Genomic DNA, 57,671 nt, shown 5'->3' with positions numbered 1-57,671 from the left:
GCTCCTGAACCGTGCCGATACCGTGGCCACCATCAGCCGCACCACCGAAGCGCTGATCGCCAAATACCGCCTGACCCGGCGTCCCGTGCGCATTATCGCCAACGCCCCCCAGCCTGCGCAGGAGCCGCGGCGGCCGGAAGCCGGCGCGGACAAGACGATTGTCTACATGGGCTCGTTCATGCCCTACAAGAACGTGGAAACCATGGTGGCCGGCATGTCCGGGCTGCCTGGCTACACCCTCCACCTCCTCAGCCGGATCACCCCGCAACGGCGGGCTGAGCTCGAAAAGATCGTCCCGGCCGGGGCTTCCGTGGTGTTCCACAACGGCGTCACCGATGAGCAGTATGACGCCCTGCTGCGACGGGCCACAGCACTTGTCAGCCTGTCACGCGCCGAGGGGTACGGCCTTCCCTTGGTGGAGGCGATGGCGCTGGGTACCCCCGTCATCGCCAGCGACATTCCGATCTTCCGCGAAGTGGGTGCGGACGCCGCAAGCTACGTTGATCCGTCATCCCCGGGGCAGTTTGCGGCTGCCGTGACTGCGCTCCAGGACGAGGCCCGGTGGCAGGACATCTCCCGCCGGTCAGTGGAGCGGGCCCGGGAGTTCAGCTGGGATGACTCCGCCCGCCAGCTGGTCGACGTCGCGCACGAAATCATGGCGAAGCGGCGGCGCTAAGGGGTTTCCCCTAGAGCACGTCCACACCGTCCAGGCGCACCTGCACCGGTTCCGTGGTGCGCTTGGCGGCCACGGCTGCCCGGGTGGCCCGCAGGATACGGACGACGGCGGCCCCTTGGCTGTAGGGGAAGAACAGCAGGGTCCGGACATCCTCAGCCTGGCGCCGCCCGGAAGGGGGCCCGGTCAGGAGCAGGGGCGCCGGGCCGGCGCTGCGCACCACAAGGCCCGCTGTTCCAAGTTCGGCTTCCACGGCACCTGTGTAGTGCTCGACGGCGGGGCGCGGCCCGGTGACGGACGCGATGCGAACTGCCGGTGGCAGCCCGAGCTCCGTCCGCAGCGCCAGTTCCCGCTCCGCGTAGCCCGCAGGGTCCCAGCGCAGCAAGGCACCCGTTGCGGCGGCGTCCGTTGCCGTGACCACTACCATGCCGCCCTCCGGGCCAGGCCGCACCAAGGCGGCGGCGTTGAACCACCGGCGCACCGTGTCTTCGGCTGCGCGCAGGGTTTCGCGGCGCAGCAGGGAGTCCCCGTCCAGCAGGAGTGCGGCCGCATAGCCGCCCTCGGCAACAGGTTCGGCACCGACCGTTGCCACCACCAGTGCCTTGCCGGATCCGACGCGGGCCTTCACTTGGTCCCCCGACGACGTGACGACAGTTGCGCCGGGGAAGGCGCGGCCGAGCTCTTCGGCCGTGCGCAGCACCCCCGTTGCTCCCTTCCGGAGCCGCTTAGCGCCGCAGTGGGTGCACCGCCAGTCGGGTGCCGGCGTGGAACACCACCGGCACTGGGGCGGAGCCGAGGTGCCGGCCAGCGCCAGGGGGCCCTGGCACGCATTGCACCGGGCGGGCTCACGGCAGGTGTCGCAGACCAGTGAAGGCGCGTAGCCGGCCCTGGCCACCTGGACCAGGACAGGGCCGCGCTCCAGCCCCTCCTTGGCAGCCTTCCAGGCCGCACCCGGCAGCCGGGCTATGGTTGCCAGCGGGTCCCGGCCCTGCTCGAAACTGTCAGCGGCGTTCACCACCCGGGGAACTGTCTTGCGCAGTCCAGGACGATCGGAGCCGATCGGGGCTGCCCAGCCTGCGTCGACCAGGCGCTGGACCTCGGTGCTGCGGGCGTGCCCTGCCAGGAGGCAGGCGGTGCCTTCCTGTTCGGCGCGCAGCAGCAGGACTTCCCGCGTGTGGGCGTACGGTGCGCGTTGCTCTATGTGGAGGTCGTCGCCGTCGTCCCAGCAGGCTACGAGCCCCAGGTCCTGCACCGGAGCGAATGCGGCTGACCGGGTGCCGATGGCCACTTTGGCGGTTCCGGACAGCAGCCGCAGGAAGTTCCGGTAGCGGGGCGTCGGCCCGTCGTCAGCGGCGAGCCTTGCCACCGCCTGCTCCGGCAGCAGCATTTTGAGTGCTTCCTCGAGCCGGTCAAGATCCCGGTAGTCCGGAACTACCAGCAGGGCGCCGCGGCCGGAAGCATGGGCAGCGGCGGCAGCTTCCGCCAGCAGCTGCGGCCAGCCGGCGGGGCCATAGCCCCGCAGGGGGTTGAGGACGGCCCGCGGCGATCCGCCGGCGGCCAGGTGCCGGAGGAAGGCAGGCCCGGCACGGTAGCCGGTCCATGCGGAATCGGCGGCGTCAACGGCACGCGGATGCCCGCCTCCGTCTGTTGCTTCCGACGCGCCGGGCGCGGCCAAAGGCATGTCCTTTTCCAGCTTCGCAACCCGCGGCGGCACGGCGAGGCGCAGGACGTCGCTGACCGTGCCGGCGTAGCGGGCCGCGACGGCCTCCGCCAGGTTGCGCACGGCGGGTGTGAGGACCGGCACCGGTGACACGACTTTCGCCAGCGGCACCAGCGCGTGGCCGGCGTCGGACTCCGCCAGCCGTTCGAGCAGGAATCCGCTGAGGTCCTGGCCGTTGAACTTGACCTTCACCCTGACGCCAGGCTGCGCGGCCTCGTCGAGGGCCGCCGGCACGGCATAGTCGAAGGGGCGGTCCAGATGGGGCAGCGACGACTCCACGAGCACACGGGCAACCGGAAGGTGCGCGGCGGCGGCAACCCCACCTGCCACCGGGCGGGCCGGGAAGCCCTGCAGCAGGGACGGCTGGACGGCGCTTTCAGCAGCCACCGTGGTTACCTCCGTTCAGCTGCGGGGCGGACACAGACAGCCAAACACCAGGCACTGACATCGCAGCTGCCGCCTTGGGAAGGAACAGGTCAGGCGTTGAAGTATGCCTTCAGGTCGTCCACCCGGTCCAGCCGCTCCCAGGTGAAGTCGGGCTCGTCCCGGCCGAAGTGGCCGTGCGCGGCCGTCTTGGCGTAAATCGGGCGCTTGAGGTCAAGGGCATCGATAATGGCCCGCGGCCGGAGGTCGAAGATTTCGGCGATGGCCGCACTGATCCGCGCCGGGTCCACCGTCTCGGTGCCGAAGGTCTCCACGTAGGTGCCGACGGGACGGGCCTGGCCGATGGCGTAGGCAATCTGGATCTCCGCGCGCTTGGCCAGCCCGGCCGCCACGACGTTCTTGGCAACCCAGCGCATGGCATAGGCGGCGGAGCGGTCCACCTTGGACGGATCCTTGCCGGAGAAGGCGCCGCCGCCGTGGCGGGCCATGCCGCCGTAGGTGTCGACGATGATCTTGCGGCCGGTCAGGCCGGCGTCCCCGACGGGTCCGCCGATAACGAACTCACCGGCAGGATTAAGGATGTTGGCGGCACGGGAGATGTCCAGGTTCGCCGCGGCGAGCACCGGCTCGATGACGACGGCGGCGAGGTCCGCACGGAGCTGCTCCAGGCTGGCACCTTCCGCATGCTGGCTGGAAATCACCACGGTCTCCACGGAGACGGGTACGTCTTTGTCGTAACCCACGGTGACCTGGGTTTTGCCGTCCGGACGCAGGTACGGGAGCTGGCCGGTCTTGCGGACATCGGTGAGGCGCTCGGAGAGCCGGTGCGCCAGCCAGATGGGGGTCGGCATGTAGGACGGGGTCTCGTCGCTGGCATAGCCGAACATAAGGCCCTGGTCGCCCGCGCCCTGGAGGTCGTAGTCGTCCTCCTGGCGGCCTTCGCGTGCTTCCAGCGAGTTGAAGACGCCGCCGGCGATGTCGTTGGACTGCTGGCCGATGGAGACGGACACACCGCAGCGGGCACCGTCGAAGCCGTTGGCTGAGGAGTCGTACCCGATCCCAAGGATGGTCTCCCGGACGATCTGCGGGATTTCGACGTAGGCGTCGGTGGTGACTTCGCCGGCCACGTGGACCAGGCCGGTGGTGGCCATGGTTTCGACGGCTACCCGGGATTCGGGGTCGGCAGCCAGCAAGGCATCCAGGATGGCGTCACTGATCTGGTCGCAGATCTTGTCCGGATGGCCTTCGGTGACCGATTCGGACGTGAACAGCCGGAGCGCGGAGGGCGTAGCCCCATGGGTCTGGGGAAGGTGCAGCGGTAAAGTCACTCAACTACCTTACTGGTTGGAGTCCGTTCACCCGTCAGGGAGAAGTCTGTAGATGTCCCCGTGCTAAGTGAACGTGGCGGGAAACACTTGGGCCGGGGGCGGAACAGGATCAGTTCACTGACAGACGGTTCAGTTCAAGGCTGATGCGGCTGATGATGGCATCGGAGACCTCAGCCTTGGTTCCCGACGCTTCCTGTGGTTCGGAGCCGGCACGCGAGAGGATGACCACGGAATTGGAGTCCTGCCCGAAGACCTTGTCCGTTCCGACGTGGTTGACCACCAGCAGGTCGCAGCCCTTGCGTTGCAGTTTGGCTTCGCCATAGGCCAGGACGTCGCCCTCGCTGTCTCCGGTCTCGGCTGCGAAGCCCACGATGAGCTGGCCGGCGGCAACGGCGGCCGGCTGGCTGTTGCGCCGTTCCACCAGCTCCTGCAGGATGTCCGGGTTCCGCACAAGGGTGATGACGGGATCGGCGGTGTCGTCCCGCTTCTTGATTTTGGTGTCCGACACGTCGGCAGGCCTGAAGTCGGCGACGGCGGCGGACATGATGAAGACGTCCGAGTCCGCGGCGGCCTCAAGCGCGGCTGCGCGAAGCTGAAGGGCGGTTTCCACCCGCACCACTTCCACGCCGGAGGGTGCGGGGACGTCCATGTGGGCTGCCAGCAGGCGGACGGTGGCGCCGGCGTTGCGCGCCGCTACAGCCAGGGCAACACCCTGCTTGCCGGAGGACCTGTTGCCGAGGAAACGGACGGGGTCCAGAGGCTCGCGGGTACCTCCGGCGCTGATGGTGACGGTGCGTCCGGCCAGCGGGAGCTGGTAATCGGTCCGGCCCTGGACCAGGGCCATGGCGGCTTCGAAGATTGCCTCGGGCTCGGGCAGCCTGCCCGGGCCGGAGTCGGCACCCGTCAGCCTGCCGGAAGCGGGTTCCAGGACTGCTGCCCCGCGGGTGCGAAGGGTTTCGACATTGGCGCGGGTGGCAGGGTGCTGCCACATTTCCGTGTGCATCGCGGGCGCGAACAGCACAGGACCATGCGCCATCAGCAGGGTGTTGGTGAGAAGGTCGGCAGCCTGTCCGGTGGCGGCCTTGGCCAGGAGGTCGGCCGTGGCCGGCGCGACCACCACCAAATCTGCCTCGTGGCCCAGGCGGACGTGGTTGACCAGGTGGACGTCGTCGAAAACGCTGTTGCTGACCGGGTTGCCGGAGAGGGCTTCCCAGGTGGCGGTGCCCACGAAGCGGGTGGACGCCTCCGTGGGGATGACCGTGACGTCATGGCCGGCTTCAGTAAAAAGCCGGAGGAGCGATGCCACCTTGTAGGCGGCGATCCCTCCCCCGACTCCGAGGACTATGCGCACGTGACCTCCGTCAACAGCGAGTCAGATAAGCGGCAGGATTACTCTGCGGCTTCGATCGGCGTGGAAACCAGCTTGCCTTCGTTGATCTCGCGCAGGGCGATCGAGAGCGACTTTTCGTTCAGCTTGGTGTCAACCAGCGGGCCGACGTATTCGAAGAGGCCCTCGTGCAGCTGGGCGTAGTAGGCGTTGATCTGACGAGCACGCTTGGCACCGAAGATCACCAGGCCGTACTTGGAGTCGGCTGCCTCGAGCAGCGAGTCGATCGGCGGGTTGATGATGCCTTCAAGGTTCGTGGACACGAATTTCTCCAAATTCCTAGCGGGCTGACGGTTCCGGCAGGTGTGGATGCGGTGTCAGCCCCATGAGTGAAACAAGCTCGTCCGCTGCCCGGCGGACGTCGTCGTTGATGACGGTGTGGTCGAACTCCGGTTCAGCAGCAAGTTCAAGTTTAGCGGTTTCCAGCCGCCGCTGCTGTTCTTCGGGTGTTTCGGTGCCCCGGCCCACCAGCCGGCGGACCATTTCGTCCCAGCTGGGAGGGGCCAGGAAGACGAACTGGGCGTCCGGGACGGCAGCCTTGACCTGGCGTGCGCCCTGCAGGTCGATTTCCAGCAGCACCGACCGGCCTTCAGCAATGGCCCGGTTCACCGTGCTCTTGAGCGTGCCGTAGGTGTTCTGCCCGTGGACGACTGCCCACTCCAGGAGCTCGCCGTCGGCGATGAGCTGCTCGAACTCCTCCCTGGACTTGAAGAAATAGTGGACTCCGTCCACCTCGCCCGGCCGGGGTGCGCGGGTGGTGGCTGAAACGGAGAGCCAGACCTCGGGGTAGTTGTCACGGATGTAGGTGGACACGGTGCCTTTGCCAACAGCCGTCGGACCTGCGAGGACTGTCAGTCCCGGTTTCTTGCTCACGTATTCCTTTGCCGGAGGTTGGGAGGGCAGGCGCCTGGCCTGCCCTAATGCTCGTCTATAAAATCTACCAGCGCCCGGCGCTGGTGGACGCCCAGGCCCCGGACCCGGCGGGAGGCGGCGATTCCGAGCTGCTGCATGATGGCCGCCGCACGGACCTTTCCGATGCCCGGGAGGGCTTCCAGCAATTCGGACACCCGCATCCGGGCCAGGGCGTCGTCCTGCAAGGCGGAGTTGATGATGTCCGCTGCGGACCTGTCGCCGTTCTTGAGGCTCTCCTTGGCTGCCGCCCGGGTGGCCCTGGCGGCAGCGGCCTTACCCAGGGCCTCCGCCCGTTCCGACGCTGATAAAGGTCGCAGGACCATCAAGGACACCCCCGGGGATCGCCGGACTTGCTCCAAGGGCGGCCGCCCTTGGACCTGTCCTGAAACTACCCTCTGGTGCTGCCCGAATCAATGGATCGGGTGAAACGGGCAGCTATTGTCCGGCCAGCCCGTCGAGGGTCCGCCGGGCAGCTTCCCGCAGTTCCCGCAGGCCCGGGCCGGTCCGAAGGATATCCCGGCTTGAGGTGCCCAGGACTTGGGGATAGGCCGCACCGAAGGTGGCCCGCAGATCGGCGGGAGTGGCCCCTTGGGCGCCCAGCCCCGGCGCCAGGATGGGCCCACGGACCGCGGGCAGGTCGATGCCGAGGTTTGTCAGGGCATCTCCCACGGTGGCGCCCACCACGAGGCCCACGGAGCCCAGGGATCCCGTGTAGCGGGAGTTCTCCGCCGCCGCGGCGGCGCAGATCCTGCGGGCCACGGAGTCAGCGCCTCCCACATGCTGCACGGACGCGCCCTCCGGGTTGGACGTCAGTGCCAGCACGAACACGCCGCGCCCGGTTTCCGCGGCGAGATCCAGCGCGGGCCGCAGCGATTCGAAGCCGAGGTAAGGGCTCAGCGTGACGGAGTCCGCCGCGAGCGGAGACTCATCCCGAAGCCACGCGTCTGCGTAGGCGGCCATGGTGGATCCGATGTCGCCGCGCTTGGCGTCGGCGATGGTGAGGACGGACTCGTCCCGGGCGCTGGCCAGCACCTCTTCCAGCACCGCCATTCCGGCAGAACCGCGGCGTTCGTAAAGTGCCACCTGGGGCTTCACGGCGGCAGCGAGCGAAGCCACTGCCTCCAGGACCGTCAGCGAGAATCGCCGAAGCCCCGCCGCGTCGTCGTCCAGCCCCCAGCTCTTCAAGAGCGCCGGGTGCGGGTCGATGCCGACGCAGAGCGGGCCGCGCGCTGCCATGGCCGCGCCGAGCCGGGAGCCGAACGGCTCCCGGCCGGGAGCGGAGACCTGCTCAGGCATGCTGCAGGGCCGCTTTCTGGGACTCGGCAAGCGCCGCGGCGTGCTCCTGCAGGCTGGTGACGGACCACTCGTACGTCCGCATGGCCTCGATGGCCTGGACCGCGGCATTGAACTCGGCCACCGTGGTGATGCACGGGATGCCGATGGACGTTGCCGCGGCACGCAGCTCATAGCCGTCGCTGCGGGCTTCGCCGCCGGAAGGCGTATTGAAGACCATGTCGATCTCGCCGGCCACGATCAGGTCGGCGATGGTGCCTTCGCCTTCGGCGCTGCTGCCCTCGGCGACCTTCCGGACCGGTGTGGCCTGGATGCCGTTGCGGCGCAGGACATCGGCGGTGCCGCCGGTGGAGACGATCTCGAAGCCGAGGTCCGAGAGCCGCTTGACGCCCATGATCACGGAGCGCTTGTCCCGGTTGGCCACGGAGACGAAGACCTTGCCCTCGGTGGGCAGGGCGTTGTTGGCGCCGGCCTGGCTCTTGGCGAAGGCGGTGTCGAAGTGCTTGTCGATGCCCATGACCTCGCCGGTGGAACGCATCTCGGGGCCGAGCAGCGAGTCCACCACCTTGCCTTCGAGGGTGCGGAACCGGCTGAACGGCAGCACTGCTTCCTTGACGGCCACAGGGGCGTCCAGCGGCAGGGTGGAGCCGTCACCGGTTTCCGGCAGCATCTTGTACGCGCTGCGCAGCTGGTTGATGGTCACGCCGGTGCCGATCAGAGCAGCGGCCTTGGCCATCTGGACACCGGTCGCCTTGGACACGAACGGTACGGTGCGGGAGGCGCGGGGGTTGGCCTCCAGGACGTAGAGGACGTCAGAGGCCAGCGCGAACTGGATGTTGATCAGGCCGCGCACGCCCACGCCCTCGGCAATGGCGCGGGTCGCCACTCGGACGCGTTCGACGACGTTGCTCCCCAGGGTGATGGGCGGCAGGACGCAGGCGGAGTCGCCGGAGTGGATGCCGGCTTCCTCGATGTGCTCCATGATGCCGCCGAGGTACAGGTCAGTGCCGTCGTAGAGGGCGTCGACGTCGATTTCGACGGCGTCCTCGAGGAACCGGTCGATCAGGACCGGATGGTCCGGGGTGATCTCGGTGGCGTTGGCGATGTAGCGGGACAGGTTGGGCTCGTCGTAGACAATCTCCATGCCGCGGCCGCCCAGCACGTAGGACGGGCGGACCAGCACCGGGTAGCCGATCTCGTCGGCGATCTTCTTGGCGTCCTCGAAGGACACGGCGGTGCCGTTCTTGGGCGAGACGAGGCCGGCCTTGTCCAGCACACGGGAGAACGCGCCGCGGTGCTCGGCGAGGTCGATGGCTTCCGGAGAGGTGCCAAGGATGGGCACGCCGGCGTCGGCGAGCTGCTGGGCGAGCTTCAGCGGGGTCTGGCCGCCAAGCTGGACGAACACGCCCATGACGCCGCCGGTGCGTTCCTCGGCCGCGATGACCTCCAGCACGTCCTCGAGCGTCAGCGGCTCGAAGTACAGGCGGGTGGAGACGTCGTAGTCGGTGGAGACGGTCTCCGGGTTGCAGTTGACCATCACGGTCTCGTAGCCGGCCTTGCGCAAGGCCATGGAGGCGTGCACGCAGGAGTAGTCGAACTCGATGCCCTGGCCGATGCGGTTGGGTCCTGAGCCGAGGATCAGGATGGACGGCTTGGAGTGCAGCGCAACCTCGTCCTCCTCGTCGTATGCCGAATAGTGGTACGGGGTGTACGCGGCGAATTCGGCGGCACAGGTGTCCACGGTCTTGTAGACGGGACGGATGCCGAGGGCCTGGCGCACGCCACGGACCACTGCCTCGGAGTTGTGGGTCAGGGCGCCGATCTGTTCGTCGGAGAAGCCGTGGCGCTTGGCGCGCTTGAGCATGTCGGCGGTCAGGGCACCGGCCTCGCGGATCTCGCGGGAGACCTCGTTGAGGAGTTCGAGCTGGTCGAGGAACCAGGGGTCGATCTTGGTGGCTTCGAAGAGCTGCTCCACGGAGGCGCCGCCCAGCAGGGCACGCTGGACCTGGTGCAGGCGCTCGGTGGTGGGCCGCTTGGCCTTTTCGATCAGTTCGGCGACCTCCCACTCGGGGACGCTGCTGAAGTCCAGCTGCGAGCCCTTCTGTTCCAGGGAGCGCAGGGCCTTCTGCAGGGCCTCCGTGAAGTTGCGGCCCATGGCCATCGCTTCGCCCACGGACTTCATGGTGGTGGTGAGGGTGTTGTCCGCAGCCGGGAACTTCTCGAACGCGAACCGCGGGACCTTGACCACCACGTAGTCGAGGGTGGGCTCAAAGGACGCAGGCGTCTTCTGGGTGATGTCGTTGGGGATCTCGTCCAGGGTGTAGCCCAAGGAGAGCTTGGTGGCGATCTTGGCGATGGCGAAGCCGGTGGCCTTCGATGCCAGAGCCGAGGAGCGGGAGACGCGCGGGTTCATCTCGATGACCACCACGCGGCCGGTCTTGGGATCGATGGCGAACTGGATGTTGCAGCCGCCGGTGTCCACGCCAACCTCGCGGATGACGGCGATGGCCACGTCGCGCAGCTTCTGGTACTCGCGGTCGGTGAGGGTCAGCGCTGGCGCCACCGTGATGGAGTCACCGGTGTGCACGCCGACGGGATCGAAGTTCTCGATGGAGCAGACGACAACCACGTTGTCGTTCTTGTCGCGCATCATCTCGAGCTCGTATTCCTTCCAGCCGAGGATGCTCTCTTCGAGCAGCACCTCGCTGGTGGGGCTGTACTGCAGGCCCTGGCCGACGATGCGGCGAAGGTCCTCTTCGTTGTAGGCCAGGCCGGAGCCCAGGCCGCCCATGGTGAAGGAGGGCCGGACCACCATGGGGTAGCCCAGGTCAGTGGCGGCTGTGAGGGCCTCGTCCATGGTGTGGATGATGTGGCTGCGGGCGGATTCGGCGCCGCAGCGCTCCACGACGCCCTTGAACTTCTCGCGGTCCTCGCCGAGTTCGATCGCGGCGATGTTCGCGCCGATGAGCTCCACGTTGTACTTCTCCAGCACGCCGTTCTTGTCCAGGGCGATGGCCGTGTTCAGTGCGGTCTGGCCGCCCAGGGTGGGCAGCACGGCGTCAGGGCGCTCCTTGGCGATGATCTTCTCAACCACCTCAGGGGTGATGGGCTCCACGTAGGTGGCGTCGGCGAACTCGGGGTCGGTCATGATGGTGGCCGGGTTGGAGTTCACGAGGATGACGCGCAGGCCCTCCTCCTTGAGGACACGCAGAGCCTGGGTGCCGGAGTAGTCGAACTCGGCGGCCTGGCCGATGACGATCGGGCCGGAACCAATGACGAGGACGCTCTTGAGATCTGTACGTTTCGGCATTACTTCTTGTCCTCAGTCTTGTTGTCGGAATTTTTCGGCGTTGCCGATTCGGCGCCGGCGGAGTGGGCGGAGTCAACCGGATCCTTGGAGAGGTTGGCGGTGCGGCCGTCCCGCGTGCCTTCCATCAGGTCGATGAAGCGGTCGAAGAGGTACGCGGCATCGTGCGGGCCGGCGGCCGCTTCGGGGTGGTACTGCACGGAAAACGCGGGGATGTCCAGGCAGGCGAGGCCTTCCACGACGTCGTCGTTCAGGCTGACATGGCTGACCTCCACCCGGCCGTAGCGTGACTCCGGAGCCTGGGTGGCGCCGTCGAGCGGTGCGTCCACGGCAAAGCCGTGGTTCTGGGAGGTGATTTCCACCTTGCCGGTACGCCGGTCCATGACCGGCTGGTTGATGCCGCGGTGGCCGTAGCGGAGCTTGTAAGTGCCAAAGCCCAGTGCGCGGCCCAGGATCTGGTTGCCGAAGCAGATGCCGAAGTACGGCAGCTTCTCGTCCAGGACTGAGCGCAGCAGCTTGACCTGGGCATCGGCGGTGGCGGGGTCGCCCGGGCCGTTGGACATGAAGAAGCCGTCCGGGTTCACTGCCTTGACGTCCTCGAGCGTGGCGGTGGCCGGCAGCACGTGGACGCGGACACCGCGCTCGGCGAACCGGACGGGGGTCATGGCCTTGATGCCGAGGTCGATGGCGGCGATGCTGAAGCGGGGCTCTCCGTCCCAGCCGTGGTCCTTCGGTTCCACGACGTAGGCCTCGTCCACGCTGACTTCCTCCGCCAGGCGGGCGCCCTCCATGGGAGCGCTGGCCAGGACGGCGTCGAGCAGTTCCTTGTCCGTGGCCTCGGCGGCTTCACCGGAGAAGATGCCGGCCCGCATGGTCTTGTGTTCGCGCAGGTGCCGGGTGATGGCGCGGGTGTCCACGCCCTGGATGCCCACGATTCCCTGCGCCACCAGCTCTTCGTCCAGGGAGCGCTCCGAGCGCCAGTTGGAGGGCCGGCGGGCGGCGTCCCGGACGATGTAGCCGGCCACCCAGATCCGGCGCGACTCGGCGTCTTCGCTGTTCACGCCGGTGTTGCCGATGTGCGGGGCCGTCTGGACCACCAGCTGGCGGGCGTAGGACGGGTCCGTGATGGTTTCCTGGTAGCCGGTCATACCGGTGGCGAAGACTGCCTCGCCGAGAGCGGTGCCGGTGGCTCCGTAGCTGGTCCCGCGGAAAATGCGCCCGTCTTCGAGGACCAGCGCTGCCGGGGTGGAGGTGGTTGCTGTCACTGTATTCGCTTTCACTGTCTTACTTTCCACTGGTGGCACCAGCCGCGGGGGCTGACGAAATCAATTCCTGAAGGGCCCGGTAGAGCACATCCTTGTCGGCGGCGCGGCGGGTGCGGAACCCGGTGTCCAGCGCGTGTGCGCCGAGCGTCCAGGCCAGCACCAGCAGGCCGTCCTTTTCCACGAACTTGCCCGCCATGCCGCTGTCCTGCCGGACGCCGGTAAGCGACGCAGCCGGAATGTAGAGGGCAGCTGCCCCCGGCCGGTCGTACATGACGCCGTGCGGGTAGACCGCAAGGGTTGCGTTGGTGCGGATACCGAGGCCATGCACGGCGATCCGGTCGAGCCAGTCGCCGCCGGTGGTAGTGGCCACGTACTGCCCCTCGGCGACGGCGAGGGGCTCCCCGGGCGCCGCGGGAACCTGGGGCAGTTGTTCGACGTCGGACTGGCGCTTCAGGCGGTTGCGCCAGCCAGCCCACATCATCACCAGCACGACGGCGATGATCGCCGCGGTGACGACCGCAGAGAGAAGCTTGGTGTCCATCAGGCCGCGCCTGCCGGGGTTGCGGCGGCGTCGGGGTGCGGGGTGTTGAGGGCGCCGTCCAGGACCGTGGGGTGTCCCCGGAAGAACGTGGCAACGACCTTGCCGGGCAGTTCGCGGCCCTTGAACGGTGAGTTGCGGCCCATCGTGGCCATCCGGCTGGGGTCGACGGTCCAGCGTGCCGCCGGATCCACCAGGATGAGGTTGGCCGGTTCCCCGGCCTCGATCGGCCGGCCCTGGTCGGTGAGGCGGCCGATCCTGGCGGCGGTGGTGGACGTAACCCTGGCGAAGTCGGCCCAGGTCATCAGCCCGGTGTCGATCATGGCGTGCTGCACCACGGACAGGGCGGTTTCCAGCCCGGTCATGCCCATGGCGGCCTGCGCCCACTCGCATTCCTTGTGCTCGCTGGGGTGCGGCGCATGGTCGGTGCCCACGACGTCGATCGTGCCGTCCGCCAGGCCGGCGCGCAATGCCTGGACGTCGGCGTCGGTGCGCAGCGGCGGGTTGACCTTGAAGACGGGGTCGTAGCTGCGGACCAGGTCGTCGGTGAGGAGCAGGTGGTGCGGAGTGACCTCCGCGGTGACGTCGATGCCGCGTTCCTTGGCCCAGCGGATGATCTCCACCGAACCCGCCGTGGAGACGTGGCACACGTGCAGCCGCGAGCCGACGTGCTGTGCCAGCAGGACGTCGCGGGCGATGATGCTCTCTTCGGCGACAGCCGGCCAGCCGGTGAGGCCGAGGACCGCCGACACGTCGCCCTCATTCATCTGTGCGCCGGCGGTAAGGCGGGGCTCCTGTGCGTGCTGGGCCACGACGCCGTCGAACGCTTTGACGTACTCCAGGGCGCGGCGCATCAGGACGGGATCGTGGACGCAGATGCCGTCGTCGGAAAAGATCCGCACCCGGGCGCGGGAATCGGCCATGGCGCCCAGCTCGGCCAACTGCTCCCCTGCCAGGCCGACCGTGACGGCGCCCACCGGGCGCACGTCAACCCAGCCGGCCGCCTGGCCCAGGGTGTAGACCTGCTCCACGACGCCGGCGGTGTCCGCTACCGGGGTGCTGTTGGCCATGGCGTGCACGGCAGTGTAGCCGCCGAGCGCAGCAGCGCGGGTGCCGGTCTCGACGGTTTCGGCGTCTTCACGACCGGGTTCGCGCAGGTGGGTGTGGACGTCCACCATGCCGGGCAGTGCCACCAGGCCGGCGGCGTCGATGACGGTGGCGTGGCCGTCCTGCCCTTCAGCCGACAGTCCGGTGCCGATCTCGGCGATGATGCCGTCGCGGATCAGCAGGTCGGCAGGGTCGCCGCCGAGGATGGCGGCGCCCTGGATCAGGTAGGTTCCGGTGTTCGCTGCCATCAGTTGCTCTCCTTGCTGGATTGGGCGGCCGCAAAAGCCGGGGCCCGGTGGATGGCTGTTTCCCGGGTGTCCCCGGAGAGCAGCAGGTACAGTGCGGCCATCCGCACGGACACGCCGTTGCGGACCTGCGCCAGGACGGTGGACCGGGGTGAGTCGGCGGCCGCTGCGCTGATTTCCAGGCCACGGTTCATGGGGCCGGGGTGCATGATGATCGTATCCGTCATGCCGAGGTCATCGAGGGCCCGGAGCCTGTTGTCGTCGAAGCCCCACCGGCGCGAGTATTCCCGGGTGCTGGGGAAGAACGAGGCGTTCATGCGTTCGCCCTGGACGCGCAGCATCATCACGGCGTCCACTCCGTTGAGGAGCGTCTCGTCCAGGTTGTAGCTGACGCTGCAGGGCCATTTGTCGACGCCGACCGGCAACAGGGTGGGCGGCGCCACCAGCGTGACTTCCGCGCCGAGGGTGCGCAGCAGCCAAACGTTGGACCGCGCGACGCGCGAATGCAGGACGTCACCGGCAATGGCTACCCGCATGCTTTTCAGGTCCGTCCCTTCGGAGCCGGTTCCGGACAGGCGGGCCCAGTGCCGGCGCATGGTGAAGGCGTCCAGGAGGGCCTGCGTGGGGTGCTCGTGGGTGCCGTCCCCGGCGTTGATGACGGCGGCGTCAATCCAGTCGGTCGCGGCCAGCCGGTAGGGTGCGCCGGAGGCCCAGTGGCGGATGACGACGGCGTCCGCGCCCATGGCGGACAGCGTCTGGGCGGTGTCCTTGAGGGATTCGCCCTTGGAGACCGACGAGCCCTTGGCGGCGAAGTTGATGACGTCGGCCGAGAGCCGCTTGGCCGCGGCTTCGAAGGAGATCCGGGTGCGGGTTGAGTCTTCGAAGAAAAGGTTGACGACCGTGCGTCCGCGCAGTGCCGGAAGCTTCTTCACTTCCCGCTCCCCCACGGCCGACATCTCCTCGGCGGTGTCCAGGATGCGGATGGCGTCCGAAAGGCTGAGGTCCTCGGTGGACAGGAGGTGTTTCATGCGCCGCCCTCGATCACTACTTCGTTGACGGGTGCGCCGCCGTCGGGGGTGTCGGTCTCTTCGAGCCGGACCCGGACCTTTTCGGCGGAGGAGGTGGGGAGGTTCTTCCCCACATGGTCTGCCCGGATGGGCAGTTCGCGGTGGCCGCGGTCTATCAGCACGGCGAGCCGCACAATGCGGGGGCGGCCGAGGTCCACGAGGGCGTCCAGGGCTGCGCGGATGGTGCGGCCGGAGTACAGGACGTCATCAATGAGCACCACCACTTTGTTGTCGATCCCGGTGCGGGGCAGCCGGGTGGGGTACGGCGGCCGGGTGCCCTGGTGGGAGAGGTCGTCGCGGAACATCGTGACGTCGAGCTGTCCGACAATGGCGGAGGCATCAACGGAGTTGTCTGCGGCGGCGATTTTCCGGGCCAGCCGGACCGCCAGCGGGTAGCCGCGGCGCGGGATCCCCAGCAGGACAAGGTCCCGGGAACCCTTGTTGGCCTCGAGGATCTCATGGGCGATACGAGTCAGGGCCCGGTCGATGTCCGCCTGGCTGAGGACAACCCTGGCTGGAACCGGTGCGCTGGTGACAGAAGTCAACGCTCGTCTCCCCTTTCCCCGCCTCACAGGACGGAATTAAAAAAGGATCATGTGCTGTTCAAAATTACCACACGGCCTGCGCCGTCCCGGCGGGTGAGTGATGCGTTGATGGTCACACCGGCACGGGCGCGCCGCTCGTTGGCCGGCGCCATCCTTGGAGCCGTGCCGGAGCCCGCTTAGGCTTTCGGGTATGCCAACGTATCCCCAGCAGCCCCCGCCCGGACCACCCGACGATCCCTACCGGGGGCCGGGCGGTTATTTCCCGGGCCGGGCCAACCCCAGCTGGATGGGCCATGTGCAGCCCGGCAACTACCGTGCGGCGCCAGGCCACCAGGGCAGCCCGGTGGCGCCCGTGGTTCCACCGCAGGTGCAGGGAAACCTCGTACGGGCCGCCCGGACCCGCGGCGGACTGGTGGGAGTGACGGTGGCCGGCAGCGCCCTGGCGTTCCTGAGCCTGTTCCTTGTAGTGCCGTTCCTCCTCTCCAACACGGGAGCAGCGGGTTTCCTGATTGGTTTCGTGGCCTCCTTGATCCCGTTGTCGGTGGTCCTGTTGGCGGTCCACATCATCGACCGGTGGGAGCCCGAGCCCAAGCGGCTGCTGTTCTTCGCGTTTACCTGGGGCGCGGCCGTGTCCGTGGCCGTGACCCTGCTGATCCAGCCGTTCTTCGTCATCGCCTTCCAGTTTTCGGATGTGCCCGACCTACAGACCTACATGGCCACCGTCCAGGCTCCCGTCGTCGAGGAATTTGCCAAATCGCTGGGCCTGCTGATCCTGCTCCTGGCCGCCCGGAGGCACTTCGACGGGCCGGTGGACGGAGTGGTCTTTGCCTTCACCATCGCCGGTGGATTCGCCTTCACCGAAAACATCCTCTATTTCGGCAGGGCCATCGCCGAATCGTCCAGCCCGGCCAGCGACTTTGCCCAGGTATTCTTCCTCCGGGGCGTCATGTCGCCGTTCGCGCATGCAATCTTCACGGGCACTACCGGACTCATCATGGGGTTTGCCGCACGGCGCTGGCACACCGGCGCCTCCGTGGGAGCCTTCTTCGTGGGCCTGCTGCCCGCCATGTTCCTGCACAACCGATGGAACAGCATGGGCCAGGGCTTCCTGTTGGATTACATCTTTGTCCAGGTGCCCATCTTCGTGCTGGCAGTGGGCGGCATCATCCTCCTGCGGGTGGCCGAAAAGCGCCTCACCCGCCAGCGGCTGCTGGAGTACTCCGCCGCAGGGTGGTTCACGCCGGCCGAAGTCCAACTCCTGGCCACCCGGGCGGGACGGCGGACCGCCCTGGCGTGGGCAGCCAACTCCGGCAGGAAGCGGCAGATGAAGGAATTCCTGAAGGCGGCGACTCACCTTGCCAACACCAGGCAGCGCATCCTGAGCGGACGCGACGTACCGTTGCACCAGGCCGAGGAGAGGCAACAGCTGCAGAGGATTGTCACCCTCCGCGAATCGGTGACGGCGTAAGCGGCTTCCCAGCCCCGGTCAGCCGCGCTTCCTGGTCTTGTTCGCGGGCCCGTGCCTTCACGGCCCGGATTTGCGAACAAGACCAGGTTCTACGGCGGCTGCACCGTTAACGCAGGAAGGTCGCGCCCGGGTGGGGCGCGACCTTCACTGCTTGTGTCCAGGCAGCTATGCGAGCAGCGAGGGCTTCAGCTGCTGCAGGCGGCCCAGGAGGCCGTTGATGAACTGCGGGGACTCGTCCGTGGACAGTGTCTTGGCCAGCGCAACAGCCTCGCTGACCGCCACGCCGTCGGGGACGTCGTCGTTGTACAGAAGCTCCCACGTGCCGATGCGCAGGATGATCCGGTCCACCGACGGCATGCGCTCCAGGCTCCAGCCCTGTGAGTAGGTCTCGAGGAATTCGTCGATGGCAGCCTGCTGGGACAGCACGCCCTCGACGATTTCCACCGTGTAAGGGTTGACTACCTGGTCGGTCTTTTCCCGGCGTGCGCGAAGCACGTCGAACGCCGAAACGGAGCGCTGCTCCGCCTCGAAAAGAACATCCAGAGCCCTGCTGCGGGCTTTACCGCGGGCGCTCACTACTCGGTGACCCGGCCCAGGTAGCTGCCGTCGCGGGTGTCCACCTTGACCTTGGTGTTGTTCTCGATGAACAGCGGAACCTGGATCTCGTAACCCGTTTCCAGGGTGGCCGGCTTGGTGCCCGCGGAGGAGCGGTCGCCCTGCAGGCCCGGCTCGGTGTAGGTGATTTCGAGGACAACGCTCGGCGGCAGTTCGATGTAGAGGGGGGTGCCGTCGTGGATGGCGATGTTGACCATCTGGTTCTCGAGCATGAAGTTGGTGGCGTCGCCCACCGTCGCACCGGAGACGGTGATCTGGTCGTAGTCGGAAGTGTCCATGAACACGAAGTCCGCACCGTCCTGGTACAGGTACTGGTAGTCGCGGCGGTCCACAGTGGCCGTCTCGATCTTGAGGCCGGCGTTGAAGGTCTTGTCCACAACCTTCCCGGACATAACGTTGCGCATCTTCGTCCGGACAAAGGCGCCGCCCTTGCCGGGCTTGACGTGCTGGAATTCGATGATGTTCCAGAGCTGGCCCTCAAGCTTCAGGACCGTTCCGTTCTTGATGTCGTTAGTGGTTGCCACTGGTTTCCTCTGGTTTCCGTGTCTGGCCGTGCGGTCAGATGCTGTATGCCGGGCGGGCACGCCTGACGGCCTGCCTGCTCGTGTTTGTCAAAAATCGCGGGGACGCAAAAATCCCACATCCATTCTACCGGCAAATGCCGGGTGCCCCTCACGGGTCCGTGCGACCCGCTTCAGCAGGCGAGCTCCAGGACGTCACGTGCCCGTTGAAGGGCCACGGTTGAGGAGTAGATCATCGCTGCGTCGGCTGATTGTGCCACGCGCAGGTCCAGCGAGCGGGTGAAGGATTCCACCGCCGCCGCAATCTGGCCGGCGGTGTACTGCGCCTTACCGAGGAAGTGCAGTGCCACGGCCTCGCGGGGCGTGCCGTGCACTTCGGCAAGGAGCTGCCGGAACAGCTCAATGGCGCGGTCCGTGCGGTGCGTTACGCGCAGCACTTCGGCTTCGAAGACACGCAACCGGAACGATTCGGGATCCTTGAACCGGGCTTCGGCAAGCAATTCGGCGGCCTCCGAAGGGTGGCCCTCCACAAGCAAAACGAAAATGTGGTCCGCGGGGTCGGTGGAGGCGGCAAGGGCAGCGTGGCAGGCGTCCTCGTTGACCACCTGCGGCAGCAGGGTTTCGGGGTTGATGCGGATGCCCGGGAAACCTGCCTCCGGCCAGTCCGCCGTTCCGTTAATGTCGCCCTGCATCAGGAAGCGATCTCCTGGTAGGCCGCGAACAGCAGCGAGGTGTCCGGGACGTCCAGCATGCCCGGTTTGGCGATTCCGTCGAGCACCACGAACCGCAGCAGGTCCCCGCGGGACTTCTTGTCGCGGCGCATGCCGTCCAGCAGCCCCTGCCAGCGGTCCCGGCGGTAGGTGACCGGGAGCCCAAGTCCGTCCAGGATGCTGCGGTGCCGGTCGGCGTCGGCATCGCTGAGCCGGCCAACGCTGCGGGCGAGCTCGGCGGCGAACATCATGCCCACCGAGACGGCGGCGCCATGCCGCCAGGAGTAGCGCTCCACCAGTTCGATGGCGTGGCCCAGGGTGTGGCCGTAATTGAGGATCTCCCGCAGGCCCGATTCCTTCAGGTCTTCGGAGACCACCTTCGCCTTGACGGCAATGGCCCGCTCGATGAGTTCCCGCAGCACGTCCGAGCGGGGGTCCACCACGGCTGCGGTGTTTTCGACCAGGTCAAGAATGGCGGGGTCGGCAATGAAGCCGCACTTGATGACCTCGGCCATGCCGGAGATGATCTCGTTCTTCGGCAGCGTGTCCAGGGTATCCAGGTCTGCCAGCACGGCGGCCGGCGGGTGGAAGGAGCCCACCAGGTTCTTGCCTTCGGCAGTATTGATGCCGGTCTTGCCGCCCACGGAGGCGTCCACCATGGCCAGGAGGCTGGTGGGCATGTGGATGACCTTGACCCCGCGCAGCCAGGTGGCCGCCACGAAGCCGGCGAGGTCGGTGACCGCTCCCCCGCCGACAGCAACGATGGCATCGGAGCGGGTGAAGTCGTTCTGGCCCAGGACCTGCCAGCAGAACGCCGCGACCTGGATGTGCTTGCCTTCCTCGGCGTCCGGAATTTCCGCAGTCAGCGAGGTGAAGCCTGCGGCCGCGAGTTCGTCGCGGACGGCGTCGCCGGTGAGGCGCAGCGCGCGGGGGTGGATCACCAGCACGCGGCGGACCCGCTCACCGAGCAGCGCGGGAAGTCCGTCCAGCAGGCCGCGCCCGACGACAACGTCGTAATTGTTGCCGGCGCCTTCGCCGGTGACTTTGATGACGGTTGATTGCGTGTTCACTTTTCAACTTCCTGTTTGGCAGCTGCGTGGTGCCGCAGTGCTGCTTCCAGCCGTTCACCGAGCTCGGATATCGAGCCGTGGCGCACGTCCAGGGTGATGTCGGCGAGCCGCTCGTAGATGGGCCGCCGGGTGGCAAACATTGCTGTCCAGCGGGCCATCGCGTCACCGGCCAGGAGCGGACGGCCCGAGTTCCGGGCGATCCTGTCGGCCACGGTATCGGCGTCGCACTCCAGGTAGACCACAGTGCAGCGGCTGATCAGCTGCTGCGTCCCGGAATCGAGCACCGCCCCGCCACCCAGCGAGATGACGGTGGTTGTGCCCTGGGCTCCTTCGACGGCGTTGACCACGGTCCGGGCCTCGATCTCCCTGAACGCGCGCTCACCGTGTCCGGCGAAGATGCCGGCAATGGAGCCGTGGCCCGAGACGATGACGGCGTCGGTGTCGATGAACGGGACACCGAGCTGCTGCGCAAGCTGCTGGCCGATGGCTGACTTGCCGACGGCCATGGGACCGATCAGGACAATCGGCCGGCCGCAGGCGGGTCCGGTTTTGCTGCCGTGGAGCACTACTGCCCGATCGAGTCCAGGGATGCCGGGATGCTTTCCAGGTAGCCCTTGATGTTACGGGCGGTTTCCGTCACGGAGTCACCGCCGAACTTTTCCATGACAGCCTCGGCCAGGACCAGGGCCACCATGGCTTCGGCCACGACGCCGGCGGCCGGGACCGCGCAGACGTCGGAGCGCTGGTGGTGGGCCTTCGCCGGCTCGCCGGTGCTGACGTCGATGGTCCGCAGCGCTCGGGGAACGGTGGCAATGGGTTTCATGGCGGCGCGCACGCGCAGGACGTCGCCGATGCTCATGCCGCCCTCGATGCCGCCGGCACGGTTGCTGGCGCGGACAATCCGGCCTTCGCCGTCGCGGACGATCTCGTCATGGGCGGCCGAACCACGGCGCGCTGCGGTCAGGAAGCCGTCGCCGACCTCCACACCCTTGATGGCCTGGATGCCCATCAGGGCTGCGGCGAGCCGGGCATCCAGCCGGCGGTCCCAGTGCACGTAGCTGCCCAGTCCCGGCGGAAGCCCGTAGGCCAGGACTTCCACCACGCCGCCGAGGGTTTCGCCCTCTTTGTGCGCGGCGTCCACTTCGGCCACCATGGCGTCGGAGGTTTCGCGGTCGAAGCAGCGCAGCGGGTCGGTGTCCAGGGCGATGACGTCAGACGGAACGGGCAGCGGCCGGCCCTCCGGAACGGTGACGCTCGCGATGGACACCGTATGGCTGACAAGCTCGATGCCGAGGTGTTTGAGGAAGCGCGCAGCCACCGTGCCCAGGGCAACCCGGGTGGCGGTTTCGCGGGCGCTGGCCCGCTCCAGCACCGGACGCGCCTCGTCGAAGCCGTACTTCTGCATGCCGGTGAAGTCTGCGTGGCCGGGCCGGGGCCGGGTCAGCGGTGCGTTGCGGGCCTGGTCGGCGAGGAGTTCGGGGTCCACGGGGTCGGCAGACATGATCTGCTCCCATTTGGGCCATTCGGTGTTGCCCACCTGGATGGCAACGGGGCCGCCCTGGGTGCGGCCGTGCCGTACGCCGCCGGTGATGGTGACGACGTCCTGCTCGAATTTCATCCGGGCGCCGCGTCCGTATCCGAGCCGGCGGCGGGCCAGGGAGTCAGCGATGTGCCCGCTGGTGATTTCGACACCGGCGGGGACGCCCTCAATAATTCCCATCAGAGCCGGGCCATGGGATTCACCGGCAGTCAACCAACGCATAATTTCCATCCTGCCACGTAGGGCGGTCACAACGCCCGCCGGGCAAGGCCGACTGCGTCACACATCACATCTATGACAGCTGCGTTAACGTCTTCCCCACGCCGGGAGAAGAGGCGCACCTGCTCCACTGCCTGGTACAGCAGCATCTCAAGTCCGGGCACCACGCGGCCGCCGCCGGCCTGCCACACCGAGGCCAAGAGGCTGGGCCACGGGTCATACGCCACATCCAGCAGGACGCCCGGAGTCGGCGTCTTGAGCGCGGCGATTTCGGCGGCGAGTCCGTCTGCCGCGCGTGGCGGCAGGGTGGAAATAACGACGTCGGCTTCCGCTGTCGGGCGGGCGGCGGCGGCCAGGGGGCCGATTTCGAGGGCAACGCCCAGGCTCTCCGCTGCCGCGCGGACATCGGCCGTACGGGAAGCGTCGCGGACAAAGATCCTGACCCTGGTGGTCCCGAGTTCCCGCAAGGCCGCGACGGCTGACGCAGCAGTTCCCCCGCCACCCAGGATGACGGCAGATGGAGCCTTCCGGGTACCGGCATGCCGAAGGGCGTTGACAATCCCGACGACGTCCGTGTTGGAACCGACGGCGCGGGGACCGTTCGCAGTGTCCTCGAAGGACACCGTATTGACCACGCCCAGGGTCCGCGCCACTCCCCGCACTTCATCGACATGGTCCAGCATGGCCGTCTTCAGCGGCATGGTCACCGACAGCCCGCGCCAGCCGGGCTGGTTCCGGATCTGGCACATGAAGGACGGCAGCAGTTCCTCGGTGACGTCGATAGCTGTGTAGCTGATACCGGCGTCCAGCCGCCCATACGCCGCAAGGTGCAGGGCCGGGGATTTCGAGTGGCTGATGGGATGGCCCAGGACGGCAGCCCGCAGGCTCATGTGCAGCGGCCCGCGTTGGCCTTGCACCAGGCGTTGTACTGCTCAACGTAGGCGTTGTGCTCGGCCAGCGTCTTGGCGAACTTGGTTTCCTTGGTGTCCAGGTTGATGGTCACCCAGTACAGGTAATCGTTGGACTTGGGCCGGGCGGCAGCGTCGATGGCAGTCTTGCCCGGCGATCCGATCGGTCCCGGCGGCAGGCCCGGGTTCGCATAGGTGTTGTACGGGTTCGATTTGTCCTGGCGCTGCTCATCCGTGAAGTTGAAGCTCCTGGTGCCGAGGCCGTAGGTCACCGCGGAGTCCACCTGCAGGAAGCCGCCGGTCTGGTCGTTGGGCTTGAGCCGGTTGTAAATGGCCCCGGCGACGTCGCCGTAGTCGGCCTGGCCGCCTTCGGCCTGGACGATGCTTGCCACGATGACGGCCTCGTACTGTTTGGCGGGGTCGGTGATGCCCTGGGAGACCAGTTCGTCAACGGTGGCCTTGACCAGCGACTGGAGGATGTCCTTGGCGGGGGTCCCCAGTGGGAAGCGGTACTCGCCCGGGGCCAGGTAGCCCTCGAGGTTCTTGGCCTTGGCGGGCAGGCCAAACTGCGTGGGCTGGTCGCTGAGTGCCTGGAGTTGCTGTATGGACACCCCTGAGCCCTCGGAAATAGCCTGCAGGGACTCGCCGATGCGAAGGCCGGCGCTGAGCGCGAAGTAAATGACCTTGGTCTTGTCCTTGCCGAGCAGCACGTTGACTGCGTCAGCGTTCTTCATCTCGGTCTTGAAGGTGTAGTCACCCGGCGACAGGGTTCCGCCGGAGGCGTGGAACGCCTGCAGGAATGTGTCCGCGTTGGCGATCACATGCTGGTTTTCCAGGTCTGTGGCGACCGAGCGGGTGCCTTCCCCGTTGTCCACCGTCACACGGACTTCACCCGTACCCGGACCCGGGTAGTCGGAGGGCTTGCCTCCGCCCAGGAGGGGCTTGAGGAACTGCGCGCCCACAGCCACGGCCGTGACGAAGACGGCCAGGGTGAGGAAGAGCGCCAGCAGTCGACGGCGGCGGCGGACCTTTTTGGATGGGCGGGGCACTACCTGGGCTGCCGAAGAACCGGGGAGCAGATGGTGGCCTGCGTCGCTGTGGTCCGGCTCCGGGTGTGCGTCGTCGTGGTAGCCGGCGGGGGCATATGCCTGGTCATCGTGCACGTCTTCCTGGTAGTCGTGCCTGTCCGCGTAGTGGACGTCGTCCGCGTAGTGCGCGTCAGCCGCATACCGGTGTCCGGCCATCATTGGGACGGCCTGGGCAGCGTGCGGTTCGCCAGGGGCCGGGACCTCGTGGCCGGGATGCATGTCTTCGTGCTGCGGGCTGTCGACGCGGGGCCCTGCGGCGGGCTGTTCCTCCTGGATGGAGGGCGGCGCCTCGGGAGCCGCCGGAACGGTACCTGCGCCGGGAAGCGGGGCGAAGGAAGGCTCCGGTACGGCAGGAGCGGCGGGCGGCGCCGCCGGCGGCGGAGGGACCTCGCCCGTTTCGTACGCCTGCGGGGGGACGGCGTCGTGGCCACCCGTGTTGAGGCTCTTCTCGCGCGCCCGAAGCTCCTTGCGGGTCAGCGGCCGCCCCAGCGCGGGGTCCACCGGACCGGAAGTGTCGTCAATGTTGGCAGGGCTCACTGTTGCCTTCCATTATCTGAAGATCGGGCCGTGTCCCCCGGGGTGCCGCGGACAGGCTCGTCCTTGGCGCTGACCCCCAGGTCCACGGCAGGGGGAGGCGGCGTCACGCGTGAGCCGACATCCGCTCCCCTGGCTTTCTGCATGTCGATGGCGTGCTGCAGGATACCCGCCGCCGCGACCTGATCAACTACTTTACGGTGGTTCCTGCTGCTCATGCCAGCTTCGTGCAGGTCGCGGTGCGCCGAGACGCTGCTGAGCCGCTCATCCACGAGGTTCACAGGGACCGCCAGGCCGCGGCCTGCAAGCTCAGCCGCAAGCAGTTCCGCGTAGTCCCTGGCCATGGTCGCGGAGGTCCGTTCCTCGCCCTTCATGGTCCGGGGCAGGCCCACAATGACCTGGACGGCGCCGAGTTCCTCCGCGAGTTTGGCAATGACGCGCACGTCGGAGTTTTTCCGGGCGTTCCGGTCAAGGGTTTTGTAAGGGGTTGCGAGGATCGCGTCGCGGTCGCAGATGGCCACCCCGACCCGGACGGTGCCGACGTCCACCCCCAGTTTGACGCCCTGGGGGTAGCCGCCGGCAGCAACAGCACTGGTCATGGCGGGTCTAGCGCCTTGAGATGGCGTCGACGACAGCGGCCAGGGCAGCGCCGACCTTCAGGGCGTCGGTTCCGCCGCCCTGGGCGACGTCGTCCTTGCCCCCGCCGCCACCACCGAGGACACCGGCCGCAACACGCACCAGGGCGCCGGCCTTCACGCCGGCCTCACGGGCCGCTTCGTTGGTGGCTACGAGAATGAGCGGACGGTCGTTGGCGACGCCGGCGACAGCCACGGCAGCGGCCTGCGAACCGAGGCGGTTCCGCAGGTCCAGCGCCAGGCCACGGAGGTCGTCCGCGCCACTGACCGTTCCGGCGTCGTGGGCGATGACACGAACGCCTGCTGCGTCCGTGGCGGTGTCCACAAGCTGTCCGGCGGCTGCTGCCAGCTGTTCCTTGCGGAGCCGGTCGAGTTCCTTCTCGGTCGCCTTGAGCTTGGCCAGGGTGGCCGAAATCCTGTCGGCGAGCTGCCCGGACGGAACCTTGAGGAGGTCGGTCAGTTCGGTGACCAGCGCCCGCTCGGCTGCCAGGTGGCGGAAGGCTTCCATACCCACGAACGCCTCCACGCGCCGGTTGCCCGAGCCCACGGACTGCTCGCCCAGGAGCGAAAGGCTGCCGATCAGTGACGTGTTGGCCACGTGGGTTCCGCCGCACAGCTCACGGGACCAGGCGCCGTCGATCTCCACCACGCGTACTTCGCTGCCGTAGTTCTCGCCGAAGAGCGCCATGGCGCCCATGGCTTTGGCCTCGGCCAGCCCCATGATCTTGGTTTCCACCGCATAGTTGTTGCGGATGGCCAGGTTGGAGACTTCCTCGATTTCGGATCGCGTCGCCGTGCTCAGGCCCTCGCCCCAGGCGAAGTCGAACCGCAGGTAGCCGGCCTTGTTGAAGGATCCGCGCTGGGTGGCTTCGGGTCCAAGGATCTGGTGCAGCGCGGCGTGCACGATGTGGGTTCCGGTGTGCGCCTGCTCGGCGGCATGGCGGCGTTCACGGTCGACGGCGGCGCGCACCAGGGAATCGGCCCCGATCTCGCCTTCGCGGACGATCGCCTTGTGCACGCTCAGGCCCTTGAGCGGGCGCTGGACGTCCAGGACCTCGACGACGAACCCGTCGCCGGTGATCAGGCCGGTGTCCGCGGCCTGGCCGCCGGCTTCGGCGTAGAACGGCGTCTCGGCCAGCACGAGCTCGATCTCGTCGCCGGTGGAGGCCTGCTGGACCTGACGCCCGCCGGTGAGCAGGCCGCGGACGCGGGACTCGCCGTCGAGTTCGGTGTAGCCGGTGAAGACTGTCTCACCCTGGGCCAGGATGTCCTGGAAGACGGTGAGGTCTGCGTGGCCGCCCTTCTTGGACTTGGCATCGGCCTGGGCACGCTGGCGCTGTTCCTGCATGAGGCTGCGGAAGGCCGCCTCATCCACTTTCAGCCCGGCCTCTTCGGCCATTTCCAGCGTGAGGTCGATCGGGAAGCCGTAGGTGTCGTGCAGCGTGAAGGCGTCGTCGCCGGACAGCGGCTTGCCCGCAGCCTTGGAAGCCACAACGGCTTCCTCCAGGCGTGCCGTTCCGGAGGCGATGGTACGCAGGAAGGCCTTCTCTTCGGCGTAGGCAATCCGGCTGATCCGGTCGAAGTCGGTTTCAACCACAGGGTAGACGCCCTTCATGGCGTCGCGGGAGGCGGGCAGCAGCTCCGGCAGGCAGGCCTGCTCGACGCCGAGGAGCCGCATGGCGCGGACAGCCCGGCGAATGAGGCGGCGCAGCACGTACCCGCGGCCCTCGTTGGACGGAACCACGCCGTCGGCGATCAGCATCAGCGCGGAGCGGATGTGGTCGGCCACGACGCGCATGCGGACATCATCGGTGTGGTGCGGGTCGTCGTCGGACTCCGCGGAGGTGTATTCCTTGCCGGACAGTTCGGCCGCCTTGTCGATCACGGGGCGGACCTGGTCGGTCTCGTACATGTTCTCGACGCCCTGCAGGATCATCGCGAGGCGTTCCATGCCCAGGCCGGTGTCGATGTTCTTCTTAGGCAGCTCACCCACGATGTCGAAGTCCACCTTGGAGCGGACGTTGTCGATCTGGTACTGCATGAACACGAGGTTCCAGATTTCGACATAGCGGTTGTCGTCGGCTTCCGGGCCGCCCTCGACGCCGTAGGCGGGACCACGGTCGTAGTAGATTTCCGAGCAGGGGCCGGCGGGGCCGGGCTGGCCCGTGGACCAGTAGTTGTCCGACTTGCCCATCTTCTGGATGCGGCTGGCGGGGACGCCGGTGTTCTTCAGCCAAAGGTCCCTGGCTTCGTCGTCCTCTTCGTACACGGTGACCCAGAGCCGTTCCGGCTCGAGGCCGTAGCCGCCGTCGTCAACGCCCTTGGTGAGCAGCTCCCAGGCGAACTTGATGGCGTCTTCCTTGAAGTAGTCGCCGAAGGAGAAGTTGCCGCACATCTGGAAGAACGTGCCGTGCCGGGCGGTCTTGCCCACTTCCTCGATGTCACCGGTGCGGATGCACTTCTGCACGCTGGTGGCGCGGGAGTAGGGCGCCTCTTCGCGGGCGGTCAGGTAGGGGATGAACGGGACCATGCCGGCCACCGTGAACAGCAGCGAGGGGTCGCTGGAGACCAGTGAGGCGGAAGGAACCGCGGTGTGGCCTTTGCTGACAAAAAAGTCCACCCAGCGCTTGGTGATCTCCTGCGACTTCATGAGCTGTTTCTTACCCTTCGTGGTCCGCCCCGCCAGGCGGCGCGGAAAGTTCGTTCAGATGGCTGGTTCCTTGGGGTGGTCCCTGCCGGTTGGTTCTGGTGCGGGCCGGGCCCGCGGGTTCAGCGGCGGACTACGTCTGCCGCGTCGACGCCGAGGGCGCTGCGCAGGTCCGTTTCACGTTCGCGCATCCCCGCGCGGACGGCGTCGGCGAAGTCGTAGACCCCGTCGGCAAGCCTGCCCACGGCGCGGTTGAGGCCTTCCGGGCCGAGGCTGGACTGGGCTTGGGTCACTTTGCGGAAGGCGATGACACCGATGGCCACGCCGATTCCCATCCAGACAAGTCGTTTCATTCTCGTTCTTTCCGAATCTAGCGGCTGCGGCGCCCGGCTGCGGGCTTCCGGCGGTTGGCGAGGGCCGTGCGGACCCCGTAACTGAAAGCGGCGACCTTGATGAGCGGGGAACCGACCGTGGCGGCAACCAGGGAGGACAGGGCTGAAATGTTGGCGGACGCATCCGAGACATTGGATGCGATGCCGTCCACCTTCTTCAGCTGCTGGTTGGTGGTGGAGACGGTGGCGGTGACCTCGTCCATCAGGGGCGTGGCGCCGTCACTGATGGATTTGATGGCGGTGCGGACCTCGTCAAAGACCTTCCCCAGCTTCAGGATGGGCACCGCGAGCAGCAGCACCAGGAGTGCGAAGACTCCGGCAGCGATCAGGCCGGCAATATCGCCACCAGACATAGACGTTTCATCTCCTCGAAATTCTGTGGTTGGGTGCCATCGCGCGGGGCCCCGGAGGGGCGCGTTGCGCATATGTCCCCCAAGTACCTTACATACAAAGAAGCCCGCGGCGCTTGCCACGGGCTTCTTTGGATACGCTGCTGGGGTTTTAGCGTGCGTAGAATTCGACGACGAGCTGCTCTTCGCAGGTCACCGGGATTTCGGAGCGCTTCGGGCGGCGGACCAGGCGGGCCTGGAGTGCCTCGAGCTTGACGTCCAGGTAGGCCGGAACGGCAGGCAGGACGTCGCGGTGGGCGCCGGCTGCGGCAACCTGGAGCGGGACCATGGTCTCGCTGCGGCTGTGGACGTGGACCAGCTGGCCCTCGCCGACGCGGAACGACGGACGGTCAACGCGGATGCCGTCGACCATGATGTGGCGGTGCACAACCAGCTGGCGGGCCTGGGCGATGGTGCGGGCGAAACCGGCACGCAGGACCAGGGCGTCAAGGCGCATTTCGAGCAGTTCGATGAGGTTTTCACCGGTCAGGCCCTTGGTGCGGCGGGCCTCTTCGAAGGCACGGGTCATCTGTGCTTCGCGGATGCCGTACTGGGCGCGCAGGCGCTGCTTTTCACGCAGGCGGACTGCGTAGTCGGAGTCCTGCTTCTTGCGGGCACGGCCATGCTCACCGGGGCCGTACGGGCGGCGCTCCATGTACTTGGCGGCCTTGGGGGTCAGAGCGATGCCGAGGGACCGCGAGAGGCGGGCCTGACGGCGAGCACGAGTGTTGTTAGCCACTTGTGTCCTTCCAATATCTGCGGTGTGTCAGTGTTACTGGCCTCCACGATGGAGAGCATCGGCCAACCGCTGCCTTTTGCTACTGGGCGCAGGGCATAACCTTCCCCACGTGAAAGTGGGGAGATTGTGCGTCCGAGCCTTGCCAGACGAAGATCCAGCCTACCACGGGCTCACTTGCCGCGGACAATCCTGCGCAGCCGCTCCAGCCGCTGGGCAATGTCGCGTTCGGCGCCGTTGCCGGTGGGCTGGTAGTAGTCGCGGCCCACGAGGTCATCCGGCGGGTATTGCTGGGTGGCGACGGCGTGGGGTGCATCGTGGGCGTACTTGTAGCCCACGCCATGGCCCAGCTGCTTGGACCCGGGGTAGTGCGCATCGCGCAGGTGTGCGGGTATCCCGACGCCGAGTCCGGCCCTGACGTCCGCGATGGCCTTGTTGATGCCCATGTAGGCCGCGTTCGACTTCGGTGCCGTTGCCAGGTGGACCACCGCCTCGGCGAGGATGATCCGGCCCTCGGGCATCCCGATGAGCTGGACCGCCTGCGCCGCCGCGACGGCCGTTTGCAGGGCGCTGGGATCCGCCATGCCCACGTCCTCCGCCGCGGAAATGACGATCCGCCGGGCCACGAAGCGCGGGTCCTCCCCCGCCTCGAGCATGCGGGCGAGGTAGTGCAGCGCCGCGTCAACGTCCGAGCCCCTGATGGACTTGATGAAGGCACTGGCCACGTCATAGTGCTGGTCCCCGGCGCGGTCGTAGCGGACGGCCGCGACGTCCAGGGCGCGTTCGGTGTGGCGCAGGTCCACGGTGACCGGCTCTGCGGTGACCGGCTCCCCGGCCGAACCGTTTTCCCCTGCGGAACGTTCGACGTCGTCCGCGTCACCGAAAGCGACGCCGGCGGCGGCTTCCAGCGCCGTCAGGGCCCGGCGGGCGTCACCGCCGGACAACCGCACGAGGTGCTCCAGCGCTTCATCGCTAAGCTGCACCTTCCCGCCCAGGCCCCGGGGATCCGCCACGGCCCGCACCAGCAGGCCCTCGATGTCGGCGTCCGTCAGCGGCTTGAGCGTGAGGAGCAGGGAACGGGACAGCAGCGGCGACACCACCGAGAACGACGGGTTTTCGGTGGTGGCTGCCACCAGGACCACCCAGCGGTTTTCGACGCCGGGCAGCAGTGCGTCCTGCTGGGCTTTGTTGAAGCGGTGGATCTCGTCCAGGAACAGGACGGTGGTGGTCTTGTACAGGTCGCGGGCGGTGAGGGCATCGTCCATGACGCGGCGCACGTCCTTAACGCCGGCGGTGATGGCGGACAGTTCCACGAACTTGCGCCCCGGTCCCCGGGCGATCACGTGAGCGAGCGTGGTCTTGCCGGTGCCGGGCGGCCCCCACAGGATCAGCGAACTGGGACCTGCCGGCCCCGCGGCATCGGCGCCTGCCGCCAGCTGCCGCAGCGGCGAACCCTGGCCCAGGAGGTGCTGCTGGCCCACCACTTCGTCCAGCGTGCGCGGCCGCATCCGCACGGCGAGCGGGCTGCGCGGCGCCTTGGCTCCGGTGCCCGCCCCGGGGCTGCCCGCGGCGACCGGACCATCGTCGTCGTCGTTGTCGGGGCCGTGCCCGAAGAGATCATCCACCTAGATAGGCTACTTCCATTGCCCACCTGCGCCGCCCGCGTTCCGCCACGGAAGGAATTCCCATGCCAGCCCCTGCTGCCGCCGGCGGTACGCCGTCCGTCCGGACAACCTACGTTTCCGGGCCCCGGCTGGCGGGCTGGGCCGAGCGGTTCGGGGCCGCCCACGGCGGCTACCGGCTGCAGGACGGCGACGACGGCCTCCACCTGGTGGCAGCCGACGGAGCCACGGCGCTGCTGCAGGCACCCTGGCCGGACGACGGCCGGCCCGGACGGGGCGCAGGCCCCCTGGAACGGCTCGCGGCCCTGGCCTCCCAGCCGCGCCGGCTCGGACTGCTGCTGGTGCGGCGCGGCGGTTACGGGATCGGTGTGGCCAGCGAGGGACTGCTGCTGGCGTCCAAGGCGGGCACCCGCTACGTGCAGTCACGAACTGCCGCGGGCGGCCAGTCCCAGCAGCGATTCGCCCGGCGCCGGTCCAACCAGGCGGACGCCCTGGTGGCCGCCGTGGCGGAACAGGCTGCGCAGGTGTTCCGCGCTGCCCCGTTCGAGTACGTGGTGCCCGGCGGCGACAGGACCCTGGCCGGCCTCGTCCTTGCGGACCCGGCCCTGCGGGAGTATGCCCGGCTCCCCCGCCTTGGCTACCTGGATGTGGCAGAACCCCGGGCCGCCGTTGTGAAGAAAGCCGCCGCGGACGCGTGCTCGGTGCGGGTCACGGTGACGGATCCGGCCGGGTAGGCGGCGCTTCTTCCTGCCGCTGCCGGGCGTCGTTCAGCAACCCGTCAGAGCGCGGCGGGGACGCTCCTGCCGGTACCGGTAGCGCCCCGCTTCCGTGAACCCGGCAGTGGCATACAGGGCTTGCGCCGCGTGGTTGGGCGCCGTCACCAGCAGCCAGTAGCCGGACAGCCCCTCTTCCGCCCCGGCGTGCAGCAGGGCCCGCAACACGGCGGCGCCGTGGCCCCGGCGGCGTGCCTCCGCCCGGGTGGCCATGCAGTACACACCCCCGTGGGTGCCATCGGCCGGAATGGCCAGGCGCCCGACGGCGGCCGGCAGCCCGTGCCCGTCGCGCACCAGTGCGTAGATGGACGGACAGCCCAGCAGGATGTCCCGCGCCGTGGCCAGGGCGTCCGCACCGCCGCGTCCGTCCACCTCCCACCAGGCTTCCAGCCAGTCGGCAGACGGCTCCCGGGAGATTTCCACCCCAGCCTGCTCCGATGTTCCGGTCAACGGCCCGCGCGTCATGACAAGGGTTTCGGACTGCCAGGTGAAGCCCTCGGCATCAAGCAGGCCGTTGAGTGCGGCAGCGTGCTGCCCGTCGAAGACCTGGAAGATCACCGGCAGCCGCCGGCTGCGGTACCAGGACCGGGCTTCGCGGAGCTGGGCCTGCTGCAGGTCCGGATCCCCGCTTATGGTTCGCGGCCAGATGGAGTTGGCTCGCTGGGTCACGCCGCCGGCAGCCCGCAGCACCCACCCGCCGGCCTCGTGCCGGTCGAGGGCCGGCCACGCGGCGTCCATTGCGGTTTCCAGGTCCATCGGGGCGCATTCCAGGGGGTGTGTTGCGGCCACGGAGTGCTCCTTGTGGATCAGGGCCGTTAAACCCGGAGGCTCCCCGGTTGCACGGGGAGCCTCCAGGTGGCCGGGCCTGCTGCGGCCCTTCCCTGTACTGCTACTTGGTGTCTTCGGGCTTCTTGACTTCGGATTTCTTGACCTCGGGCTTTTTGGCCTCGGGCTTGAAGTCCACGCCGGCTTCCTTGCGCTGCTGCGGCGTGATGGGCGCCGGGGCCTCCGTCAGGGGGTCGTGGCCGCCACCGGACTTCGGGAAGGCGATGACGTCCCGGATGGACTCGACGCCCGCCAGCAGCGAGACCACGCGGTCCCAGCCGAAGGCGATACCGCCGTGCGGCGGGGCGCCGTACTTGAAGCCCTCAAGCAAGAAGCCGAACTTGGTCTGGGCGTCCTCCTTGTCCAGGCCCATCAGTTCGAAGACGCGCTCCTGCACGTCCCGCTGGTGGATACGGATGGAGCCGCCGCCGATTTCGTTGCCGTTGCACACGATGTCGTAGGCGTAGGAGAGCGCCGATTCCGGGTCCTTGTCGAACGTGTCAAGGAATTCGGGCTTGGGCGAGGTGAAGGCGTGGTGCACCGCAGTCCACTGGCCTGCTCCCACGGCCACATCACCGGAGGCAACGGCGGCAGCTGCGGGCTCGAACATGGGCGCGTCGACCACCCAGCAGAATGCCCAGTCGGTGGGATCGATCAGGCCGGTGCGGTGGCCGATCTCCACGCGCGCCGCGCCGAGGAGGGCACGTGAAGGGGTCTTCTCGCCGGCGGCAAAGAAGATGCAGTCGCCGGGCTTTGCGCCCACGGCGTCGGCCAGGCCGGCGCGTTCGATGTCCGTGAGGTTCTTGGCGACCGGTCCGGCCAGCTCGCCGTCCTCCTTGTAGAGGACGTAGGCCAGGCCCTTGGCGCCGCGCTGCTTGGCCCATTCCTGCCAGGCATCCAGGGCGCGGCGTGCCTGGGAGGCGCCACCGGGCATGACGACGGCACCGACGTAGGGCGCCTTGAAGACGCCGAAGTTGGTGTCCTTGAAGAAGTCAGTCAGCTCGGTCAGCTCCTGGCCGAAGCGCAGGTCCGGCTTGTCCGAGCCGTACCGTGCCATGGCGTCGGCGTACGTGATCCGCTGGATGGGCGTGGGGATGTCGACGCCGATGAGCTGCCACACAGCCTTGACGATGTTTTCGCCGAGCCTGATGATGTCGTCCTGGTCCACGAAGCTGGCCTCGATGTCCAGCTGGGTGAATTCCGGCTGGCGGTCCGCGCGGAAGTCCTCGTCGCGGTAGCAGCGGGCGATCTGGTAGTACTTCTCGAAGCCGCCCACCTGCAGCAGCTGCTTGAACAGCTGCGGGGACTGCGGAAGGGCGTACCAGGAACCGGGCGCCAGGCGTGCCGGAACCAGGAAGTCACGGGCGCCTTCCGGGGTGGAACGGGTCAGCGTGGGCGTCTCAATCTCCACGAAGCCCTCGTGGTGGAGCAGTTCGCGGGCCACCCGGTTGGCCTCGGAACGCAGGCGCAGGTTCCGGCTGGGGCCGGGACGGCGGAGGTCCAGGTAGCGGTGCTTGAGCCGGGCTTCCTCGCCCACTTCGACGTGCTCGTCGATCTGGAACGGCAGCGGGTCCGAGGTGTTGAGGATGGTGACTTCCTCGGCGATGACCTCGATTTCGCCGGTGGCCAGGGCCGGGTTTTCGTTGCCTTCGGGCCGCTTGGACACTGTGCCCTTGACCTGCAGGACGTATTCGTTGCGCAGCCCGTGGAAGACCTCTTCCTCCCGCACCACCACCTGGGAGACGCCCGAGGCATCGCGCAGGTCCACGAAGGCCACACCACCGTGATCACGGCGGCGGCCCACCCAGCCGGCCAGGGTTACGGTTTGTCCAATGTGCTCGGAGCGAAGGGATCCGAGGTCATGTGTGCGCAGCACAGCACGCCTTTCTGCGGGGTAACAGCGGGAAGCTAACAGCGAAGTTCAATATGATCGTTCCAGGAACGATCCCGTCCGAGTTTACCCGTTGGAAGGGGGCTGCCGCCGCATGAGCGCCCAGCAGCAGCTGCAACGACGGCTTGGTACGTTCGATGCCACCGCCATCGGCCTCGGTTCCATGCTGGGCGCCGGCGTCTTTGCCGTGTTCGCCCCGGCCGCCGCGCTGGCGGGGAACCTGCTGGTGCTCTCCGTTGCCATCGCCGGGGTGGTGGCCTACTGCAACGCGGTGGCGTCAGCCGCCCTTGCAGCGAAATACCCCACCAGCGGCGGAACCTACGTGTACGGCCGCAGGCAGCTGGGCGAGTGGCCGGGCTTTTTGGCCGGCTGGGGCTTCGTCACCGGCAAAACGGCCTCCTGCGCTGCGATGGCGCTGACGTTTGGCAACTACGTGGCACACGGCTTCGCAGTGCCCGTGGCAATCGCCGCCGTGCTGGCCCTCACCGGCGTCAACCTGATGGGGATCACACGGACCGCCCTGCTCACCCGCATCCTGCTGTGCATAGTCCTGGCCACCCTGGTCTTCGTGGCCCTTGCCGCGGCACTCGGCCCGCATCCGGCAGCAGCGGAACCGGCCGGACCGGCCAACGGCGCCTGGGGCGTCCTCCCCGCCGCCGGACTGATGTTTTTCGCCTTCGCGGGGTACGCACGGATTGCCACCCTTGGTGAAGAGGTCAAGGACCCTGCACGTTCCATCCCTCGGGCCATCCTCGCCGCCCTGGCTGCGGCTTTCGCCATTTACCTGGCGCTGGCGCTGCTCCTGCTGAACCATCTTGGCGGAGCTCTGGCCACGACCGGCACACCTTTGCTGGACGCCGTCCTTCAGTCGCAGCTGGCCGGCGGATCACCGGTGGTGCAGGCAGGAGCCGCTGCCGCCTGCCTGGGCGCCCTCCTCGCGCTCATCACCGGAGTCGGGCGGACCACACTGGCCATGGCGCGGGAACGGGATCTCCCCGGCTTCCTCGCCAGGGTGGGCGGGCGGCACACGGTCCCGGTTGCCGCTGAATTGGCTGTGGCCGCCGTCGTCATCCTGCTCCTGCTGACGACCGACGTGATGACGGTGGTGGGTTTCTCAAGCTTCGGCGTGCTGGTCTACTACGCCGTGGCGAACGCCTCCGCGTTCACCCTCGTGGTCCGTCCCGGCTACGCGCCCCGCTGGCTGAACGCCGCCGGGTTTGTTGGCTGCGTGGTCCTGGCCTTCACACTGCCGCCGGCGCCGGTGCTGACCATGGCCGCGGTCCTCGCCGCCGGCGTTGCCGGGCGCTGGCTGGTGCTGCGTTTCAGGCAGCACCGGCCAGCCGCCTAGACTGCGGCCGCAGCCTGCTCAGTGGTCGCCACCTGCACGGTGAGGTCTTCCACCGGCGGCATCCAGGTCTCCGGGGCAGCCAGCACCTGCTCACCGGTGCGGATGTCCTTGACCTGGTGCGTGCCGTCGTCGTCCGTGAACCAGACAAACGGAATGCCCCGCCGGTCCGCGAATTTGATCTGCTTGCCGAATTTGTCCGCCTTCGCCGCCACTTCCGTGGGGATGCCCCTGCTACGCAGCAGGGCCGCCACGTCCTGGGCTGCGCCCCAGCTGTCATCGTGGGTCAGGGCCACCAGCACGGCAGTGGGAACCGACCGGGACGCCCTCGCCAGGTCCTGGCTGAGGATCCGGGATACCAAGCGGGTGACGCCGATGGAGAGCCCGACCCCGGGGAACTTTCGGTTGCCCTTCGATGCCAGGGCGTCATACCGGCCGCCGGAGCAAATCGAGCCAAGCTGTTCGTGGCCCACCAGCACCGTCTCCACCACGGTGCCCGTGTAGTAGTCCAGGCCGCGGGCAATGCTGAGGTCGGCCAGGACCTTGCCGGGGGCGCGCTGGACTGCGGCGTCGATGACCTGCTCGAGCTCGTCAAGGCCTTCCTCGAGAAGGTCGTCGCTGACCCCCAGTGCCCGGACCTGTGCCACGAAAGAGGTGTCCTCGGTGCGGATGGCCGCCAGCTGGAGTGCCTTCTCCGCCTGCCCGTCGGTTGCGCCGAGCTCGGACTTGAGCAGCTCCGCCACCTTCCCGGGGCCGATCTTTTCGAGCTTGTCGATGCTGCGCAGCACCCCGGCGGTGTCCTCAAGTCCAATGCCGCGGTAGAAGCCTTCAGCGAGTTTCCGGTTGTTGACCCGGAGGCGGAAGTCCGGGATGGGCAGCGCGCTGAGCGCTTCGGCGATCACCAGGGCGATCTCCACGTCGTAACGGAACGGCAGTTCGCCGTCACCCACCACGTCGATGTCGGCCTGGGTGAATTCACGGGCCCGGCCTTCCTGCGGCCGCTCGCCCCGCCAGACCTTCTGGATCTGGTAGCGGCGGAAGGGGAATGCAAGGTAGCCCGCGTTCTCCACGACGTACCGGGCGAAGGGGACGGTGAGGTCAAAGTGCAGGGCGAGTGCGTGCGGATCGGCCTTGCCGCCCTTGACCGGGTTGTCGCTGTCGTCCTCCTGGAGGCGGCTGAGTCCGTAAACTTCCTTGTCGATTTCGCCTTTGCGCAGCAACTGGCCCACTGTCTCCACGGCGCGGGTTTCGATCGAGGCGAACCCGTGCAGTTCAAAGACCCGGCGCAGGGTATCCAGCACATGCAGCTCCACCAGCCGCTCCTCGGGAAGCCACTCGGGGAATCCGGACAGGGAGGCGGTGCGTGCCATGGGGAAGGTTCTCCTTTGGGTGGAAAGGTGCGCCGGAGCTGCCGCGGCCGCCGTTGTCGGCGCCTTGGGGCTGCAGCCCGGCCAGTCATGCATAAACTATGTGCGGCAGCCAGTTTATGCGTCATCCGTGTGCATCTCTAATACGGCGGACCGGCGGATCCTGGCGGCCGATCACCTGCGCCTGGCTGCCTGCCCGGGCCATGCGCAGCCCGACGAGAAGGAGGACCCTTGGCGGCCAGTTCACGCAGTGCCCGCGAGACGAAACGGCGCATCCAGCAAATGGAGGCCAAGCGCGAGCTGCGGCGTGAGCAGGAGAAACGGCGCAAGCGCGACAACCTTGTGGCCGCCGGCGCCGGAACCGCCGCCGTGCTGCTCGCCGTCGTCCTTCAGCTCACCGCCTTTGCAGGGAACCCTACCGAGGACGAATACGCTGCCGCGCAGGCAGGCCTGACCGAGCCATCCGCCTCGGCAAGCCCTTCCGCCACTCCCTCCGCCCAGGCCAGCAATGGACCCAACATCCCGGCCGCCGACACCGCGGCCGGGAAGACCTTCACTGGTGAGCTGCTCCTGAACGGCAGCCCGCTCGGCGTGGAACTGGACGGGACCAAAGCTCCGCAGGCGGCCGCCGTCTTCAAATCCCTCAGCGACGAAGGCTACTTCAACGGCAAAACCTGCCACCGGCTGACCACTGCCGAAGCATTCGCCGTGCTGCAGTGCGGCTCCCCCGGCGGAGACGGCCAGGGCGACCCCAACTACACCTGGGGGCCGCTGGAGAACACCCCGGCCGACAACACCTATCCCGCCGGGACCATTGCCGTGGCCCGCACCGGAAATAACGCCTACGGAAACGGGACGCAGTTCTTCGTCGTCTACAAGGACACCGTTATCAATCCCGACACGGCGGGCGGCTACACCGTGGTGGGCAAGGTGACCTCAGGCCTGGACGTGGTGTCCAATATTGCCGCCGCCGGCATCACCCCGGGCAGCAGCGACACGGACGGCGCGCCAAAACAACCAGTCACGATAGACTCGTTTTCTCTGAAGTAGGAAGCCGGGCCGCTTGCGGCCGGTGCAGAACCTGAGCAGTTCCCTCCAAGCGAAAGACTTTTAGCGGTGACAGACAGTCAGCAATCCGACGAAACAGCAACAGACCTGACCGAAACGGCGGCGCCAGCCGCTGACGGTGCAGGAATCGATGCCGCAGGCGCCCAGGAACCTGCAGCTCCCGAAGAGGCCGCCGCCGCGGAAACTCCGGCCCCGGAACCCGCTGCTGCCCCCGCGCCCGCTCCTGCTCCCGCACCGGGGCCGCGGCCGTCAGCGCCCTCCCCCGCCGCCTTCGCCTCCCGTCCCAAGCCTGCGGCTGCAGCGCCTGTTGCGGCCCCCGTACCCGCCGCGCCCAGCACCTCCGTCGCCGAGGCCGCGAAGTGGGCGCGCGTGGAGGGTGACGGCCACGTCTTCCTGAAGATCGACGACGGCGAGCACCTCGTGGGACAGTACCCCGGGGTCAGCGACGACGAGGCGCTGGCCTACTTCGCCAGGAAATATGACGACGTCCTGGCCCAGATCGTGCTCCTGGAACAGCGGGTCAGCTCCAAGGCGCCGAGCACGGACATGCAGAAGACCGTCACCCACCTGCGCGAACAGCTTGCCGAACGGAACATGGTGGGCGACCTCCGCGCCGCCGAGGCCCGGCTGGACCAACTGGCCGGCCAGATCACCGAACTGGAGAAGGCCGAGAAGGCTGAGCACGACGCCGTGCGCGCCTCCGAACTTGCTGCCCGCGAGGCCATCGTGGCCGAGGCCGAACAGATCTCCGGCCAGGACCCCGCCCAGACGCAGTGGAAGACCTCCAGTGCCCGCATGAACGAGCTCTTCGAGAACTGGAAGGCCGCGCAGAAGAGCGGCGTCAGGCTCGGCCGCTCCAATGAAGACGCGCTCTGGAAGCGCTTCCGGGCTGCCCGCACCGTCTTTGACCGCCACCGCCGCGCATATTTCTCCCAGCTGGACAGCAACAACTCCGCTGCCAAGGCTGCGAAGGAAAAGCTGATCGCTGAGGCCGAAGCACTGTCCACGTCGACGGACTGGGGATTCGCCGCGGGCGAGTACCGCCGGCTCATGGACCAGTGGAAGGCATCACCGCGGGCCAGCCGCAAGGACGACGACGCCCTCTGGGCCCGGTTCCGCGCTGCCCAGGACGTGTTCTTCACGAACCGCCAGGCTGCCAACGACGAGATCGACCAGGAATACGCTGCCAACCTGACCGTCAAGGAGGCACTCCTCGCCGAGGCCAACGAAATCCTGCCGGTCAAGGACCTGGCCGCCGCCAAGAAGGCGCTGCAGTCCATCCGCGACCGCTGGGAAGAGGCCGGCAAGGTGCCGCGCGCCGATATGGGCCGCGTCGAGGCCGGCCTGCGGAAGGTTGAAGATGCCGTGCGCCACGCCGAGGAGGAGCAGTGGCAGCGGTCCAACCCGGAACGCAAGGCCCGCACCAACAGCGCGCTGTCGCAGCTGGAGTCCGCCATTGCGGGACTGCAGGAAGACCTCGCCAAGGCAGAGCAGAGCGGCGACCAGCGCAAGATCAAGGCAGCCCGTGAAGCCCTCGAAGCCCGCCAGGCCTGGCTGGACCAGATCCAGCGCTCAGCGAGCGAATTGGCGTAAGCTTCCTGCCCCTTAGGTGCGGCAACAGGCCCGGTTCCGGTTATCCACATAACCGGAACCGGGCCTGTTTCTGTTTACGGGATCCGCGGCAGGATGGGGTGATGGCAACACCCACAGCTTCCCCTGCCGCCGGCGCGGGCAGGGGTCCGCATCCTTCCGCTTCCGGCGGTCCGGCGGCAGGACCCGGGGCTGCTCCTGCCCCGCGTTTTCCCGAGCTGTATGCGCCGGGCAGCCCCTTCGCCGGCCCTGAACTCCAGTCCCTCGCCGCTGACGGCCTGCTGGCCCGCTTCCACCAGCACGGCTACATCCTCCCCGGCCTTGGCGCCTCCCCGCAGCTGCGGGCGCGGGCGGCGGCAGGCGTGGTGCCGGCCGCCATCCGGCAGCGGGTTGTTGCCGGCCGGATGACCGCGGCCTGGATCTATGGTTGCGCGGCGGAACCCGACCGGCTGGCGCTGCTGGTGGATGCGAAGCGGAGAGTATCGAGCCTGCGCAGCACCCGGGGCTGCACTTTGCATGAGGTGAGGCTCGGCCCGTTTGATGTGGTCAGCCTGGGCGGCCTGATGGTCTCCAGCCCCCTGCGGACGGCGTTGGACATCGCACTGCATGTCGAGCCGGAGCGGGCGGTACCCGCCCTTGCGGCATTGCTGTCCCGACCGGAGCAGGATGTCCGCCTGCGCCTCCTGGTCCGGGCCATTGAGGCGTCGCCGCGGATGCCGCACAAGCGGGCCGCCCTGGAGAAGCTCGGCGGGTTAGCTTCGGCGCTTGTTGCCGGTGGTGCGGTAGACGTCGAAGACGCCGTCGATCCGGCGGACGGCGCTGAGGACGTGGCTCAGGTACTTGGGATCGCCCATCTCGAAGGCAAACCGTGAAATCGCCACCCGGTCGGTGGAGGTGTGCACGCTGGCTGCCAGGATGTTGACGTGATTGTCCGAGAGGACACGTGTTACGTCGGACAGCAGCGACTTCCGGTCCAGTGCCTCCACCTGGATTTCCACCAGGAAGACGCTGGACTGCGTCGGTGCCCAGTCGACGTCCACGATCCGGTCCGGCTGGTCCTTCAGGTCCGAGATGTTGGTGCAGTCCGTTCGGTGCACCGAGACGCCCGACCCCCTGGTCACAAAGCCCAGGATCGGATCCGGCGGCACGGGAGTGCAGCAGCGGGCCAGCTTCACCCAGACGTCGCCCACGCCCCGGACCACAACGCCGGAATCGGAGAAGCGGGCCTTGGTGACCTGCGTGGGAATACTGACTTCGGCGACGTCATCGTCGGCGCTTTCGTTGGCGCCAAGGCTTTCGATCAGCTTTTCCATCACCGACTGGGCGGAGGTGTGCCCGTCTCCGACGCCGGCGTAGAGCCCGGAGATGTCAGCGTACTTGAACTCTTCGGCGACGGCGGCCAGGGCTTCGTGGGTCATCAGGCGCTGCAGGGGCAGGTTCTGCTTGCGCATGGCGCGCGTCAGCAGTTCCTTGCCGCGGTCGATCGCCTCCTCGCGGCGCTCCTTGCTGAACCACTGGCGGATCTTGTTGCGCGCCCGGGCGCTCTTGACGAAGTGCTGCCAGTCCTGGCTCGGCCCGGCCCCCTCGGCTTTGGAGGTGAAGATCTCCACCCAGTCGCCATGGTTCAGTTCGCTGTTGAGCGGGACCAGCTTGCCGTTGACCCGTGCGCCGATGGTGCGGTGCCCCACCTCGGTGTGCACGGCATAGGCGAAGTCCACGGGGGTGGACCCTGCCGGGAGCGCCATGACTTCACCCTTGGGTGTGAACACAAAGACTTCGCGGGCGTTGATCTCAAACCGGAGCGAATCGAGGAACTCGCCGGGATCCGAAGTTTCCTGCTGCCAGTCCACCAGGGAACGGAGCCATCCCATGTCACCGTCGCGGGGGCTCCCCGGGCCGACTGCGGTGCGGTTGGGCTGGTCCTTGTACTTCCAGTGCGCCGCCACGCCATATTCGGCGCGACGGTGCATTTCGTGGGTCCGGATCTGGATTTCCACGGGCTTGCCGCCGGGGCCAATCACCGTGGTGTGCAGGGACTGGTACATGTTGAACTTGGGCATCGCGATGTAGTCCTTGAACCTGCCGGGCAGCGGGTTCCAGCGCGAATGCATCGTTCCCAGGGCGGCGTAACAGTCCCGGACGGAGTCCACCAGGACGCGGACGCCCATGAGGTCGTTGATGTCGTCGAAGTCCTTGTCGCGGACGATCATCTTTTGGTAGATGGAGTAGTAGTGCTTGGGCCTGCCCGTAATGGTGGCCTTGATGCGCGCGGCCCGCAGGTCCTCCGTGATCTGGTCGCGGATGACGGCCAGGCTCTTTTCCCGCTCCGGGGTCCGGTCCCCCACCATGCGGACGATCTCTTCATACACCTTGGGGTACAGCGCGGCGAAGGACAGGTCCTCGAGTTCCCACTTGATGGTGTTCATGCCGAGCCTGTGGGCCAGCGGCGCGAAGATCTCCAGGGTTTCCCGGGCTTTGCGGGCTGAGGACTCGGGTGAGACGAAACGCCAGGTGCGGGCGTTGTGCAGGCGGTCCGCGAGCTTGATCATCAGCACACGGATATCCTTGGCCATGGCGACGACCATCTTGCGGACGGTTTCGGACTGGGCTGCCTCACCGAAACTGACTTTGTCCAGCTTGGTCACGCCGTCCACCAGCATGGCGACTTCGGGTCCGAAGTCCCGCTTCAGGTCCGCCAGGGTGTAGGGGGTGTCTTCGACGGTGTCGTGCAGCAGTGCTGCTGCAAGCGTGGTGCCGCTGAGTCCAAGTTCGGCAAGGATGGTGGCCACGGCCACCGGGTGCGTGATGTAGGGGTCCCCGCTCTTGCGCTTCTGCCCGCGGTGGCTGCGCTCTGCCACATCGAAGGCGCGCTGGATGAGGTCGAAGTCCTCTTTGGGGTTATTGGCGCGGACCGTGCGGAGCAGTGGTTCAAGGATGGGAGAGTACGTGGCGGTGCCGCGCCCGGTCAGCCTGGCAAGGCGGGACCGGGTGCGTTCCCTGCGGCCGGGGAACGTGGGGCGTGTGCCCGAGTTGTCGACAGGGACCAGCGAACCGGAACGCGCGGACGACGCAACACCGGTTTGTGCACCGGCAGGACTGTTTACACCCTCTGCCGCTGGCGCCGACGCCGAACGTTCTTCCAATGAAGCACCCCTCACCACCGTTTTAATTACTCCAGTCTATTCCCCACGGCTGCGACTTTTGTAACCGGCTCAAATGCGACGAGGGGCCGGCCCGCGCAGGATCTGCGTGGACCGGCCCCTCCCGGAACAATACTGCCGGTGCTGCTGCACCGGCACGGATCAGGCCTTCGCCGGCGCCGCGGGAGCCCCGCGTTCCGCGCTGCCTGCGCGGCGCTGCTGCACGCGCCTGGCCTGCTTGACCAGCTCCGGTTCGTTCTGCCGCAGCCAGGCGTACATCGGGGCGGCGACGAAGATCGTCGCCGCGGTGCCGATGAGGATGCCCACGAACAGGGCCAGGGACAGGTCGCGCAGCGTACCGGCGCCCAGCAGGCCGGCACCGATGAAGAGGATGGCGCCAACCGGAAGGATGGCCACCATCATGGTGTTGATGGAGCGCACCAGCGTCTGGTTTACCGCAAGGTTGACCTCTTCACCGAAGGTGCGGCGGGTGGAGGCGTCAATCCCGGAGGTGTTTTCCCGGATCTTGTCGAACACCACCACGGTGTCATACAGCGAGTAGCTCAGGACGGTCAGGAAGCCGATGATGGCCGAGGGTGTCACCTCAAAGTCGCTGAGGGCATAGACCCCCGCGGTGATGAACATCGTGACCGCCATGCCGGCAATCGCCGACAGGGACATCTTCCAGGTGCGGAAGTACAGGGCCATCAGCAAGGCTGCCAGGAGCACGAACACCACCAGGCCGATCAGTGCCTGCTTGGTCACGTCGGCTCCCCAGGTGGGACCGACGAACGTGGAAGTCACCTCGTTGTCCGTCACCCCATAGGCGCTGGTGAGGCCCTGCTTGATCCGGAGCGTCTCGTCGTCCGTAAGCTTGTCGGTCTGGATCCGCATGGTGTTCCCGGCGACGTTCGCCACTCGGGGAACGCTGCCTTCCACGACGTCAGTGACGGCGTGCTCCCCCACCGTGGGATCGGTGGTCTTGACGTTTGAGACCGTGAATTCGGACCCGCCGCGGAACTCGATGCCGAGGTTGAAACCACCCTTGGCAATGGGCAGGAGGATGGACAGGGCCACCGCTACCGCGGCGATGATGAACCAGATCTTCTTGGCACCCACGAAATCGTAGGAGCGCTTTCCGGTGTAGAGCTCGTTGCCGAAGCTCGCGAAGCCTGACATTACTTGTTCTCCTTCGCAGAGGTTTTCGAAGAGCCTGCGAGCTGTTCCTGTTTCTCCGCCAGCCGCCGTTCGGCGATGGTCATCCGGCGCTCGGCTTCTGCCGCCGCTCCGGTGTTCTTCGCGCGGACGGCCACCGGCCGGTCCTCAGGCGTCCGGACGCGGCCGGCGCCACGGTACAGCGGGACAGCGCCCAGGCGCTCCGGGTCGAGGCCCGAGAACTTGTGGCCTTCCCCGAAGAACCTGGTGCGTGCCAGGAGCTGCAGCGTGGGGTGCGTGAACATGAACACGACGATGAGGTCGGCGATTGCGGTCAGGCCGAGGGTGAAGGCGAATCCGCGGACGTTGCCGACGGCCACGAAGTACAGGACCAGGGCGGCAAGCAGGTTGACGGCCTTGGATGCCAGGACCGTGCGCTTGGCACGCTTCCAACCATTCTCGACGGCGGACACGAGCCCGCGCCCCTCACGGAGTTCATCACGGATGCGCTCGAAGTAGACGATGAACGAGTCCGCGGTCTGGCCGATCGCGACGATGATGCCTGCGACACCGGCCAGGGACAGCCGGTAGTTTTCCGTCCAGCCGAGGATGGCGATGGCCAGGTAGGTCAGGGCACCCGCCACGATCAGAGACGCGATGGTGACGAAGCCCAGGGCGCGGTACTGGAACAGGGAGTAGACAACCACGAGCAGGAGGCCGATAAGGCCGGCCAACAGACCCATGCGCAGCTGTTCGCCACCGAGGGTGGCTGAGATCTGCTGCTCGCTTTGGATGTCGAAGCTGATGGGAAGGGCGCCGAAGCGCAACTGGTCCGACAGGGCCTTCGCCGTCTGCTCGGTGAATCCGCCGGTGATCTGCGGACGTCCGTCGGTGATGACGGCCAGGGACCGCGGAGCGGAAATGACTTGGTCGTCCAGCACGATGGCAAACTGCGACTTGGGGTCGGTGCCGGACTCGCCGCCGGCAGCCACGTAGAACTGGTTCAGCCGCTCGGTGACCTCTTTGAACTTGGCTGTACCTTCGGCGTCGAACTGGATGTTGACGGCCCAGTCATTGGTGACCGCGCCCTGCGCACCCTGCTGCAGCTGGAAAGAGGACGTGACGATGTTGCTGCCCTTCACCTCCACCGGACCCAGGATGTACTTGATCGCCGGCGTCTTGGCGGTGGCGGGCTCGCAGGTGACCAGTGGCTTGGTGGGGTCTGAACGCTCTGGTTTCTCGGCGTCGGCGCTGTTGCAGTCAAGGGCCTCGAACTGCTTGTAGACGTCCGCGGTGATCCAGTTGGTGTCACTGCTGTTTGCCGGTTCGGCCGTCGGCTTGGGCAGCTGGTCCTCGGGTACCCGGGATTCGGCCGGCACCGCTGCGCCGTCGCCGTTCAGCAGGACGGGGCGGAAGTTCATGTCGGCGGATGCCTGGATCAGGTCACGGGTCTGCGCAGAAGGCGTACCGGGAAGGCTGACCACCACGTTGCGCCCGGACTGGGTGCTGATTTCGGCTTCGGCGACGCCGGAGCCGTCCACGCGCTGGCGGATGATCGCCACTGCCTGGTTGAGCTGTTCCTCGTTGATGTTCGACCCGCCCTCGACCTTCGGGGCCAGGATCATCTGGGTCCCGCCCTCGAGGTCAAGTGCCAGTTTGGGTGCCCAGCTGGCCTGTCCGGCAATTGTGCCCCCGGCCAGGACGGCCGTCAGCGCTGCCAGTAGTACACCAAGCCAGACCAGGACGCGCAGCCCTGGTTTCTTGCGGCCAGTTCGTGCCATTGTCGATCTTTCTCTTAGTCGCGGAGAAACCGCCGGTGCGGGTTTCAGCCCGCGCCGGCGGTTTTCCACAGCGGTAGAGGGTAAAAAGGGGGCAGCGGGCCTAGCTGTCCTTTTTGCCCTCGTCGTTGAGGCGCTTCAGGGTTTCCTCGGGAGTCTCGATTCCGGTGGCGGTGCTTCCGCTTTCCGGAGTGGTGAGAGAAGAGGCGTCATCGGGGACGGCCGGCGCGGCTGCCGCAGGCTCTGCCGCGGGCTCGACGATCTTGGTGACGGCCTGGCGGTGGACGGTGGCGGTGTTGCCGGGGGAAAGCTCAAGGGTGACCTTGTTCTCGGCTTCGTCGATGTCCACGATCCGGCCGAACAGGCCGAAGCTGGTCATGACCTCCACGCCGGGACCGAACTTCGACTGGAGCTCCGCCTGCTGCTGCTGCGTCTTCTTGTTGCGGCGGAACATCATGAACATGAACACGCCCAGCATGACGAACAGGAGAATTGACATTAGATCCAAGGGGAATTCCATTCCTTTACGTGCCTGGCTGATTTTTCCGGCGGCGCCGGCTTCGTTTCGGCCGGGGCGGGACAGGCACGCAGGCAGGAGCCTGCCTTCCCCAGCAGCGGAAACGGCAGGGCCACCCGCGAAACAAAGACCCGAACGTGCCGAGCGTCATACCAGTCTAAAGGGAAAAGCTGAAGGGAGCCTGTTATTGGCTTCGCGGGGCCTGGCCCGCTCCTTCAGCGGCCTCTTCCCCGGGGTCGAAAAGGTCCAGCTGCTCCTGCGCGAAGACTCCGGCAGGGATTGCGTACCCCAGGTGCGTCCATGCGGGCGCCAAAGCGATGCGGCCGCGCGGGGTGCGGCCCAGCAGCCCCTCCCGGACCAGGAAGGGTTCCGCAACCGTTTCCACCGTTTCGGTCTCTTCGCCGACGGCAATCGCCAGGGTGGACAGGCCGACCGGACCGCCGCCGAACTTGGTGATCAGGGCGTCCAGGACTGCCCGGTCCAAGCGGTCGAGGCCCTTCTTGTCCACCTCATACATGTCCAATGCTGCCGAGGCCGACCGGGCGTCAATCTGCTCCACTCCGTGTACCAGCGCCCAGTCCCGCACGCGGCGCAGGAGGCGGTTCGCGATGCGGGGCGTGCCCCGGGAACGCCCGGCGATCTCGGCGAACCCGGCCGAATTCACTTTCAGGTCCAGAAGGCCGGCGGATCGCCGCAGGACCAGTTCGAGCTCCGGGACGGAGTAGAACTCCAGGTGCCCGGTGAAGCCGAACCGGTCGCGCAGCGGGCCGGGCAGCAGGCCTGCCCGCGTCGTGGCGCCCACCAGGGTGAAAGGGGGAAGCTCCAGCGGAATGGCTGTGGCCCCCGCCCCTTTGCCCACCACGATGTCGACCCGGAAGTCCTCCATGGCCATGTACAGCATTTCTTCGGCGGGCCGGGACATGCGGTGGATTTCGTCGAGGAACAGGACTTCGCCCTCGGACAGGGAGGAGAGGATGGCGGCGAGGTCGCCGGCGTGCTGGATGGCGGGTCCGCTGCTGAGCCGCAGCGGCGCGTTCATCTCCGCAGCCACGATCATGGCAAGGGTGGTCTTGCCCAGGCCGGGCGGGCCGGAAAACAGCACGTGGTCCGCGGTGCGCCCGCGCATTTTCGACGCCTGCAGGACCAGCGACAGCTGCTTGCGCACCCGGTGCTGTCCGACAAAGTCGTCCAGGTTCTTGGGGCGGAGGGCGGCCTCGATGGCGCGCTCCTCCGGCTCCTCCCCCGCGGTCACCAGTGACGGTTCAGCCACGGCTGCCTACGCGGTTGCCCGCACGGGCACCATCCTGGCCGAGCCACCGGAGCGTGGTCCGCAGGATCTCGGGAACGTTGCCGCGGAAGGACACCTCGGGTTCGTCTGCCAGGGCCTTGTCGATGCTGGACGAGGCGTCCTTCTCGGACCAGCCCAGGCTCGTCATCGCGGCCACCACCTGGGGCTTCCAGGCCGCCTCCGCGGACGTCGAGGCAGCCGCAGCGGCAGCGGTGCCGTGCGGGACGAGCTTTCCTGCCAGTTCCAGTACGATCCGGCCGGCCACCTTGGGACCGATTCCGGGCACCTTGGTGAAGGTCTTGCTGTCGCCGGTGTGGGCCGCCACGCGGATCGCTTCGGGATCGTGGACGGCCAGCACGGCAAGCGCCAGGCGCGGCCCAACCCCGCTCACACTCAGCAGGACCTCGAAAACCTCACGTTCGTCGTCGTCCGCGAAACCGAACAGCGTCAGTGAGTCCTCCCGGACGATCAGGGAGGTGAAGACCTTGCCCTCTTCGCCGACCCGCAGCCGGCTGAGGGTCTGCGGGGTGGCGTAAACGCTCATGCCCGCGCCGTTCAGGTCGATGACGGCCGTGGACAGGCCAACGTGGGCTACGGTTCCGCGAAGGAAACTGATCAAGGCCGGGCTCCCGATGTACCGCCGGCCCCCGTGGAGGGCCGGCTATCCCAACATATCTACGAATACCCTAGCAACCGGCAGGGACATTCAGCGTGCGCGGCGCGCCTTGGCCTCCGCCTCGGCCCACGCGCGCTGGGCAGGCGTCAGGGATGAACTGCCGGGCCCGGTGGTGGCGACGGCTGCTCCGCTGCCCGCACGCCAGGCATGCGTGATGGCCAGGGCAAGCGCGTCCGCCGCGTCGGCGGGACGGGGCGGGGCATCCAGCCGGAGGATCTTGGTGACCAGCTTGGTCACTGCGTCCTTGTTGGACGAACCGCTCCCGGTGACCGCGGCCTTAACCTCCGACGGCGTGTGCAGCGCCACCGGAATTCCGCGGCGGGCAGCCGCGGCGATCACCACGCCGGACGCCTGGGCCACGCCCATCACGGTGCTGACGTTCAGCTGCGAGAAAACGCGCTCGACGGCGAGCACCTCGGGTTCGAAGCGGTCCAGCCATTCGTCGATGGCGGTGGCGATGACCAGCAGCCGCCGGTCCAGGGTTTCGTCAGGCGACGTGCCCACCACTCCGACCGCCACCATGGTGGCCCGCCGGTTCCGTTCAACGTCCACCACGCCAATACCGCACCGGGTCAGGCCGGGGTCAACCCCCAGGACACGGAGCGTCACAGGTTTCCCGCTCCGGTACGAGCCCGGGGCATGGGCCCGAAGGCCGGTTCAGCAGGCAAGGCCGGACGTCACTCGGATTCCAGGGCTGCCTGGACCTCGTCGCTGAAGTCGGCGTTGCTGTAGACGTTCTGGACGTCGTCGAGTTCTTCCAGTGCATCGGCGAGCTTCATGAACTTGCGGGCACCCTCGACGTCAAGCTCCACCTGCATGGACGGGACGAACTCCACCTCGTCGGTGTCGTAGTCGATGCCGGCTTCCTTGAGCGCTTCCCGGATGGCCGGCAGGTCGCCAGGCTCCGAGTGGATCTCGAAGGTTTCGCCGTTGTCCTTGACTTCCTCGGCGCCCGCGTCCAGGACGGCCATCAGGACGTCGTCCTCGCCCAGGCCGTTCTTGGGCAGGTTCACCACGCCCTTGCGGGTGAAGAGGTAGCTGACGGAACCCGGATCCGCGATGGTGCCGCCGTTGCGGGAGATGGCCAGGCGCACTTCGGATGCTGCCCGGTTCTTGTTGTCCGTGAGGCACTCGATCAGCAGGGCAGAGCCCTGGGGGCCGCGTGCCTCGTACATGATCTCGGTGTAGTCGATCACTTCACCGGTGAGGCCGGCGCCGCGCTTGATGGCGCGGTCGATGTTGTCGTTGGGGACCGAGGTCTTCTTGGCCTTGGTCACCGCCAGTTCCAGGCCGGGGTTGCCTGCGAGGTCCGGTCCGCCCATCCGAGCGGCAACTTCGATGTTCTTGATCAGCTTGGCGAACGACTTTGCACGCCTGGCGTCGATGACGGCTTTCTTGTGCTTGGTCGTCGCCCATTTGGAGTGGCCTGACATGCTTTACGCTTCTCCTCTGATCATGCGGATAAAAAGTTCGTGTACGCGTTTCTCGCCGGTCACTTCCGGATGGAAGGAGGTGGCCAGCAGCTGGCCCGAACGCACTGCGACAATTCTAGCCGCCCCGGGCAGCGGGACAGCGTGGGACGCGTGTTCGGGATCAGCCGGCTCCACCTGCGCGAGGACCTCCACGCCTGGCCCCACCCGCTCAACCCACGGGCCGCGGATGAAGACGGCGTGGACCGGCGCGACACCCGATTCCGTGGCGCTGAACTCAAGTCCCTTGAAATCCAGGTCCGTTTCGAAGGACTCACGCTGGCGGCCAAAGGCGTTGCGGCGCACGGTGATGTCCAGCCCGCCGAAGGTCTGCTGCGGGGCGCCCGACAGGTCCGTCGCCGGATCCGCAATGTCCGACGCGAGCAGGATCATGCCCGCGCAGGAGCCGAAAACCGGCAGGCCCTCATGGATGCGCTTGCGCAGCGGGTCGGCGAGGTCGAAGGCGCGGGCCAGCTTATCGATGGCCGTGGATTCGCCGCCGGGAATGATGAGCCCGTCGATTGCGTCCAGCTCCGCGGGCCGCCGCACTCCCACGGCCTGTGCACCCGTGGCCTCCGCCGCCCGGAGGTGTTCGCGGAAATCGCCCTGGAGTGCCAGGACGCCGATCCGCAGGCCTGAGCCCGGGCGTGCAGGAGCAGCTGAAGGGTAGTTCGTCATCCATCCAGCATACGTGCGGCATCGCCGGCCCGGGTCCGCCTGCCACGGCCCGGCAGGGGTTGCATGCCGTTGCTGGGATATATTCAAAACATGGTCTTCTTCAGTGTTCCGCTCGGCAAGCTGGTCCGCCGGGTGTCCCGGCTCCGCGGTGGCGGATCCGCCCTGCCCGGGCTGGTGGTTGAAAAAATCGACCCCGGCTTCATGCGGCGCACCCTCACCAAGCTCCCCCACGGCGTGGCCGTAGTGAGCGGCACAAACGGCAAGACCACCACGACGAAAATGGTGGTGGAGCTGCTGGAGAGCCAGGGCCTGAAAGTCTTCACCAACCGCACCGGAAGCAACTTCACCAGGGGTGTGGCCGCGGCCCTCCTCGGCGAGGTGGACTGGCGCGGAAAACTTGATGCGGACGTCGCGGTCCTGGAACTCGATGAAGCCCACGCCGTGCACTTCGTCAACAGTGTCCCGCCACGGTACTGCCTGCTCCTGAACGTCCTCCGCGACCAGCTGGACCGGTTCGGCGAGATCGACAAGACCGCACAGCTGCTGCAGCATATCGCCGCCAATACCACCGGCACGGTGGTCCTGAACCGCGAGGACCCGCGGGTGGCCAGGATCGCCGACACCCTCACCGGCCAGGAGGTCAAGTACTTCGGCCTCGACGAGTCATTGCTCGGCACCTTCCCCAACGACGACGACCTGCGTGCCGCTCCCGGCAGCCCCGCCCCGGCGAACCTGCCGGAAAAGCCGCGGGCCGACGTCGTGCTCCGCAAAGTGGGCGCGGACAGCGCCGAATTTGAGTACGACGGCGGCACGGTCACCACTGCGATGAAGCTGCGCGGCGTGTACAACATCTTCAACGCCGCGGCTGCGCTGACACTGGCGCGGAGCATTTGCGGCGCAGGCGCCGCCACCGCCGACCACGAGACCCTGCTCCAGGCCCTGTCGCAGGTGGCGCCGGCGTTCGGGCGCGGTGAGAGCCTCACGGTGGAGGGCCAGCCGCTGGACCTGGTACTGGTGAAGAACCCCAGCGGCTTCCGCCTGGGCCTGAAGTCCTTCCCCGCCGCCGGCTACGCCACCATGATTGCCATCAACGACAACTACGCCGACGGCCGGGACATGTCCTGGCTCTGGGACGTGGAATTCGATTCCCTGCGCGACGGCGGCGTTGACGTGCTGACCGGCTCACGGGCTTATGACATGGCGCTGCGGCTGCAGTACGACGACGTGCGGGTCGGCGCCGTGGAGCCGGAGATCGCACCGGCCTTGGCGGCTTTCATCCGGGAGGGCCAAGGCAAGCCGAAGCGGATCTTCTGCACCTACACCGCCATGCTGGCCATCCGCCGCGAACTGTCCAAGATCACCACCGTGGAGGTTGTCTCGTGAACCCGGCAGAAGCCGCTGCGGCTGAGCAGTCCAAGGGCACCCTCCGCGTGGTGCAGCTGTATCCGCGCGACATGAACATCTACGGCGACTGGGGCAACGCCCTGGTCCTGCAGCGCAGGATCGCCTGGCACGGCTATACGCCGGAACTGCTCGAGTACAACGTGGGCGACCCGTTCCCGGAGAACGTGGACATCATTGTCGGAGGCGGCGGGCAGGACAGCGGTCAATTGGTGATCCAGGACGACCTGCAGGCACGGGCCGGCGTACTGACGGATCTCGCCGAGAACGGCACCCCGATGCTGCTCATCTGCGGGCTGTACCAGCTCTTCGGCCGTTTCTTCAAGACCCGCACCGGCGCAGTCATCCCGGGGATCGGGGTTTTGGATGTGGAAACCCATGGCGGCGACGAGCGCCTGATCGGCAACGTCAAGGTGGCCACCTCCGAGTTCGGCGAAGTCCTTGGCTACGAGAACCACAGCGGGCAGACCACCCTGGGCAGTGGCGTGCGGCCGCTGGGGACCACTGCCAAGGGGACCGGCAACAACAGCAACGACGGCCATGAGGGTGCCCGCTACCGGAACATCGTGGCCAGCTACCTGCACGGCTCGCTGCTGCCCAAGAACCCGGCCATTGCGGACTTCCTGATCCGGACCGCGGCCGAGCGCAGGTTTGGCAGTTTTACCCCCGGCACCCCCGACGACTCCTTCGCCGTCCTGGCGCGCGAACACGCCGCCAGGCGCCCGCGCTAAGAGCTGCTTCATCCGTGCGGGTCCGGCCAAAGAGCTGCCGGCCAGCTAAACGCTCAGCGCCATTGGAAGTATTCGCGGTGGATATTGGCACGGCGGACGCCGGCGGCCCGGAAGTCCTTCCGGAACTGCCGCAGCATGGCATCGGGGCCGCCCATGAACACCGACAGCCGGCGCGGATCAGTGCCCACCGCGGCCAGTATCCGCTCCGGTGTCAGCCGCCCGTCGACCTCCGTGTCCACCAGATGCACCTTCAGCCGGGGCTGCGTTCCGGCGACGGCGGCGATCTCTTCGGCGAAAGGCGAAGGTCCGGCGGAGGTGACGAAGAAGTCGACGTTTTCCTGCACTTCCCCGTCCAGTGACCGCAGCCAGCTGAGGAACGGCGTGATTCCCACTCCGGCCGCGATCCAGACCTGGTCTGCCGTACCGCCGTGCCGGTCAAACCGCCCGTAGGGTCCGCCGACGACGGCCGGCATTCCGGTCTGGACGACGTCGGGAAGCTTGGTGGTGTGGTCACCCAGCGCCTTGACCGTGATCCCGATGGTGTCGCCGTGGGCGGCCCCCGACATGGAGAAGGGGTGCCGCTGCCAGCCATCCGCCGTCTCCAGGTAAACCATCGCGAATTGGCCCGGCTTGAATTTCAGCGGTTTGCCCAGGGGCCGGAGGGTGACCTCAACAAGGTCCGCCGCCAACGGACGCACTCCTGCCACCTGATAGTCATGGTGGGGCAGGAAATGGCGCGCGAGGAGTTCCCGGTAGGCATAGAACGCCAGCCCGGTGCCACCGATCGCGACGTAGCTCCAGCGCAGCCCGGGCACGGCGGCGAAGGAACTGGCATCCAGCAGGCCGTGCACGAACCCGGCCGCAACGAAGAGGCCGGTCAGGCGGTGGAAGCCGCGCCACCGCTCATAGCCGCCCAGCAGCCGTGCCGCCACTTGCAGGGGACGGGCTTGAAGTGCCGCAAGCACCAGGCGGCGGACGGGCGCGGGAAGCATGGTCCGCCAGCGGGGCAGGATGGCCCACACCACCAGGGCGGCCAGGCCGCTCGCCGCGATCACGGCAAGCGTCTTTCCGGCACTCGTTGCCGCCGGGTTGGCCGCAAGTTCGATATGCGGCAGTAGCAGCACGGTGGCCGTGATTGCAGCCCTCCGGTGCCAGATGGCCGCGTGGTCGATGCCGCCGAACAGTGGTTCCACGTGCGGGAGGGTGCTGATCAGGACCAGGGCGATCGAGAATAACAGGACCGATTCACCGCCGAAGAGCTGCCCCACGTGCCCCAGGAGCGGCTCCCCTGCCGGGCGCTCCAGGAACCAGAACACGCCGTACAGCGCAAAGAGGAACGCGATGGCGCCCGGCCCCATCCATCGGACGGGCACGCCCATCAGGGCTGTCCTCGGCCGGGAACCGGCCCGCGAAATGTCCATGGTTCAAGGCTCCTTCGTGATCAGGAGTTCGTGGGCGCCGGCCGCGGCGGCCCCCATGGACTCCACAACACCCGCGGTGCGCTGGCGGGTTGCAGCGTCTGCTTCGGCGCCTGCACAGGGCCCCTGCGGCGTGTCCGAGGCGACGGAACACCATCTGTAGGGACCACGGACGATGACAGAGGGCGCCCAGGCCAGGTCGCTCGCGGCCCATCTGCCGGTGGCGTCCTGGCTGAACTGGACGCGGACCAGGAGGCCTTCGTTGTTGACGACATACCAGGGTGACAGCTCGGTGATGCCGTTGCCCAGGCCGTACACGATCCAGGCGTCCTTGTATTTCTCGATGGGCTGCACGGAATGGGTGTGGTGGCCGTAGACCAGGTTGAACTGTCCGCTGTCCACCAGTGCGTGGGCCACGTCCTGCTGCTGGCCGTTGGGGACGCTGGAGTATTCGTCGCCTGCGTGCATGACCCCCAGGACGACGTCCGCCCCCAGGCTCCGCGCCCTTGCGGCTTTGGCGATCATGGCAGCCGGGTCCAGCATGTCCACCTGCCAGGGATGATCGGGGGCCAGGCCGTTGAGTCCATAGGTTCCTTCAATGACGGCCACCTTGGCGGCCGGTGTCTGCAGGAGAAGGACGGACCGGGACTCACTTTCCGTGCGGTAGGAGCCGGTGTGTTGCAGTCCGACGGCGTCCATCCGGTCCAAGGTGCGCAGCAGGCCGTCCGTGCCCCGGTCGATGGTGTGGTTGCTGGCGGTTGTGCACGCCTGGTAGCCCACCTCCCTGGCGGCAGTAATGATCTGGGGCGGCACATTGAAGGACGGGTAGGCGGAGAAGGGGCCGTCCGGTCCTGCCACCGGCGTTTCCTGGTGGCAGATGGCGAGATCGCTGTTGTTGAGGTAGCGGCGCTGCCCCTCGAGGAGGGGAAGGAAGTCAAGGCCGGGCTTTCCCGCGGCGGCTGCATCCTGCTGCGCCTGCTCCCACAGCTGGGCATGGACCAGCATGTCCCCGGTGACCATGACGGTGGTGCACCGGAGCGTCGGACAGGCCGGTCCCTTCCCCGGAGTCGGGGTGGGAGTCGGGGTGGGCGTGGGCGTGGGGGAAGGCAAGGGTGCCGGGGACCCAGTGGCGCCGGCCGCGGTGCCATTGTGTACTGCATACGTGCTGGAGTTCGGCCGAGACGACACTGCCCCTTGTTCCGCGACGAGGCCGCAGCCTGCCAACGCGGCGCCGGAAGCCAGGCCCGCGGCACACGCCAAGCCGCGGACTGCCGCCCGCCGGCGCATGGAACGCCTGCCCGAAATGGTCCCCATAGCGGCAATTGTAGGGATGCTGCCTGGACGGTGGTGATATTTTCCGGCAATTGAGAAGCGTGGCCTGCCATGAAAGATTTACCCCATGACGAACCCCCTCCTTGCCGCCAGTCCGCTGCCCTATGGTCTTCCACCGTTCACTGCCCTCACACCCGGTGACTACCGCGAAGCCATAGAAGCCGGACTGTCCGCACACCTGGACGAGATCCGGGCCATCACGGACAGTCCGGAGGCAGCCACTTTCGAGAACACGGCCCTGGCCATGGAACGCTCGGGACAGCTTGTGAACCGGGCATCGGCGGCGTTCTTCACCCTGGTCTCCGCCGATGCGTCCCAGGAAATCCGTGACCTCGAAACGGAACTGTCGCCGCTTTTCTCTGCCCACCAGGACGGGATCTACCTGAACCACGCCCTGCACGAGCGGTTCTCCGCCATTGACACCGCCGCCTGCGACCCGGAATCCGTCCGGCTGGTGGAGGAGTACCTCAAGGAGTTCCGCCAGTCCGGCATCCAGCTCGACGCGGCCGGCCAGGAGCGGCTGCGTGCCATCAACGCAGACCTGGCCCGGCTTGGCACCGAGTTCGGCCAGCGGGTCAAGGAGGGCATGAAGTCCGCGGCACTGCTGGTCGGGGACGCCGCTGAACTGGCCGGGCTGACAGCCGACGACATCGCCGGCGCCGCGGAGGCCGCCCGCGCCGCCGGACATGACGGCCAGTTCCTGCTCACTCTGGTCCAGCCCGGCAACCAGCCTGCCCTGGCCGCGCTCGAAAACCGGGACGTCCGCCGTCGCCTGTTTGAAGCATCGGTGGCCAGGGGCAGCGATGGAGGCAGCCTCGACGTCCTGGACCTGGCAAGGACCACGGCCGCACTGCGGGCGGAGAAGGCCCAGTTGCTGGGTTTCGCCAACTACGCCGGGCTCGTCGTTGACCGCCAGACGGCGCCGGACTTCGAAGCGGTCCAGGCCATGCTGAACCGGATGGCGCCGGCAGCGATGCGCAACGCGGACGCCGAAGCTGCCGTGCTGGCAGAAGTCGCCGGCCACCGCCTGGAGCCCTGGGACTGGGCCTACTACTCGGCGAAAGTGCGCCGGGAGAAGTACGACGTCGACGAGCAGGCCCTGCGCCCCTACTTCGAGCTGGACCGGGTGATCACCGACGGAGTCTTCTTTGCAGCCACTTCCCTGTACGGCATTACCTTCCACCAGCGGCCAGACCTGCAGGCATACCATCCCGACGTGCGGATCTGGGAGGTCCGCGACGGGGACGGGACCGGGCTGGGACTGTTCCTCGGCGACTACTACGCCCGTGAATCGAAGCGTGGCGGTGCCTGGATGAACTCGCTGGTCGACCAGTCGGAGCTGCTGGGCACCCGGCCCGTCGTGATCAATACGCTCAACATCTCCAAACCGGCCCCCGGTGAACCGACCCTCCTCACCCTGGACGAGCTGCGGACGTTGTTCCACGAGTTCGGGCATGCCCTGCACGGGCTGCTGTCCAGCGTGAACTATCCGCGGTTCTCGGGAACGGCGGTCCCCCGGGACTTTGTCGAGTACCCGTCGCAGGTGAACGAAATGTGGATCATGTGGCCGGAAGTGCTCGCCAACTACGCGCGCCACCACGCCACCGGGGAGCCGCTGCCCCGGGACATCATCGACCGGCTTGAGGAGTCGCGGCTTTGGGGCGAAGGCTTCGCCACGACGGAATACTTGGGCGCAGCCCTGCTGGATCTCGCGTGGCACACGCTGGAACCGGACGGGGTACCGGACGACGCGCTCGAATTCGAAGCCAAGGCCCTCGCCGCTGCAGGGATAGCCCACCCCCTCATCCCGCCCCGGTACCGGACCGGGTACTTCCAGCACATCTTCGCGGGTGCCGGATACGCTGCCGGCTACTACTCCTACATCTGGAGCGAGGTGCTGGACGCCGAAACCGTGGACTGGTTCACGGAGACTGGCGGCTTCACCCGCGCCAACGGCGAACGGTTCCGGAAGGAACTGCTGTCCCGCGGCAACAGCCGGGACCCCCTGGAGTCCTTCAGGACCCTGAGGGGCCGCGACGCGGAGCTGGGCCCGCTGCTAAAGCGCCGCGGCCTCGACTAGCCCCCATCGAGTGCTCCGTAGACGCCGTTTTGAGCCGGCGGATTCATATGGTCGTTGCAACGAAACCGTTGAAGGGGTGTTGCGATGCCGGCGGGGTACGTTTTTGGGGATGCGGTCAGGGACGGGTTCTTTGCGCTTTTGCGGCAAGGGGCCTCGATCAGTGAGTCGTGCCGCGTGTCGGGCCTGTGGTCCTCTACGGTGCGACATTGGGTCCGGAGGATGGGCCCTGTGGAGATGTCGAGAGGCAAACGTGGAGGACCGGTAGGGGCGCCGTTTCCGGACGG

At 67.5% G+C, this 57,671-nt stretch carries 51 protein-coding genes and 1 pseudogene (1 of these 52 running past the window's edge); 11 read left to right on the top strand and 41 right to left on the bottom strand.

All coding sequences use genetic code 11. The annotated features are described in order from the left end of the window. A protein-coding gene (locus K4G53_RS06925) for a glycosyltransferase family 1 protein (RefSeq protein WP_221384892.1) crosses the window boundary here: on the top strand, positions 1-676 show its 3' portion. Its footprint begins 401 nt before the window's first position; 676 of the gene's 1,077 nt are visible here — the last part of the coding sequence; its start codon lies off the left edge, out of view; it ends in the stop codon at positions 674-676. Positions 677-686: 10 nt separating this feature from the next. On the opposite strand, the gene K4G53_RS06920 is transcribed toward K4G53_RS06925, so the two are convergent. The 13 genes from K4G53_RS06920 to pyrR all read right to left on the bottom strand — a co-directional run bounded on the left by K4G53_RS06920 (position 687) and on the right by pyrR (position 15,771). Next, positions 687-2,780: a primosomal protein N' gene (locus tag K4G53_RS06920; protein ID WP_221384890.1), complete on the bottom strand. Its 2,094-nt coding sequence runs from the start codon at positions 2,778-2,780 to the stop codon at positions 687-689. Positions 2,781-2,869: 89 nt separating this feature from the next. Beyond that, positions 2,870-4,105 carry a methionine adenosyltransferase gene (metK, locus tag K4G53_RS06915; RefSeq protein WP_221384888.1) on the bottom strand — a complete coding sequence of 412 codons (1,236 nt, stop codon included), beginning with the start codon at positions 4,103-4,105 and terminating at the stop codon, positions 2,870-2,872. A gap of 109 nt (positions 4,106-4,214) precedes the next feature. Continuing rightward, positions 4,215-5,456 carry a bifunctional phosphopantothenoylcysteine decarboxylase/phosphopantothenate--cysteine ligase CoaBC gene (coaBC, locus tag K4G53_RS06910; protein WP_221384886.1) on the bottom strand — a complete coding sequence of 414 codons (1,242 nt, stop codon included), beginning with the start codon at positions 5,454-5,456 and terminating at the stop codon, positions 4,215-4,217. A 38-nt stretch (positions 5,457-5,494) separates the two neighbouring features. Then, positions 5,495-5,755 (bottom strand): DNA-directed RNA polymerase subunit omega, encoded by a 261-nt coding sequence (gene rpoZ / locus K4G53_RS06905; protein WP_003800778.1) that lies wholly within the window; start codon positions 5,753-5,755, stop codon positions 5,495-5,497. A gap of 16 nt (positions 5,756-5,771) precedes the next feature. Continuing rightward, positions 5,772-6,365, bottom strand: coding sequence for a guanylate kinase (gene gmk / locus K4G53_RS06900; RefSeq protein WP_221384884.1), 594 nt, complete (start codon positions 6,363-6,365; stop codon positions 5,772-5,774). Between the two features lie 44 nt (positions 6,366-6,409). Continuing rightward, entirely contained in the window at positions 6,410-6,727 is a 318-nt protein-coding gene (mihF, locus tag K4G53_RS06895) for an integration host factor, actinobacterial type (RefSeq protein ID WP_221384882.1), read from the bottom strand. Positions 6,728-6,839: 112 nt separating this feature from the next. Next, positions 6,840-7,700, bottom strand: coding sequence for an orotidine-5'-phosphate decarboxylase (gene pyrF, locus K4G53_RS06890; protein WP_221384880.1), 861 nt, complete (start codon positions 7,698-7,700; stop codon positions 6,840-6,842). Continuing rightward, on the bottom strand, positions 7,693-11,007 hold the full coding sequence (gene carB, locus K4G53_RS06885) for a carbamoyl-phosphate synthase large subunit (RefSeq protein ID WP_221384879.1): 3,315 nt from the start codon (positions 11,005-11,007) through the stop codon (positions 7,693-7,695). The genes pyrF and carB overlap by 8 nt, the downstream gene beginning before the upstream one ends. Beyond that, a complete protein-coding gene (carA, locus tag K4G53_RS06880; protein ID WP_221384877.1) occupies positions 11,007-12,308 on the bottom strand; it encodes a glutamine-hydrolyzing carbamoyl-phosphate synthase small subunit in 1,302 nt (433 codons plus the stop codon). Before carA ends, carB begins: the two co-directional genes overlap by 1 nt. Beyond that, on the bottom strand, positions 12,289-12,810 hold the full coding sequence (locus K4G53_RS06875) for a hypothetical protein (RefSeq protein ID WP_221384876.1): 522 nt from the start codon (positions 12,808-12,810) through the stop codon (positions 12,289-12,291). Before K4G53_RS06875 ends, carA begins: the two co-directional genes overlap by 20 nt. Further along, positions 12,810-14,162: a dihydroorotase gene (locus tag K4G53_RS06870; RefSeq protein ID WP_221384874.1), complete on the bottom strand. Its 1,353-nt coding sequence runs from the start codon at positions 14,160-14,162 to the stop codon at positions 12,810-12,812. The genes K4G53_RS06875 and K4G53_RS06870 overlap by 1 nt, the downstream gene beginning before the upstream one ends. After that, entirely contained in the window at positions 14,162-15,187 is a 1,026-nt protein-coding gene (locus K4G53_RS06865; protein WP_221384872.1) for an aspartate carbamoyltransferase catalytic subunit, read from the bottom strand. Before K4G53_RS06865 ends, K4G53_RS06870 begins: the two co-directional genes overlap by 1 nt. Then, complete coding sequence (gene pyrR, locus K4G53_RS06860; protein ID WP_221384870.1) at positions 15,184-15,771, bottom strand: bifunctional pyr operon transcriptional regulator/uracil phosphoribosyltransferase PyrR; 588 nt, start codon at positions 15,769-15,771, stop codon at positions 15,184-15,186. Before pyrR ends, K4G53_RS06865 begins: the two co-directional genes overlap by 4 nt. 190 nt (positions 15,772-15,961) lie before the next feature. On the opposite strand from pyrR, the gene K4G53_RS06855 reads away from it, so the two are divergent. Next, entirely contained in the window at positions 15,962-17,239 is a 1,278-nt protein-coding gene (locus tag K4G53_RS06855) for a PrsW family intramembrane metalloprotease (RefSeq protein ID WP_221384868.1), read from the top strand. A 165-nt stretch (positions 17,240-17,404) separates the two neighbouring features. Here K4G53_RS06855 and nusB read toward each other — a convergent pair whose 3' ends face one another. From nusB to K4G53_RS06785, 14 genes are all read right to left on the bottom strand, one after another. Continuing rightward, positions 17,405-17,815, bottom strand: a complete 411-nt coding sequence (gene nusB / locus K4G53_RS06850) for a transcription antitermination factor NusB (RefSeq protein WP_221384865.1) — start codon at positions 17,813-17,815, stop codon at positions 17,405-17,407. After that, positions 17,815-18,378 carry an elongation factor P gene (efp, locus tag K4G53_RS06845; protein ID WP_141941547.1) on the bottom strand — a complete coding sequence of 188 codons (564 nt, stop codon included), beginning with the start codon at positions 18,376-18,378 and terminating at the stop codon, positions 17,815-17,817. The genes nusB and efp overlap by 1 nt, the downstream gene beginning before the upstream one ends. A gap of 170 nt (positions 18,379-18,548) precedes the next feature. Next, the gene (locus K4G53_RS06840; protein WP_221384863.1) at positions 18,549-19,067 is read right to left on the bottom strand and encodes a tetratricopeptide repeat protein; all 519 of its coding nucleotides are present in this window, start codon (positions 19,065-19,067) and stop codon (positions 18,549-18,551) included. Then, the gene (gene aroB, locus K4G53_RS06835; protein ID WP_221384861.1) at positions 19,067-20,155 is read right to left on the bottom strand and encodes a 3-dehydroquinate synthase; all 1,089 of its coding nucleotides are present in this window, start codon (positions 20,153-20,155) and stop codon (positions 19,067-19,069) included. Before aroB ends, K4G53_RS06840 begins: the two co-directional genes overlap by 1 nt. Further along, the gene (locus tag K4G53_RS06830) at positions 20,152-20,721 is read right to left on the bottom strand and encodes a shikimate kinase (RefSeq protein WP_221384859.1); all 570 of its coding nucleotides are present in this window, start codon (positions 20,719-20,721) and stop codon (positions 20,152-20,154) included. Before K4G53_RS06830 ends, aroB begins: the two co-directional genes overlap by 4 nt. After that, complete coding sequence (gene aroC / locus K4G53_RS06825; RefSeq protein ID WP_221385102.1) at positions 20,721-21,920, bottom strand: chorismate synthase; 1,200 nt, start codon at positions 21,918-21,920, stop codon at positions 20,721-20,723. Before aroC ends, K4G53_RS06830 begins: the two co-directional genes overlap by 1 nt. Positions 21,921-21,943: 23 nt before the next feature. Then, the gene (locus tag K4G53_RS06820) at positions 21,944-22,804 is read right to left on the bottom strand and encodes a shikimate dehydrogenase (RefSeq protein WP_221384857.1); all 861 of its coding nucleotides are present in this window, start codon (positions 22,802-22,804) and stop codon (positions 21,944-21,946) included. Then, positions 22,801-24,447, bottom strand: a complete 1,647-nt coding sequence (mltG, locus tag K4G53_RS06815; RefSeq protein ID WP_221384856.1) for an endolytic transglycosylase MltG — start codon at positions 24,445-24,447, stop codon at positions 22,801-22,803. Before mltG ends, K4G53_RS06820 begins: the two co-directional genes overlap by 4 nt. After that, positions 24,444-25,043 (bottom strand): Holliday junction resolvase RuvX, encoded by a 600-nt coding sequence (ruvX, locus tag K4G53_RS06810; RefSeq protein ID WP_221384855.1) that lies wholly within the window; start codon positions 25,041-25,043, stop codon positions 24,444-24,446. The genes mltG and ruvX overlap by 4 nt, the downstream gene beginning before the upstream one ends. 7 nt (positions 25,044-25,050) lie before the next feature. After that, on the bottom strand, positions 25,051-27,729 hold the full coding sequence (gene alaS, locus K4G53_RS06805; protein ID WP_221384853.1) for an alanine--tRNA ligase: 2,679 nt from the start codon (positions 27,727-27,729) through the stop codon (positions 25,051-25,053). Between the two features lie 119 nt (positions 27,730-27,848). Further along, a complete protein-coding gene (locus K4G53_RS06800; RefSeq protein WP_221384851.1) occupies positions 27,849-28,079 on the bottom strand; it encodes a DUF6167 family protein in 231 nt (76 codons plus the stop codon). 17 nt (positions 28,080-28,096) lie between these two features. Then, complete coding sequence (locus K4G53_RS06795) at positions 28,097-28,471, bottom strand: DUF948 domain-containing protein (RefSeq protein ID WP_221384849.1); 375 nt, start codon at positions 28,469-28,471, stop codon at positions 28,097-28,099. Positions 28,472-28,619: 148 nt separating this feature from the next. Beyond that, complete coding sequence (gene rpsD, locus K4G53_RS06790) at positions 28,620-29,246, bottom strand: 30S ribosomal protein S4 (RefSeq protein ID WP_043454433.1); 627 nt, start codon at positions 29,244-29,246, stop codon at positions 28,620-28,622. 170 nt (positions 29,247-29,416) lie between these two features. After that, positions 29,417-30,868: a replication-associated recombination protein A gene (locus K4G53_RS06785; protein ID WP_221384847.1), complete on the bottom strand. Its 1,452-nt coding sequence runs from the start codon at positions 30,866-30,868 to the stop codon at positions 29,417-29,419. 62 nt (positions 30,869-30,930) lie between these two features. On the opposite strand from K4G53_RS06785, the gene K4G53_RS06780 reads away from it, so the two are divergent. After that, positions 30,931-31,599, top strand: coding sequence for an acVLRF1 family peptidyl-tRNA hydrolase (locus tag K4G53_RS06780; protein WP_221384846.1), 669 nt, complete (start codon positions 30,931-30,933; stop codon positions 31,597-31,599). 33 nt (positions 31,600-31,632) lie between these two features. On the opposite strand, the gene K4G53_RS06775 is transcribed toward K4G53_RS06780, so the two are convergent. After that, the gene (locus K4G53_RS06775) at positions 31,633-32,394 is read right to left on the bottom strand and encodes an N-acetyltransferase (RefSeq protein WP_221385101.1); all 762 of its coding nucleotides are present in this window, start codon (positions 32,392-32,394) and stop codon (positions 31,633-31,635) included. 133 nt (positions 32,395-32,527) lie between these two features. Then, on the bottom strand, positions 32,528-34,339 hold the full coding sequence (aspS, locus tag K4G53_RS06770; protein ID WP_221384844.1) for an aspartate--tRNA ligase: 1,812 nt from the start codon (positions 34,337-34,339) through the stop codon (positions 32,528-32,530). Positions 34,340-34,448: 109 nt separating this feature from the next. Here aspS and K4G53_RS06765 point away from each other — a divergent pair, with 109 nt between their 5' ends. After that, positions 34,449-35,702 (top strand): APC family permease, encoded by a 1,254-nt coding sequence (locus K4G53_RS06765; RefSeq protein WP_221384842.1) that lies wholly within the window; start codon positions 34,449-34,451, stop codon positions 35,700-35,702. On the opposite strand, the gene hisS is transcribed toward K4G53_RS06765, so the two are convergent. Beyond that, complete coding sequence (hisS, locus tag K4G53_RS06760; RefSeq protein ID WP_221384840.1) at positions 35,699-37,069, bottom strand: histidine--tRNA ligase; 1,371 nt, start codon at positions 37,067-37,069, stop codon at positions 35,699-35,701. The two genes, K4G53_RS06765 and hisS, sit on opposite strands and share 4 nt — an antisense overlap. Positions 37,070-37,297: 228 nt before the next feature. On the opposite strand from hisS, the gene K4G53_RS06755 reads away from it, so the two are divergent. The 3 genes from K4G53_RS06755 to K4G53_RS06745 all read left to right on the top strand — a co-directional run bounded on the left by K4G53_RS06755 (position 37,298) and on the right by K4G53_RS06745 (position 40,596). After that, on the top strand, positions 37,298-38,116 hold the full coding sequence (locus K4G53_RS06755) for a peptidylprolyl isomerase (protein WP_221384838.1): 819 nt from the start codon (positions 37,298-37,300) through the stop codon (positions 38,114-38,116). A gap of 66 nt (positions 38,117-38,182) precedes the next feature. After that, complete coding sequence (locus K4G53_RS06750; RefSeq protein WP_221384836.1) at positions 38,183-39,727, top strand: DUF349 domain-containing protein; 1,545 nt, start codon at positions 38,183-38,185, stop codon at positions 39,725-39,727. 101 nt (positions 39,728-39,828) lie between these two features. Then, positions 39,829-40,596, top strand: coding sequence for a type IV toxin-antitoxin system AbiEi family antitoxin (locus tag K4G53_RS06745; protein WP_221384834.1), 768 nt, complete (start codon positions 39,829-39,831; stop codon positions 40,594-40,596). Here K4G53_RS06745 and K4G53_RS06740 read toward each other — a convergent pair. From K4G53_RS06740 to pdxT, 9 genes are all read right to left on the bottom strand, one after another. Then, positions 40,477-42,867, bottom strand: a complete 2,391-nt coding sequence (locus tag K4G53_RS06740) for a bifunctional (p)ppGpp synthetase/guanosine-3',5'-bis(diphosphate) 3'-pyrophosphohydrolase (protein WP_221384832.1) — start codon at positions 42,865-42,867, stop codon at positions 40,477-40,479. The two genes, K4G53_RS06745 and K4G53_RS06740, sit on opposite strands and share 120 nt — an antisense overlap. A 159-nt stretch (positions 42,868-43,026) precedes the next feature. Next, on the bottom strand, positions 43,027-44,043 hold the full coding sequence (secF, locus tag K4G53_RS06735; protein ID WP_221384831.1) for a protein translocase subunit SecF: 1,017 nt from the start codon (positions 44,041-44,043) through the stop codon (positions 43,027-43,029). Continuing rightward, on the bottom strand, positions 44,043-45,800 hold the full coding sequence (secD, locus tag K4G53_RS06730; protein WP_221384829.1) for a protein translocase subunit SecD: 1,758 nt from the start codon (positions 45,798-45,800) through the stop codon (positions 44,043-44,045). The genes secF and secD overlap by 1 nt, the downstream gene beginning before the upstream one ends. A 100-nt stretch (positions 45,801-45,900) precedes the next feature. Then, positions 45,901-46,296 (bottom strand): preprotein translocase subunit YajC, encoded by a 396-nt coding sequence (gene yajC, locus K4G53_RS06725; protein ID WP_221384827.1) that lies wholly within the window; start codon positions 46,294-46,296, stop codon positions 45,901-45,903. Between the two features lie 202 nt (positions 46,297-46,498). Further along, on the bottom strand, positions 46,499-47,584 hold the full coding sequence (gene ruvB / locus K4G53_RS06720; protein ID WP_221384825.1) for a Holliday junction branch migration DNA helicase RuvB: 1,086 nt from the start codon (positions 47,582-47,584) through the stop codon (positions 46,499-46,501). Beyond that, entirely contained in the window at positions 47,577-48,221 is a 645-nt protein-coding gene (gene ruvA / locus K4G53_RS06715; RefSeq protein WP_221384822.1) for a Holliday junction branch migration protein RuvA, read from the bottom strand. The genes ruvB and ruvA overlap by 8 nt, the downstream gene beginning before the upstream one ends. Positions 48,222-48,308: 87 nt before the next feature. Next, positions 48,309-48,887: a crossover junction endodeoxyribonuclease RuvC gene (ruvC, locus tag K4G53_RS06710; protein ID WP_221384820.1), complete on the bottom strand. Its 579-nt coding sequence runs from the start codon at positions 48,885-48,887 to the stop codon at positions 48,309-48,311. 68 nt (positions 48,888-48,955) lie between these two features. Further along, complete coding sequence (locus tag K4G53_RS06705; protein ID WP_221384819.1) at positions 48,956-49,711, bottom strand: YebC/PmpR family DNA-binding transcriptional regulator; 756 nt, start codon at positions 49,709-49,711, stop codon at positions 48,956-48,958. Between the two features lie 3 nt (positions 49,712-49,714). Continuing rightward, positions 49,715-50,425 (bottom strand): pyridoxal 5'-phosphate synthase glutaminase subunit PdxT, encoded by a 711-nt coding sequence (pdxT, locus tag K4G53_RS06700; RefSeq protein WP_221384817.1) that lies wholly within the window; start codon positions 50,423-50,425, stop codon positions 49,715-49,717. 90 nt (positions 50,426-50,515) lie between these two features. On the opposite strand from pdxT, the gene K4G53_RS06695 reads away from it, so the two are divergent. Beyond that, entirely contained in the window at positions 50,516-51,808 is a 1,293-nt protein-coding gene (locus K4G53_RS06695; RefSeq protein ID WP_221384815.1) for a Mur ligase family protein, read from the top strand. Continuing rightward, positions 51,805-52,557, top strand: coding sequence for a type 1 glutamine amidotransferase (locus tag K4G53_RS06690; protein WP_221384813.1), 753 nt, complete (start codon positions 51,805-51,807; stop codon positions 52,555-52,557). The genes K4G53_RS06695 and K4G53_RS06690 overlap by 4 nt, the downstream gene beginning before the upstream one ends. Before the next feature lie 53 nt (positions 52,558-52,610). On the opposite strand, the gene K4G53_RS06685 is transcribed toward K4G53_RS06690, so the two are convergent. Together K4G53_RS06685 and K4G53_RS06680 are read right to left on the bottom strand one after the other, a co-directional pair. Next, a complete protein-coding gene (locus K4G53_RS06685) occupies positions 52,611-53,978 on the bottom strand; it encodes a hypothetical protein (RefSeq protein WP_260323373.1) in 1,368 nt (455 codons plus the stop codon). Positions 53,979-53,981: 3 nt separating this feature from the next. Continuing rightward, positions 53,982-55,289, bottom strand: a complete 1,308-nt coding sequence (locus K4G53_RS06680) for a CapA family protein (RefSeq protein ID WP_221384811.1) — start codon at positions 55,287-55,289, stop codon at positions 53,982-53,984. 85 nt (positions 55,290-55,374) lie between these two features. Here K4G53_RS06680 and K4G53_RS06675 point away from each other — a divergent pair, with 85 nt between their 5' ends. Next, a complete protein-coding gene (locus K4G53_RS06675) occupies positions 55,375-57,387 on the top strand; it encodes a M3 family metallopeptidase (RefSeq protein ID WP_221384810.1) in 2,013 nt (670 codons plus the stop codon). An 84-nt stretch (positions 57,388-57,471) separates the two neighbouring features. Next, positions 57,472-57,671, top strand: a pseudogene (locus tag K4G53_RS06670) (IS30 family transposase); the annotation flags it as partial.

This window comes from Arthrobacter sp. MAHUQ-56, from assembly GCF_019710585.1.
Taxonomy (GTDB): Bacteria; Actinomycetota; Actinomycetes; order Actinomycetales; family Micrococcaceae; genus Arthrobacter.
The sequence above is the reverse complement of the archived record's forward strand: the minus strand, read 5'-3'. Positions and strand labels throughout refer to the sequence as shown.

Coding starts and splice junctions, on each gene's coding strand:
- K4G53_RS06705 (WP_221384819.1), bottom strand. CDS start 49,711: ATGTCAGGCCACTCCAAATGGGCGACGACCAAGCACAAGAAAGCCGTC.
- K4G53_RS06875 (WP_221384876.1), bottom strand. CDS start 12,810: ATGGACACCAAGCTTCTCTCTGCGGTCGTCACCGCGGCGATCATCGCC.
- K4G53_RS06780 (WP_221384846.1), top strand. CDS start 30,931: ATGCCAGCCCCTGCTGCCGCCGGCGGTACGCCGTCCGTCCGGACAACC.
- K4G53_RS06820 (WP_221384857.1), bottom strand. CDS start 22,804: ATGAGCCTGCGGGCTGCCGTCCTGGGCCATCCCATCAGCCACTCGAAA.
- K4G53_RS06800 (WP_221384851.1), bottom strand. CDS start 28,079: ATGAAACGACTTGTCTGGATGGGAATCGGCGTGGCCATCGGTGTCATC.
- K4G53_RS06855 (WP_221384868.1), top strand. CDS start 15,962: ATGCCAACGTATCCCCAGCAGCCCCCGCCCGGACCACCCGACGATCCC.
- ruvX (WP_221384855.1), bottom strand. CDS start 25,043: ATGACCAGTGCTGTTGCTGCCGGCGGCTACCCCCAGGGCGTCAAACTG.
- K4G53_RS06685 (WP_260323373.1), bottom strand. CDS start 53,978: ATGGACATTTCGCGGGCCGGTTCCCGGCCGAGGACAGCCCTGATGGGC.
- yajC (WP_221384827.1), bottom strand. CDS start 46,296: ATGTCAATTCTCCTGTTCGTCATGCTGGGCGTGTTCATGTTCATGATG.
- alaS (WP_221384853.1), bottom strand. CDS start 27,729: ATGAAGTCGCAGGAGATCACCAAGCGCTGGGTGGACTTTTTTGTCAGC.
- mihF (WP_221384882.1), bottom strand. CDS start 6,727: ATGGTCCTGCGACCTTTATCAGCGTCGGAACGGGCGGAGGCCCTGGGT.
- pdxT (WP_221384817.1), bottom strand. CDS start 50,425: ATGACGAACTACCCTTCAGCTGCTCCTGCACGCCCGGGCTCAGGCCTG.
- K4G53_RS06775 (WP_221385101.1), bottom strand. CDS start 32,394: ATGGACCTGGAAACCGCAATGGACGCCGCGTGGCCGGCCCTCGACCGG.
- K4G53_RS06680 (WP_221384811.1), bottom strand. CDS start 55,289: ATGGGGACCATTTCGGGCAGGCGTTCCATGCGCCGGCGGGCGGCAGTC.
- K4G53_RS06870 (WP_221384874.1), bottom strand. CDS start 14,162: ATGGCAGCGAACACCGGAACCTACCTGATCCAGGGCGCCGCCATCCTC.
- secD (WP_221384829.1), bottom strand. CDS start 45,800: ATGGCACGAACTGGCCGCAAGAAACCAGGGCTGCGCGTCCTGGTCTGG.
- K4G53_RS06675 (WP_221384810.1), top strand. CDS start 55,375: ATGACGAACCCCCTCCTTGCCGCCAGTCCGCTGCCCTATGGTCTTCCA.
- K4G53_RS06745 (WP_221384834.1), top strand. CDS start 39,829: ATGGCAACACCCACAGCTTCCCCTGCCGCCGGCGCGGGCAGGGGTCCG.
- hisS (WP_221384840.1), bottom strand. CDS start 37,069: ATGGCACGCACCGCCTCCCTGTCCGGATTCCCCGAGTGGCTTCCCGAG.
- K4G53_RS06695 (WP_221384815.1), top strand. CDS start 50,516: ATGGTCTTCTTCAGTGTTCCGCTCGGCAAGCTGGTCCGCCGGGTGTCC.
- secF (WP_221384831.1), bottom strand. CDS start 44,043: ATGTCAGGCTTCGCGAGCTTCGGCAACGAGCTCTACACCGGAAAGCGC.
- K4G53_RS06865 (WP_221384872.1), bottom strand. CDS start 15,187: ATGAAACACCTCCTGTCCACCGAGGACCTCAGCCTTTCGGACGCCATC.
- pyrF (WP_221384880.1), bottom strand. CDS start 7,700: ATGCCTGAGCAGGTCTCCGCTCCCGGCCGGGAGCCGTTCGGCTCCCGG.
- K4G53_RS06765 (WP_221384842.1), top strand. CDS start 34,449: ATGAGCGCCCAGCAGCAGCTGCAACGACGGCTTGGTACGTTCGATGCC.
- K4G53_RS06795 (WP_221384849.1), bottom strand. CDS start 28,471: ATGTCTGGTGGCGATATTGCCGGCCTGATCGCTGCCGGAGTCTTCGCA.
- K4G53_RS06840 (WP_221384863.1), bottom strand. CDS start 19,067: ATGCAGGGCGACATTAACGGAACGGCGGACTGGCCGGAGGCAGGTTTC.
- carB (WP_221384879.1), bottom strand. CDS start 11,007: ATGCCGAAACGTACAGATCTCAAGAGCGTCCTCGTCATTGGTTCCGGC.